General features: G+C 70.6%; 41 protein-coding genes and 1 rRNA gene (1 of these 42 cut by a window edge). 27 read left to right on the forward strand and 15 right to left on the reverse strand.

Annotated elements, in window-relative coordinates; genetic code table 11:
- Positions 1 to 346, reverse strand: partial view of an IclR family transcriptional regulator gene (locus JYK18_RS43530; protein WP_206809856.1) — the 5' end (the start) only. 485 nt of this gene lie to the left of the window's left edge; only the first 346 of its 831 coding nucleotides appear in the window; the start codon lies at positions 344 to 346; the stop codon falls past the left edge of the window.
- Positions 347 to 707: 361 nt separating this feature from the next.
- On the opposite strand from JYK18_RS43530, the gene JYK18_RS43535 reads away from it, so the two are divergent.
- A complete protein-coding gene (locus JYK18_RS43535) occupies positions 708 to 1,373 on the forward strand; it encodes an acyl-CoA reductase (RefSeq protein ID WP_206809858.1) in 666 nt (221 codons plus the stop codon).
- A gap of 52 nt (positions 1,374 to 1,425) precedes the next feature.
- Here the strand turns inward: JYK18_RS43535 and JYK18_RS43540 are convergent, their stop codons facing one another.
- Positions 1,426 to 2,412 (reverse strand): carbohydrate kinase family protein, encoded by a 987-nt coding sequence (locus tag JYK18_RS43540; protein ID WP_206809859.1) that lies wholly within the window; start codon positions 2,410 to 2,412, stop codon positions 1,426 to 1,428.
- A gap of 148 nt (positions 2,413 to 2,560) precedes the next feature.
- Between JYK18_RS43540 and JYK18_RS43545 the strand changes: the two genes are divergently transcribed.
- Positions 2,561 to 2,734, forward strand: a complete 174-nt coding sequence (locus JYK18_RS43545) for a hypothetical protein (RefSeq protein ID WP_206809860.1) — start codon at positions 2,561 to 2,563, stop codon at positions 2,732 to 2,734.
- A 70-nt stretch (positions 2,735 to 2,804) separates the two neighbouring features.
- Here JYK18_RS43545 and JYK18_RS43550 read toward each other — a convergent pair whose 3' ends face one another.
- A complete protein-coding gene (locus tag JYK18_RS43550; protein ID WP_113693381.1) occupies positions 2,805 to 3,179 on the reverse strand; it encodes an iron-sulfur cluster assembly accessory protein in 375 nt (124 codons plus the stop codon).
- A gap of 158 nt (positions 3,180 to 3,337) precedes the next feature.
- Between JYK18_RS43550 and JYK18_RS43555 the strand changes: the two genes are divergently transcribed.
- The 3 genes from JYK18_RS43555 to JYK18_RS43565 all read left to right on the forward strand — a co-directional run bounded on the left by JYK18_RS43555 (position 3,338) and on the right by JYK18_RS43565 (position 5,521).
- Positions 3,338 to 3,988, forward strand: coding sequence for a DUF3043 domain-containing protein (locus tag JYK18_RS43555; RefSeq protein ID WP_206809861.1), 651 nt, complete (start codon positions 3,338 to 3,340; stop codon positions 3,986 to 3,988).
- A gap of 288 nt (positions 3,989 to 4,276) precedes the next feature.
- Positions 4,277 to 4,498 (forward strand): hypothetical protein, encoded by a 222-nt coding sequence (locus JYK18_RS43560; RefSeq protein ID WP_206809862.1) that lies wholly within the window; start codon positions 4,277 to 4,279, stop codon positions 4,496 to 4,498.
- A gap of 33 nt (positions 4,499 to 4,531) precedes the next feature.
- Positions 4,532 to 5,521, forward strand: coding sequence for an aldo/keto reductase family protein (locus tag JYK18_RS43565; protein ID WP_206809863.1), 990 nt, complete (start codon positions 4,532 to 4,534; stop codon positions 5,519 to 5,521).
- Between the two features lie 51 nt (positions 5,522 to 5,572).
- On the opposite strand, the gene JYK18_RS43570 is transcribed toward JYK18_RS43565, so the two are convergent.
- Complete coding sequence (locus JYK18_RS43570; protein ID WP_307796351.1) at positions 5,573 to 6,250, reverse strand: IspD/TarI family cytidylyltransferase; 678 nt, start codon at positions 6,248 to 6,250, stop codon at positions 5,573 to 5,575.
- A 76-nt stretch (positions 6,251 to 6,326) separates the two neighbouring features.
- Between JYK18_RS43570 and cobT the strand changes: the two genes are divergently transcribed.
- Complete coding sequence (gene cobT / locus JYK18_RS43575; protein WP_206809865.1) at positions 6,327 to 7,379, forward strand: nicotinate-nucleotide--dimethylbenzimidazole phosphoribosyltransferase; 1,053 nt, start codon at positions 6,327 to 6,329, stop codon at positions 7,377 to 7,379.
- 65 nt (positions 7,380 to 7,444) lie between these two features.
- On the opposite strand, the gene JYK18_RS43580 is transcribed toward cobT, so the two are convergent.
- On the reverse strand, positions 7,445 to 8,548 hold the full coding sequence (locus JYK18_RS43580) for a branched-chain amino acid aminotransferase (protein ID WP_206809867.1): 1,104 nt from the start codon (positions 8,546 to 8,548) through the stop codon (positions 7,445 to 7,447).
- Positions 8,549 to 8,620: 72 nt separating this feature from the next.
- Between JYK18_RS43580 and JYK18_RS43585 the strand changes: the two genes are divergently transcribed.
- Positions 8,621 to 8,926, forward strand: a complete 306-nt coding sequence (locus JYK18_RS43585; protein WP_206809869.1) for a hypothetical protein — start codon at positions 8,621 to 8,623, stop codon at positions 8,924 to 8,926.
- 9 nt (positions 8,927 to 8,935) lie between these two features.
- Here JYK18_RS43585 and JYK18_RS43590 read toward each other — a convergent pair whose 3' ends face one another.
- The gene (locus tag JYK18_RS43590; RefSeq protein ID WP_206809870.1) at positions 8,936 to 9,541 is read right to left on the reverse strand and encodes a DUF402 domain-containing protein; all 606 of its coding nucleotides are present in this window, start codon (positions 9,539 to 9,541) and stop codon (positions 8,936 to 8,938) included.
- Positions 9,538 to 10,518, reverse strand: a complete 981-nt coding sequence (locus JYK18_RS43595) for a hypothetical protein (protein WP_206809871.1) — start codon at positions 10,516 to 10,518, stop codon at positions 9,538 to 9,540. The genes JYK18_RS43590 and JYK18_RS43595 overlap by 4 nt, the downstream gene beginning before the upstream one ends.
- A gap of 96 nt (positions 10,519 to 10,614) precedes the next feature.
- Here JYK18_RS43595 and JYK18_RS43600 point away from each other — a divergent pair, with 96 nt between their 5' ends.
- Together JYK18_RS43600 and JYK18_RS43605 are read left to right on the forward strand one after the other, a co-directional pair.
- Positions 10,615 to 12,117 (forward strand): leucyl aminopeptidase, encoded by a 1,503-nt coding sequence (locus tag JYK18_RS43600; protein WP_206809872.1) that lies wholly within the window; start codon positions 10,615 to 10,617, stop codon positions 12,115 to 12,117.
- A 31-nt stretch (positions 12,118 to 12,148) separates the two neighbouring features.
- A complete protein-coding gene (locus tag JYK18_RS43605; RefSeq protein ID WP_307796337.1) occupies positions 12,149 to 13,162 on the forward strand; it encodes an SMI1/KNR4 family protein in 1,014 nt (337 codons plus the stop codon).
- On the opposite strand, the gene JYK18_RS43610 is transcribed toward JYK18_RS43605, so the two are convergent.
- Positions 13,159 to 13,518 (reverse strand): oxidoreductase, encoded by a 360-nt coding sequence (locus JYK18_RS43610; protein ID WP_206809874.1) that lies wholly within the window; start codon positions 13,516 to 13,518, stop codon positions 13,159 to 13,161. The two genes, JYK18_RS43605 and JYK18_RS43610, sit on opposite strands and share 4 nt — an antisense overlap.
- A gap of 182 nt (positions 13,519 to 13,700) precedes the next feature.
- Between JYK18_RS43610 and lpdA the strand changes: the two genes are divergently transcribed.
- From lpdA to lipB, 7 genes are all read left to right on the forward strand, one after another.
- Positions 13,701 to 15,074 (forward strand): dihydrolipoyl dehydrogenase, encoded by a 1,374-nt coding sequence (lpdA, locus tag JYK18_RS43615; protein WP_206809875.1) that lies wholly within the window; start codon positions 13,701 to 13,703, stop codon positions 15,072 to 15,074.
- A 60-nt stretch (positions 15,075 to 15,134) separates the two neighbouring features.
- Positions 15,135 to 16,976: a 2-oxoglutarate dehydrogenase, E2 component, dihydrolipoamide succinyltransferase gene (gene sucB / locus JYK18_RS43620; RefSeq protein WP_206809877.1), complete on the forward strand. Its 1,842-nt coding sequence runs from the start codon at positions 15,135 to 15,137 to the stop codon at positions 16,974 to 16,976.
- 112 nt (positions 16,977 to 17,088) lie between these two features.
- Positions 17,089 to 18,153 carry a serine hydrolase gene (locus JYK18_RS43625; RefSeq protein ID WP_206809879.1) on the forward strand — a complete coding sequence of 355 codons (1,065 nt, stop codon included), beginning with the start codon at positions 17,089 to 17,091 and terminating at the stop codon, positions 18,151 to 18,153.
- Positions 18,154 to 18,169: 16 nt separating this feature from the next.
- Positions 18,170 to 18,637, forward strand: a complete 468-nt coding sequence (locus tag JYK18_RS43630; RefSeq protein ID WP_206809881.1) for a helix-turn-helix transcriptional regulator — start codon at positions 18,170 to 18,172, stop codon at positions 18,635 to 18,637.
- A 131-nt stretch (positions 18,638 to 18,768) separates the two neighbouring features.
- Positions 18,769 to 19,650: a TIGR01777 family oxidoreductase gene (locus JYK18_RS43635; RefSeq protein ID WP_206809883.1), complete on the forward strand. Its 882-nt coding sequence runs from the start codon at positions 18,769 to 18,771 to the stop codon at positions 19,648 to 19,650.
- The gene (locus JYK18_RS43640) at positions 19,650 to 20,303 is read left to right on the forward strand and encodes a phosphatase PAP2 family protein (RefSeq protein ID WP_206809885.1); all 654 of its coding nucleotides are present in this window, start codon (positions 19,650 to 19,652) and stop codon (positions 20,301 to 20,303) included. The genes JYK18_RS43635 and JYK18_RS43640 overlap by 1 nt, the downstream gene beginning before the upstream one ends.
- A gap of 9 nt (positions 20,304 to 20,312) precedes the next feature.
- Positions 20,313 to 21,050 (forward strand): lipoyl(octanoyl) transferase LipB, encoded by a 738-nt coding sequence (gene lipB, locus JYK18_RS43645; RefSeq protein WP_206809887.1) that lies wholly within the window; start codon positions 20,313 to 20,315, stop codon positions 21,048 to 21,050.
- On the opposite strand, the gene JYK18_RS43650 is transcribed toward lipB, so the two are convergent.
- Positions 21,051 to 21,986, reverse strand: a complete 936-nt coding sequence (locus JYK18_RS43650) for an LLM class F420-dependent oxidoreductase (RefSeq protein WP_206809888.1) — start codon at positions 21,984 to 21,986, stop codon at positions 21,051 to 21,053.
- A gap of 11 nt (positions 21,987 to 21,997) precedes the next feature.
- On the reverse strand, positions 21,998 to 22,600 hold the full coding sequence (locus JYK18_RS43655) for a TetR/AcrR family transcriptional regulator (protein ID WP_206809889.1): 603 nt from the start codon (positions 22,598 to 22,600) through the stop codon (positions 21,998 to 22,000).
- A gap of 143 nt (positions 22,601 to 22,743) precedes the next feature.
- Between JYK18_RS43655 and JYK18_RS43660 the strand changes: the two genes are divergently transcribed.
- The 5 genes from JYK18_RS43660 to JYK18_RS43680 all read left to right on the forward strand — a co-directional run bounded on the left by JYK18_RS43660 (position 22,744) and on the right by JYK18_RS43680 (position 27,762).
- Complete coding sequence (locus JYK18_RS43660) at positions 22,744 to 23,220, forward strand: hypothetical protein (RefSeq protein ID WP_206809890.1); 477 nt, start codon at positions 22,744 to 22,746, stop codon at positions 23,218 to 23,220.
- 59 nt (positions 23,221 to 23,279) lie between these two features.
- Complete coding sequence (locus JYK18_RS43665; RefSeq protein WP_206809891.1) at positions 23,280 to 24,230, forward strand: oxidoreductase; 951 nt, start codon at positions 23,280 to 23,282, stop codon at positions 24,228 to 24,230.
- A 36-nt stretch (positions 24,231 to 24,266) separates the two neighbouring features.
- On the forward strand, positions 24,267 to 25,268 hold the full coding sequence (lipA, locus tag JYK18_RS43670) for a lipoyl synthase (RefSeq protein ID WP_206809892.1): 1,002 nt from the start codon (positions 24,267 to 24,269) through the stop codon (positions 25,266 to 25,268).
- Positions 25,269 to 25,391: 123 nt separating this feature from the next.
- The gene (locus JYK18_RS43675) at positions 25,392 to 26,063 is read left to right on the forward strand and encodes a DedA family protein (RefSeq protein ID WP_206809893.1); all 672 of its coding nucleotides are present in this window, start codon (positions 25,392 to 25,394) and stop codon (positions 26,061 to 26,063) included.
- Between the two features lie 175 nt (positions 26,064 to 26,238).
- Positions 26,239 to 27,762, forward strand: coding sequence for an alpha/beta hydrolase (locus JYK18_RS43680; protein ID WP_242584048.1), 1,524 nt, complete (start codon positions 26,239 to 26,241; stop codon positions 27,760 to 27,762).
- Here JYK18_RS43680 and JYK18_RS43685 read toward each other — a convergent pair.
- Positions 27,747 to 29,693: an acyl-CoA dehydrogenase family protein gene (locus tag JYK18_RS43685; protein WP_206809895.1), complete on the reverse strand. Its 1,947-nt coding sequence runs from the start codon at positions 29,691 to 29,693 to the stop codon at positions 27,747 to 27,749. The genes JYK18_RS43680 and JYK18_RS43685 overlap by 16 nt on opposite strands.
- A gap of 143 nt (positions 29,694 to 29,836) precedes the next feature.
- Here JYK18_RS43685 and JYK18_RS43690 point away from each other — a divergent pair, with 143 nt between their 5' ends.
- Together JYK18_RS43690 and JYK18_RS43695 are read left to right on the forward strand one after the other, a co-directional pair.
- Complete coding sequence (locus tag JYK18_RS43690) at positions 29,837 to 30,706, forward strand: patatin-like phospholipase family protein (protein ID WP_206809897.1); 870 nt, start codon at positions 29,837 to 29,839, stop codon at positions 30,704 to 30,706.
- A gap of 66 nt (positions 30,707 to 30,772) precedes the next feature.
- Positions 30,773 to 31,966 carry an Ig-like domain-containing protein gene (locus JYK18_RS43695; protein WP_206809899.1) on the forward strand — a complete coding sequence of 398 codons (1,194 nt, stop codon included), beginning with the start codon at positions 30,773 to 30,775 and terminating at the stop codon, positions 31,964 to 31,966.
- On the opposite strand, the gene JYK18_RS43700 is transcribed toward JYK18_RS43695, so the two are convergent.
- From JYK18_RS43700 to dnaE, 3 genes are all read right to left on the reverse strand, one after another.
- Positions 31,963 to 33,093, reverse strand: a complete 1,131-nt coding sequence (locus JYK18_RS43700) for a low temperature requirement protein A (protein ID WP_206810082.1) — start codon at positions 33,091 to 33,093, stop codon at positions 31,963 to 31,965. The two genes, JYK18_RS43695 and JYK18_RS43700, sit on opposite strands and share 4 nt — an antisense overlap.
- A gap of 348 nt (positions 33,094 to 33,441) precedes the next feature.
- On the reverse strand, positions 33,442 to 34,917 hold the full coding sequence (locus JYK18_RS43705) for an MFS transporter (RefSeq protein WP_307796338.1): 1,476 nt from the start codon (positions 34,915 to 34,917) through the stop codon (positions 33,442 to 33,444).
- A gap of 43 nt (positions 34,918 to 34,960) precedes the next feature.
- Positions 34,961 to 38,551: a DNA polymerase III subunit alpha gene (gene dnaE, locus JYK18_RS43710; protein ID WP_206809901.1), complete on the reverse strand. Its 3,591-nt coding sequence runs from the start codon at positions 38,549 to 38,551 to the stop codon at positions 34,961 to 34,963.
- Positions 38,552 to 38,964: 413 nt separating this feature from the next.
- On the opposite strand from dnaE, the gene JYK18_RS43715 reads away from it, so the two are divergent.
- The 4 genes from JYK18_RS43715 (at position 38,965) to JYK18_RS43730 (ending at position 43,716) form a co-directional block, all read left to right on the forward strand.
- Entirely contained in the window at positions 38,965 to 39,633 is a 669-nt protein-coding gene (locus tag JYK18_RS43715; protein WP_206810084.1) for a FadR/GntR family transcriptional regulator, read from the forward strand.
- Positions 39,630 to 41,072, forward strand: coding sequence for an amino acid permease (locus tag JYK18_RS43720; protein WP_206809903.1), 1,443 nt, complete (start codon positions 39,630 to 39,632; stop codon positions 41,070 to 41,072). Before JYK18_RS43715 ends, JYK18_RS43720 begins: the two co-directional genes overlap by 4 nt.
- Positions 41,069 to 41,998 carry an asparaginase gene (locus tag JYK18_RS43725; protein WP_206809905.1) on the forward strand — a complete coding sequence of 310 codons (930 nt, stop codon included), beginning with the start codon at positions 41,069 to 41,071 and terminating at the stop codon, positions 41,996 to 41,998. The genes JYK18_RS43720 and JYK18_RS43725 overlap by 4 nt, the downstream gene beginning before the upstream one ends.
- 140 nt (positions 41,999 to 42,138) lie before the next feature.
- Positions 42,139 to 43,716 carry a serine/threonine-protein kinase gene (locus JYK18_RS43730; protein WP_206809907.1) on the forward strand — a complete coding sequence of 526 codons (1,578 nt, stop codon included), beginning with the start codon at positions 42,139 to 42,141 and terminating at the stop codon, positions 43,714 to 43,716.
- Between the two features lie 203 nt (positions 43,717 to 43,919).
- On the opposite strand, the gene rrf is transcribed toward JYK18_RS43730, so the two are convergent.
- Positions 43,920 to 44,019: ribosomal RNA gene (rrf, locus tag JYK18_RS43735) — 5S ribosomal RNA — on the reverse strand; the annotation flags it as partial.

Consider the following 44,019-nt stretch of genomic DNA (forward strand, 5'->3'; position numbering starts at 1 on the left):
TGGTGTCGCGCAACGCGTCCAGTTCGGGTTGCGCGAGCAGGGTCAGCCGCGACTCGACACGACGGCTGCGCGCCCAGCGCAGCACCCCGAGGCCGACCAGGTACCGGCCGGCGATGACGTCGAGAAAGCCTTCGGCCACCAGGTTCTGCAGCAGGCGGACGGTGGTGCTCACCGGCAGTCCGGTGGCGCGCTGCACCTGGCGCCAGGTCAGCCCGCCGGGATCGGCCGCCACCACGTCGATCACCCGCCGGGACTTGGCCAGCACCAGGATCGGCTGGCTCGGCTGGCGGACTCCGGCCCGAGCGTCCCCGACGACCATGTGGCACCGCTCCCCGAGCTGCCGCACGCCTCCACCACATCGTGGAAGGCGTTTCCGTAATGTGGTTGACCCTAGCTCATTTGTGATCTGGACAACACCATCTTTCCCAGATCACGGGAGAACTTGTCCAGTTTTCTGGTGCGTCACCCGGATTGTCTGCGCCGCGTTGCTGCATTCGGGGCGCGCTCTGCGTGATACGACTCACCGGTGATCCCCCTTTCCGCAGTTCGGCGGAAAACCGGTGGATTAACGCTTGTTCAAGACCGAGTATCGTCACCGGCGGCTGATCAACGGCCGATCCGCCCACCCCCCACCGGGAAATCCGACCGGCGCGCGTCATCGTGCGAGCCGGTCGTTCGCGCGCGTCCACAACACGCCAGGAGGCACGGTGAAGCACGTACTCGACCACCAGCGGAGTTCGGTCTCGTCCGGTTGCGCGGTCAACCGGCACTTCTGGCGCGGCGCCTGGCTCGATGAGGACGAAGTGGACAGACGCATCGGCGCGCTCGGCCCGACCGCGCGCGGGGTACTGGACGGCACGCGGCTCAACCCGCTCGTGGTGATCGCCGCCTGTGGGCGGCTGCGGGCCCTGCTGAACGCCCCGCGCACCGAACTGCGCGGGCGGCTGACCGATCGGCTGCGGGCGCGCGGGGTCAGCGGCGCCAAGATCGACCGGGTGTTCACCGGCCTGCTCACCGCGCTGCCGCGGCTCACGCACACCGGTTTCCGAAGCCGCGCAACCGAAGCGCGGCTGCACACGCACATCGTCGCGGGCAGCGAACCGGCCGTCGGCGCGCTGAGCGCGGTGGAAGGCCTGCTGTCCGGTGACTTCAACGTGGTGAAGACCAGCCGGGACGATTCGCTGTTCACCGCCGAACTGCTCGCCGGGCTGGCCGCGCAGGACGTCACCGGGCAGATCGCCGCACGCGTGGTGGTACTGCGTTTTTCCGCGGTGGAGCGCCGCGACTGGATGGCCCAGATCTGCGATCCGGCCGACACCGTCGCCGTGTGCGGGCCGAAATCCCGCCACGCCGGCGCGGCGACCTGGAACTGATCCACAAAGGACAGTGGGGCACCACCCGCCGGGTGATGCCCCACCGGGAAGCTCAGGGCAGGATGCGCGCGATGTCCTCGGCCGCTTCGGGGCCGAAGGCCTCGGAAATGCGGGCCAGCGCGCTCTTCGCCTCGAAAAGCCATTCCTGCGTGCCGACGGTCTCCAGCACCAGCACCGCGATCAGCGAACCCAGCTGCGCGGATCGCTCCAGCGTGAGACCACCGTTCAACCCGGCCAGGAAACCGGCGCGGAAGCCGTCGCCGACGCCGGTCGGGTCGGCCTTCGTCAGTTCCGGCACGGCGGGGACCTGGAGGTTCGTCCCGTCCGCGCCGACGATTTCGACGCCCTTCTCGCCCAGCGTGGTGATCCGCAGGCCGACGCGGCTGAGCACGTCCGCCTCGGTCCAGCCGGTCTTCTGCAGCAGCAACTCCCACTCGTAGTCGTTGCTGAACAGGTACTTCGCGCCGTCGATGAAGTCGCGCACCTGCGCGCCCTCCATCCGCGCCAGCTGCTGCGACGGGTCCACCGCGAACGCGTACCCGCGCTGGCGGCACTCCTGGGCGTGGCGCAGCATGCCGTCCGGGTCGTCCGGGCTGAGCAGGGTCAGCGACAGCCCGCCGACGCGGTCGGCGATCGGGGCCAGTTCGATGTTGCGGGACTCGGCCATCGCGCCGGCGTAGAACGTGGCGATCTGGCAGAGGTCGTCGTCGGTGGTGCAGACGAAGCGGGCCGTGTGGGCCACTTCGGACACGTGCACGCCGGCGGTGTCCACACCGTGCCGTTCGAGCCAGGAGCGGTAGTCGGCGAAGTCCGCGCCGACCGAGCCGACCAGCACCGGCTGGACGCCGAGCACACCGAGGCCGAAGGCGATGTTCGCGCCGATCCCGCCCCGCCGGACGATCAGGTCGTCGGCGAGGAAGCTCAGGGAAACCCGGTGCAGTTGCTCGGCCACGAGCTGCTCGGCGAACCTCCCCGGGAAGTGCATCAAATGGTCCGTCGCGATGCTGCCGGATACCGCTATCCGCGCCGTGGCTGCCACCGGTTCTCCTTGTTCGGGTCGGTCAGGCGGTCTGGGGGCCCGAAGTTACCGCCCGGTCATGCCCCATCCGGGTGCTTCGGGCACACCCGGCCGACATTACCGCCTGGTACCGGTGTTCGAATCCGCCGAGCGCGCATACGTTCGGCCTGTGCGTACCACTACCGAACCCGAGACCATCGGCGAACTCATCGCCGACTGCGCCGACCTGCCCGAACAGCTGCACGCCTGCGCGAGCGCGCCCGCCGCGCCGAAGGCGGCGGCGAGCTGGACGGTGGACGAGCGCTGCCACGCCCAGGTCGCCGAACTGGACGTTTACGTGTGAGCTGAAACACAGAAAAAAAAGCGGGGCCGGAATGATCCGGCCCCGCTTTTCCACGTTCTGGCGCGGTGGCTCAGTGGAACGAGTCACCACACGCGCAGGACCCGGTGGCCTGCGGGTTGTCGATGGTGAAACCCTGCTTCTCGATGCTGTCGACGAAGTCGATCACGGCCTCGGAGACGTACGGCGCGCTCATCCGGTCCACCGCCACGCGGAGGCCGTCGAAGTCGCGGAAGAGGTCACCGTCGAGGGTGCGCTCGTCGAAGAACAGCTGGTAGCGCAGGCCGGCGCAGCCACCGGGCTGGACGGCGATGCGCAGGTGCATGTCGTCGCGGCCCTCCTGCTCGAGCAGGGCTTTGGCCTTGGCGGCCGCGGCGTCGGTCAGGGTCACGCCGTGGGTGGCCTCGGCGGCCTCCGTCTGGCCACCGGTCTGCTCAGCGGTCGTCATGACTCTCCCTCGTGGGTCCAACGGTGGGCAGGAATACCCCGTTACCGAGGTCAACAAGCTCGCTGCCCGTTCTGTTCCACGCCCTTGGCGCATCTCCATGGTGACACATCTCCTGACCGGCTGAACGGCGGCGGCCAGGCCTGCAATACCCTGGCGAGGTGAGGTTCCTGCGCCGTAACAGCACTACAGCCACCGATACGCCCGATGAGGACGCACCGGAGGTCGCCGACGCCGTCGACTCGGCCAAGGGGTTCACCCCGAGCAAGGGCCGAGCCACGCCCAAGCGGCGGGAGGCCGAGGCCAAGCGCCGGGGGCCGGTGGCGCCGCCGCCGAAGACCATGCGCGAGGCGATGAAGCGGAACAAGGAACTCCGCAAGCAGAACCCGGTCAGCAAGGAGGACCGGCGCGCCGCCGCCAAGGAGCGCCGCGACCGGATGAACGCCGGGGACGACAAGTACCTGCTCCCGCGCGACCGCGGGCCGGTCAAGGCGTACGTGCGCGACCTGGTCGACGCCAAGCGGAACCTGCTCGGCCTGTTCATGCCGCTGGCGCTGCTGGTCTTCGTGGCGCTGCTGGTGCCGAACGTGGACATCCAGCGGTACGCCACCCTGCTGTGCACGGTGATGCTGCTGGGCATGGTGGTCGAGGGCTACTTCAACGGCCGCCGCGTGGCGAAGGCGGTGCGGGAGAAGTTCCCGAAGGAGGAGATCAAGGGCCGCTCGGTCGGCTGGTACGCGTTCATCCGCGCCAGCCAGATCCGCAAGCTGCGCGTGCCCAAGCCCCGCGTCCGCCCCGGCGACGCGGTCTGATCCTCGCCCCGGCGCTGGGAAACCGGCTAGACTGGCGATGCCTGAAAGATCTTCGCACTGCTCGTCATATGGGGGCAGTGAGAAGAGCCACCGCTTCCGCGAGGAGGCGGCACACCCGCGGGGCTTCGCGCCTCGCGGGCCAGTGGTTCGCCTGGCCGCCTGACCGCGGCCACCCGAGGCCGGGCCGCTGCGCGCCGATTTTCACCGGTCGGCCTGGCCAGGCATCCACTGCCAGCCTCACCGGCCGGTGAGCACGCCTCGGGACTCGTCCGGCGGCAAGGGTTGGTCGTGCCAGCGGCTTCGTGGCTCGTTGACGTACTGAAGCTCACCCCGATCGCGGCGTTCGCCGTGTTGTTGCTCCCGCACCTGACCGGCCTGGTGTTCTACGGGCTGTTCCTGTGGCGTGCGGTGCCCGGGTGGGAGTTCTCCTACGAAGCGTTCGGGGTGAAGCTGCGCTGCGGTCCCCTCGATACCCCGGACGAGGAGCCTGGAGCGGCTCCAGGTCGTTAGCTAGGCGAACGAGTACCGGCTAGGCTCGGCACCATGGAGTTTCGTCGCCTCGGCCGCAGTGGCCTGAACATCAGTGAGATCTCGTACGGCAACTGGCTCACCCACGGCTCGCAGGTGGAAGAGGACCAGGCGCAGGCCTGCATCAAGGCCGCGCTCGACGCCGGCATCACCACCTTCGACACCGCCGACGTCTACGCCAACACCGCCGCCGAGTCCGTGCTCGGCCGCGGCCTGGCCGGGCAGCGCCGCGAGAGCCTGGAGATCTTCACCAAGGTCTTCTGGCCGACCGGCCCCAAGGGCCCCAACGACAAGGGCCTCGGCCGCAAGCACATCATCGAGTCGGCCAACGCCTCGCTGAAGCGCCTCGGCACCGACTACGTCGACCTCTACCAGGCCCACCGGTTCGACCGCACGGTGCCGCTGGAGGAGACCTTCCTCGCCTTCGCCGACCTGGTCCGCCAGGGCAAGGTGCTCTACGTCGGCGTCTCCGAGTGGAGCGCCGAGGAGATCACCCGCGGTGCCGCGATCGCGCGTGAGCTGAAGGTGCCGTTCATCTCGAACCAGCCGCAGTACAACGCGCTGTGGCGGGTGATCGAGGCGCAGGTCGTCCCGGCCTCCGAGCGCGAAGGGCTCAGCCAGATCGTCTGGTCGCCGATCGCGCAGGGCGTGCTGACCGGCAAGTACAAGCCGGGCCAGCCGCTGCCCGAGGGCTCGCGCGCCACCGACGAGAAGGGTGGCGCGAACTTCGTCCAGCGCTACCTGAACGACGACGTGCTGACCCGCGTGCAGAAGCTGGAGCCGCTGGCCGCCGAGGCCGGGCTGTCGCTGGCGCAGCTGGCGGTGGCCTGGGTGCTGCAGAACCCGAACGTGGCCTCGGCCATCATCGGCGCCTCGCGCCCGGAGCAGGTGCACGAGAACGTCAAGGCGGCGGGCGTGAAGCTCGACGCGGACCTGCTCACCAAGATCGACGACATCCTCGACGGTGTCATCGAGCGCGACCCGTCGCTGACGAAGTCGCCGTGACCCACGCTGTGAATGTGGCTTTCACTGCACTTTTCGCTGTGAAAGCCACATTCACGGCAGGCCGGTCTCGCGGAGCAGGTGCTCCACCACGCGCAGGTCGTGCGGGTAGGTCACCTTCAGGTTCCGCTCCTCCCCCGGCACCCAGTGCACCGGCAGCGACGAGAAGCGCTCCATGCAGGAGGCGGTGTCGGTGCCGATGAAGCCTTCGCGGTCGGCCTGCTCGTAGGCGGCCAGCAGCGGTCCGGCCAGGAACCCTTGCGGCGTCTGGACTCGCACCGCGCCGTCGAGGGCGCCGCCGTAGCCGGTGCCGTCCTCGGTGGCGATCACCACGTCGTCGGCGGCCAGGCCCGGGACGGCGCCGCCGAACTCGCGTGCGGCCTTCAGCACCGCGGTGATCAGGCCATCCGAAGCCAGCGGGCGCGCGCCGTCGTGGATCAGCACGGTGTCCACCTCACCGGCGTCGATGCGGGTCGCGAGGTGCCGCAGGGCGCACAGTTCGGAGCCCTGCCTACTGGCGCCGCCGTGCACCAGATCCACGTCGAGGTCGCCGACGACCTCGCGGGCGAACTCCTCGTCCTCCGGGCGGATCACCAGCACCAGCACGCCGAACTCCGGGAGCCGCGCGAAGGCGTCGAGGGACCAGCGGACCAGCCGCCGCCCGGCCAGCGGCAGGTACACCTTGTTCAACTCGGCCCCGACACGACTGCCGGAGCCGCTCGCCAGCACCACACCCGCCGCGGTCGTCACGGCGGAAAGCATAAGAGGGCGCGCCGTCCGGGGCCTCCAAGGGCGGTAGCGTGATCTCGTGGACGCCGCCGACTTCCCCGAACTTCCCCTGCCGGACGAGATCGCCCGCGCGGAAGCCCAACGCCTCACCGGAACCCTGATCACCCCGAACGGCTCGCTGGGCAGGCTCGAAGAGCTCGGCGCCTGGGTGGCCGCCTGCCAGGGTCAGTCCCCGCCGCGGCCGTTCGCGCGGCCGCGCGTGGTGGTCTTCGCCGGTGACCACGGCATCGCCGCGAAGGGGGTTTCGGCCCATGCCGCCGAGGTGACCGGACAGCTCGTCGGGGCCACGCTCACCGGCGGCGCCCCGCTGAACGTGCTGGCGCTGGCCGCCGGCGCGACCGTGCGCGTGGTGGACCTGGCGGTCGACCGCGAGGGGTCCGCGACGCCGGAGGCCGCCGAGCTGAAGGTGCGCCGCGGCTCGGGGTCGATCGACCACGAGGACTCGCTGACCGACGAAGAGGTGCGCGCCGCGCTCCAGGCCGGGCGCACGGTCGCCGACGCCGAGGTGGACAGCGGTGCCGACCTGCTCGTCGCCGGGGAGATCGGGGTCGCCAGCAGCACGCCGGCCTCGGTGCTGGTGGCCGCGCTGACCGGCGCCGAACCGGTCGCCGTGGTGGGCCGCGGCTCCGGCATCGACGACAACGCGTGGATGCGCAAGGCGGTCGCCATCCGCGACGGGCTGCGGCGGGCGCGGGCCGTGCTGGCCGACCCCGTCGCGTTGCTGCGCACCACCGCGGGCGCGGACATCGCCGCGATCACCGGCTTCCTCGCCCAGGCCGCGGTGCGCCGGACGCCGGTCCTGCTGGACGGGCTGGTGGTCGGTGCCGCGGCACTGGTCGCGGAGGAACTGGCGCCGGGCGCGCGGAACTGGTGGGTGGCCGCGCACCGGTCGAGCGAGCCGGCGCACGCGATGGTGCTGGAACACCTGGACCTGGCGCCGATCCTGGACCTGGACCTGCGCATCGGCGGCGGCAGCGGGGCGGCCACCGCCCTGCCGCTGCTCACCATGGCGGCGCGGGTGCTGGCCGAGACGAGCACCTACGAACAATCCGGCGTCACCCCGCCTCAGTGACCCCGACGTCACGAATGTGGCTTTCGAGACGCCTGGCGTCTCGAAAGCCACATTCGTGACAGGAACTACTTGAGCTTCTGCATCCAGCCGTGCGGGTCGGGGCGGGTGCCCTCCTGGATGCCGGTCAGCTGCTCCCGGAGCTTCATCGTCAGCTCACCCGGCTCCCCGTCACCGACGACGAACTCGCCGCCGTCGTACTTGACCCGGCCGACCGGCGTGATCACCGCGGCGGTCCCGCAGGCGAACACCTCGGTCAGCTCCCCGGAACCGGCCGCCCGCTCCCACTCCTCGGTGGAGATGCGGCGCTCCTCGACCGGCAGCCCGTTGTCGGCGGCCAGCTGCAGCAGCGAAGCGCGCGTCACGCCTGGCAGCAGCGCGCCGGACAGCTCCGGCGTCACCACGCGGGCGTCCGCCCCGGAGCCGAAGACGAAGAACAGGTTCATCCCGCCCATCTCCTCGACCCACCGGTGCTCGACCGCGTCCAGCCAGACCACCTGGTCGCAACCCTGCTCCACGGCCTGCGCCTGCGCCACGAAGGAGGCCGCGTAGTTGCCGGCGCACTTGGCGAACCCGGTCCCGCCGGGCGCCGCGCGCACGTACTCGGTGGACAGCCACACGCTCACCGGCTTCACGCCACCGGCGAAGTAGGACCCGGCGGGCGAAGCGATCACGCTGTACAGGTACTCGGTCGCCGGCGCGTTCACGCCGAGGCCGACCGAGGTGGAGATCATGAACGGGCGCAGGTACAGCGACTCGCCCGCCTTCGTCGGCACCCAGCGCTCGTCCACCGCGATCAGCTCGCGCAGGGATTCGAGGAACAGCTCGTCCGGCAGTTCTGGCATCGCCATCCGCACCGCGGACCGGCGGAACCGGGCGGCATTGGCGTCCGGTCGGAACGATGCGATCGATCCGTCGGGCTGCCGGTAGGCCTTGAGCCCTTCGAAGATCGCCTGCGCGTAGTGCAGCACCGACGTCGCCGGGTCGAGGCTGAGCGGCCGGTACGGCCCAACCTCCCCGTCCTGCCAGCCGCCCGGCGCGGTGTGGCGCAGGGTGACCATGTGGTCGGTGAAATGCGTCCCGAAGCCCGGCTTGGCCAATACCTCGGCGACCCGCTGGGGACTGGCCGCATCCGGGTTCGGGGTATGGGTGAAGGGCATCGTGGTCGTCATGCGAAGACGATAACTCTTAGTTGGACGTCAGAGTATTCCGCGGCTGGTTGAGTACCCCGCTAGGCTGGAACCGTGACCTACCAACCCGCGCAGCCCGCCCAGGGCAACAGCGTGTCCGCCGGTGGCGCGTCGGACGTGAAGACCTTCTTCGCCGCCGCACTGCTCCCCTTCTCCGCCGGGCTGCTGGTGCTCGTCGGCGCGCTGCTGATCGGCGTGTTCGGCGGCATCCTCGGCGTGGTCGCCGCGATCTTCGGGGCCGTCTGGTGGCGCAGCCTCAACGGCAAGAAGTTCTTCCCGCGCGACATCGGCAAGGGCTCGATGATCGGGCTCTCCGTGACCACCGCGGTGCTGCTGCTGCTCGTCGTGCTGATGGTCTGAGCGACCGGGCTACAGCTCCGGCCGTGGCCACGCCGGGTTCGGCCGGAACGCGGTCCAGGTCCCGTCGAACGGGTAGCTGCCCGCTTCGACCAGCCGGATCACCCGTTCGCCCTCGGCGCGCAGGCGGTCGAGCTGCTCGGTGGTGAGCCGACCGGCCGCCACCGCGGCCGCCGCCTCGTCCTCGTCCTTCCACTCCCAGCTGCGGTCGGGCGCCACCGCCAGGTCGAGCACCCCGTCGATCCGGTCGACGCCGTCGTCCGTGCGCCCCAGCGGGATCTCCAGGTTCACGTACCAGCCGGTGAAGCGCAGGTCCTCGTCGAAGAACCACCACACCGCGGACCATTCGCCGTCCACCACGCGCCGCACGTTCGAGGTGCCCCGCCAGGTGCTCTCGAAGCGCTCGCGCGGGAGCCGGAACCGGTCGGCCAGCGGCACGTCCCGCATCAGCCTGCCGTCACGCAGCCGGGTGCCGAGAATGGTGGTGCCCGCGGGGAGCCAGCCGACCAGTTCGACCCCGTCATCGGCGAGCACGCGCAGCGGGTGCACCTGCCCCTCGCTGCCGTCCGGCCGGTGGAACCGGTACCGCACGGTCGATCCCGGCGCGAAACCCATCATGGCCACACCGTACCCAGCATGATCAGCAGCACCCCGGAGCTGATCACCACCACCGCCCCGCGCGGGGTGGAGACCGACCGGCCGAGCACCACCGCGGCGAACAGCTCGACCAGCGCCAGCACGGCGGCGATCCGCAGCGCCTGGAACGGGTCGAGCACGGTCGCCAGCACCGCGGCGACCAGGCCGCCGCCGAGCACCGGCCAGCGTCCCGCCTCCTCCTGCGCCGACGAGAGCGCGGTCAGCCCGGCGGACACCGTGGCCAGCGCGGCCACCGCGGCGAGCATGGTGGCCAGCGCGGGGGCGTCGGCCGCGGCGAGCAGGTCGCGCAACGAGGTCGGCGAGAGGCCCAGCCGGAACGGGCCGAGCTGGTACAACGCGGCGGCCGCGAGCGCCAGCAGCGCGGCGACCGGCGCGACGGGCCACCAGCGGGACCAGCGCTCGCCGGACCACCAGCGTGACCGGCCCTCGCCGGGCCACCAGCGTGACCGGCCCTCGCCGGTGTCCTCGCCGGGCCGGACCAGCAGCGGCACCACCACGACCGCGGCCAGCAGCACGCCCGCCGGTCCGGGGTGCGGACCGGACTGGGCCTGCTCGACCGGCGCGATGGCCAGGCACAACGCGATCAGCGCGAGCCCGGCGACCAGCAGCAGGCCGGTGATCCAGCGGGCGGTGAACGCCGACGGCCGCAACCCGAGCGCCTGGGCGAGCACCAGCACCGCGACCACCACGCCGGCGACCCACGACGGCGCACCGGGCACCACGTAGGCGGCGAAGGCCGAGCCGAACAACGGCAGCAGGCCGATCCGGCCGGCCGCGCGGGTTCCGGCGGCCAGGCGCCCACCGGCCGGGGGCAGTCCGGCCGCGAGCCAGGCGAGCGCACCGGCGAGCCCGATCCCGGCGAGCAGCCACCAGCCCGCCGCCGCGGCGCCCGCGGCGAGCACGACCAGGGAACCGGCCCCGACGAGCACCTCGGCCACCTACCTCTCGCACCGACCCGAGTTGTCATTAGCATGGCTCACGATCAGTCCGGGCCACCCGCCCGGTACCGCCGACGCGAACGCATGAGGACAAAGATGACCGTGCCGAAGCTTGCCTTGTCCGAGAACACCGAGGCCGCGCTGGGCAAGACCCGCGCCGAGGTGATCGTCGTCGGGACCGTGCAGGGCGAGGACGGGCTCACGCTCGCTCCCGGCGCCGAGGCCGCCGACGCCGCCTTCGACGGCAAGCTGGCCGAGGTGCTGACCACGCTGGGTGCCGCGGGCAAGGCCGAAGAGGTCGTCAAGGTGCCGACGCTGGGCCGCACCGGCGCCGCGGTGCTGCTGGCGGTCGGCCTCGGCAAGGCCGGTGCCGACGGCATCACCGCCGAGCAGGTCCGCCGGGCCTCCGGGGCGGCGGCGCGCGCGCTGGCCGGCACCGGGCGCGCGTTCACCACACTGTCCGCTGTGGACCTCCAGGCCGCGGTCGAGGGCACCGTGCTCGGCGCCTACACCTTCACCGAGTACAAGTCCGAGCCCGGTGACGCGCCGCTGTCCACTGTGGACGTCGCGAGCCCGGCCGATGGCAACGCCCGTGAGCACCGCGCCACGCTGAAGGCGGCCACCGCGATCGCCGAGGCGGTGATCGTCGCCCGCGACCTGATCAACACCCCGCCGAACGACCTGTTCCCGGCCTCCTTCGCCGACCGCGCCAAGAAGCTGGCCGACGCGAACAAGCTGGACATCGAGGTGCTCGACGAGAAGGCGCTCAAGCGCAAGGGCTTCGGCGGCATCCTCGGCGTCGGCGGCGGTTCCTCGCGCCAGCCGCGCCTGCTGCGCATCGCCTACACCCCGGCCAAGGCGAAGAAGAAGATCGCGCTGGTGGGCAAGGGCATCACCTTCGACTCGGGCGGCATCTCGATCAAGCCCGCGGCGAACATGGACCACATGACCTCGGACATGTCCGGCGCGGCAGGTGTGCTCGCGTCGGTGGTGCTGGCGGCGAAGCTGAAGTACCCGCTCGAGGTGGTCGCGCACATCCCGCTGGCGGAGAACCTGCCGTCCGGCACCTCCTACCGCCCCGGCGACGTGCTGACCATGTACGGCGGCAAGACCGTCGAGGTGCTCAACACCGACGCCGAAGGCCGCCTGGTGCTGGCCGACGCGATCGTGCGTGCCGGCGAGGAGAACCCGGACTACCTGATCGAGACCTCCACGCTGACCGGCGCGCAGGTGGTGGCGCTGGGCAACCGGACCGCCGGGATCATGGGCTCGGACGAGTTCCGCGACCGCGTCGCCGAGATCGCCAGGGCCACCGGTGAGGGCGGCTGGGCCATGCCGCTGCCCGAGGAGCTGCGCGGCGACCTCGACTCGCGGCTGGCCGACCTGGCCAACGTCACCGGCCACCGCTGGGGCGGCATGCTGGCGGCCGGGATCTTCCTGCGCGAGTTCGTCGCCGAGGACCTGCCCTGGGCGCACATCGACATCGCGGGCCCGTCGTTCAACACCGGTGGCCCGTGGGGTTACACCGGCAAGGGCGGCACCGGCGTGCCGGTGCGCACCATCGCCGCGGTGCTGGCGGACATCGCCGACCGGGGCTGATCCCGCGTTGCACGAGCAGCTCGAACCGGCCGTGAGCGAGGTGCTCACGGCCGGTGAGCCGCAGGTCGACCGCGCCGTCGGGGACACCGCGCTGCTGCTGGCCGGCAGCGGGTTCCCCGGTGAGGCCGACCGGCTGGTGCGCACCTGGCGGTCGGTCACCGAGCGCCCGGCGACCGCGCTGGTGCCGACCCCCGTGCACGCCCGCGCGTGGGCGATGCTGTTCGACGCCCGCGGCGAACGGCCGTCCTGGGCGGACACGCTGCTCCCCCTCGATCTCGACGCCGAAGAGGCCGCGCACCGCGCGTACCTCGGCCGCCCGGACCCGGCGCTGCCGACCGGGCTGCTCGGCGACCTCGGCGACTCCCTGCCCGGCCGCGTCGTCTCCGGCCTGGCCGAGCACCTGGGCAAGGGCGAGGAAGACCCGGCCAGGACCGCGCTCCTGCGCGCCGAAAACCACGCGCGCGACGGCGACCACGAAGCCGCGCGCACGGCACTGGCGGAGTGGGCAGCCCTGCGGCGGCCGTCGATGCCCGCCGCGCTCGCCTGCCGCCACCTCGCGCCGTTGCTGCTGGCCGGTGCCGACCCGCTCGGCCTCGGCGAGGAGCACGCCACCGCGCTGGCCGCCGAACTGATCGCCGCCCTGCGCACCCGGTACGCGGCGGCCACCGCTTCGCTGGACTGGCCCGCGCTGATCGAGCGCATCCTGGAACTGCGCGAGGCGAGCGGCCGCGCTCCGGCGTCCACAAGGGACATCGCCGCCGCGGAAACCCGGCTCGGCCGGGAACTCCCGGCCGACTACCGGGATTTCCTGCGCACCACCGACGGACTGCCCGCCGACGTCGCCTTCCCACGCCTGCTGGGCGCGGCCGAGCTGAGCGCGCACGGCGACGTGGTGCCGGTCAGCGAGCGGGGCGAGAGCATGATCCTTCTCTCACCCGTGCGGGCGGGCTGGGTGGTCGTGCAGACCGACCCGCTGCTCGGCACCAGCACCTACCGCACCTTCCGCGAGCTGCTGGAAGAGCACCTGCGGCTGCTCGAGTCCTAGGACCCGGGCCTGCGCTTCTGCCGCTCGGTGTACTCGCGCATGCGCTTGGGGTAGCCGACCTTCGACACCTCGTAGACCGGGATCGAGCGCTTCTTGCCGAACTGCTGCGCGGCGTCCAGGCTGCCGATGCGGCGCCGGGTCCACTCGCCGTCGTGCGCGATCAGCACCACGGTGGTCTCGGTGACCGTGGTCCGCGGCTCCACATAGGCCTCGACGCCGTTCCGCGCGGCCGCCCACTCGTCCAGGTGACGGGTGTCGTCCGGAGTGGATTTCCGCAGCGTGCCGGGCTTGCCACCGCCTTTCGAGCCGCCCTTGCCCCGCCTGCGCAGCGAGTCGAACAGACCCACACCGACCACCCTCTCTCGAAGCCGCTGACACGCCCATTATCGCCCTGTTCCAGCGGGTGTGTCGGCACACACCCGGCTAGGTCGCAAGCGTGCCGGACGAGGTGACAAGATGAGGTGTGTTCCGCGCGCGCGAAGTATTCGCGCGCGGGCGGACGAGCATCATCGCCGAGCTCTTGCTAGGAGTATTCAACGTGACCGACACCTCCGCTGACCTGGTGATCCTCGGTGGCGGATCGGGCGGGTACGCCGCGGCCTTCCGCGCGGCCGAGCTCGGCCTTTCCGTCATCCTGATCGAGAAGGACAAGCTGGGTGGGACCTGCCTGCACCGCGGGTGCATCCCGACCAAGGCCCTGCTGCACGCGGCGGAGGTCGCCGACTCGGCCCGCGAGAGCGAGCAGTTCGGCGTGAAGGCCACCCTGGAGGGCGTCGACATCGCCGGGGTGAACAAGTACAAGGATTCGATCATCTCCCGGCTGTACAAGGGCCTGCAGGGCCTGGCCAAGGCCCACAAGGTCACCCTGGTCGAGGGCAGCGGCACCTTCGTCGGCGGCACCAGCGTCGAGGTGGACGGCACCCGGTACACCGGCAAGAACGTCATCCTGGCCACCGGCTCGTACTCCAAGACGCTGCCCGGCCTGGAGCTGGGCGGGCGGATCATCGCCAGCGAGCAGGCGCTGTCGCTGGACTACATCCCGGAGAAGGCCGTGGTGCTCGGCGGCGGGGTGATCGGGGTGGAGTTCGCCAGCGTGTGGGCCTCCTTCGGCACCGAGGTGACCATCGTCGAGGCGCTGCCCCGGCTGGTCCCGAACGAGGACGAGTTCGCCTCCAAGCAGCTCGAGCGCGCCTTCCGCCGTCGCAAGATCGCCTTCAAGACCGGGGTCAAGTTCACCGGTGCCAAGCAGGACGACAACGGCGTGAGCGTGTCGCTGGAGTCGGGCGAGACGATCGACGCCGACCTGCTGCTGGTCGCGGTCGGCCGCGGGCCCAACTCGGCCGGGCACGGCTACGAGGAGGCCGGGGTCTCGATGGAGCGCGGCTTCGTGCTCACCGACGACCGCCTGCGCACGAACCTGCCGAACGTCTACGCGGTCGGCGACATCGTGCCGGGCCTGCAGCTCGCGCACCGCGGGTTCCAGCAGGGCATCTTCGTCGCCGAGGAGATCGCCGGGCTGGACCCCCGCCCGGTGGACGAGGCGGGCATCCCGCGGGTGACCTACTCGCACCCCGAGGTGGCCTCGGTCGGCCTCACCGAGGCGCAGGCCAAGGACCGCTACGGTGCCGACGTGGTCACCTTCACCTACGACCTCGGCGGCAACGGCAAGAGCCAGATCCTCAAGACCTCCGGCGCGGTGAAGCTGATCAAGGCGCCGGACGGCCCGGTGGTCGGCCTGCACCTGGTCGGCGACCGCGTCGGCGAGCTGATCGGCGAAGCCCAGCTGATCTACAACTGGGAGGCCTTCCCGGAGGACATCGCCCCGCTCATCCACGCCCACCCCACCCAGTCCGAAGCACTCGGCGAAGCGCACCTGGCCCTGGCAGGCAAGCCACTGCACGTGCACAGCTGACGACCGCGTACCGAACCCAAGACCGCACCAGAACCATTTCATCAAGGGAGTCAGCAGAAAATGGCCTACTCCGTCACATTGCCGGAGCTCGGGGAGAGCGTCACGGAGGGCACCGTCACCCGGTGGCTCAAGCAGGAGGGTGACCGGGTCGAGGTCGACGAGCCGTTGCTCGAGATCTCCACCGACAAGGTGGACACCGAGGTGCCCTCCCCGGTGGCGGGCACCGTGCAGCGCATCGTGGCCGCCGAGGACGAGACCGTCGAGGTCGGCGGCGAACTCGCGGTGATCGACGACGGCTCCGGCGGCGGCGAGTCCGCGCCGGCCGAGCAGTCCGCGCCCGCCCAGTCCGCGCCCGCCCAGGAGCAGGCGCCCGCCCAGGAGTCGCAGCCCGAGCCGGAGCCCGAGCCGCAGCGTGAAGCGGCCCCGGCCGCGCAGCCCGCTCCGTCCGGGTCCGCGCAGGGCACCCCGGTGACCCTGCCCGAGCTGGGCGAGAGCGTCACCGAAGGCACCGTCACCCGCTGGCTCAAGCAGGTCGGCGACACCGTCGAGGTGGACGAGCCGCTGCTCGAGATCTCCACCGACAAGGTGGACACCGAGGTGCCGTCGCCGGTGGCGGGCACCGTGCTGGAGATCAGCGTCGGTGAGGACGAGACCGTCGAGGTCGGCGGCCAGCTGGCCGTGGTCGGCGACGCGGGTGCCGCGCCGCAGCAGCAGTCGGCCCCGCAGGCCGAGGCCGCGCCCCAGCCGAAGGAAGAGCCGAAGCCGGAGCCCAAGACCGAACCGGTCCCGCAGCAGGCGGCCCCGCAGGACGCCCCCCGGCAGCAGGCCCCGCAGCAGTCGGCGCCTCAGCAGCAGGCGCCCCAGCAGTCGGCGCCCCGGCAGGAAGCCCCGAAGCAGGCGGCCCCGAGCAAGCCCGCGGCCGACACCAACGGCGCTTCCTCGCCGTACGTCACGCCGCTGGTGCGCAAGCTGGCTTCGGAGAACGGCATCGACCTCGCGTCGCTGACCGGCAGCGGTGTCGGTGGCCGCATCCGCAAGCAGGACGTGCTGGCCGCGGTCGAGGAGAAGCAGAAGCAGCAGGCCGCCCCGGCGCCCGCCGCCGCTGCCCCGTCGGCCCCGGCCCAGCAGGCTCCGGCCGCCGCCCCGGCCCCGGCCGCCGGCGGTCAGGACAAGTCGGCCCTGCGCGGCACCGTGCAGAAGGCCAACCGGATCCGGCAGATCACCGCCACCAAGACCAAGGAATCGCTGCAGGTCTCCGCGCAGCTGACCCAGGTCCACGAGGTGGACGTGACCAAGATCGCCCGGCTGCGCCAGCGGGCGAAGGCGGCGTTCAAGGACCGCGAGGGCATCAACCTCACCTTCCTGCCGTTCTTCGCCAAGGCCACGGTCGAGGCGCTCAAGCAGCACCCGAACGTGAACGCGTCGTACAACGAGGAGACCAAGGAGATCACCTACCACGGTGCGGTCCACCTCGGCATCGCCGTGGACACCGAGAAGGGCCTGCTGTCGGTGGTCATCCACGACGCCGGTGAGCTGAACCTGGCCGGGCTCGCGCACAAGATCGCCGACCTGGCGGCCCGCGCGCGGACCAACAAGATCAAGCCGGACGAGCTGACCGGTGGCACCTTCACGGTGACCAACATCGGCAGCAACGGCGCGCTGTTCGACACGCCGATCATCGTGCAGCCGCAGTCGGGCATGCTCGGCACCGGCGCGGTGGTGAAGCGGCCGGTGGTGATCACCGACGCCGACGGCAACGACACCATCGCCGTGCGGTCGATGGCGTTCCTGCCGCTGACCTACGACCACCGCCTGATCGACGGCGCGGACGCGGGCCGGTTCGTCACCACGATCAAGCAGCGCCTCGAAGAGGGCAACTTCGAGGACGAGCTGGGTCTGTAGAAGCAGTAGTTCGGAGAACGGGGTCCCACCACGCGGTGGGGCCCCGTTCTGCTGTTGACAGGTCTTGGTTCTCCAATATTCTAGAATTACGGAATTCTAGAGGGAGGATCTCATGCTGAACCGGCGGAAGTTGCTCGCGTCGGCCGCCGTCGCCGGCTCCGTGGCGTTGCTGCCGCCACCGCGGGCGCGCGCAGCCACCCCGGCAGGCGAAGCGCTGGACTGGATCGCCGCGCACCGCGGTGACGTCGGGGCCGCGGTGGACGACGGCACCGGACGCCGCATCCGGCACCGCGCCGACGTGCCGATGGTGCTGGCGTCGACGGTGAAGGTGGTGCACGCCGCGGCGTACGGGCGGGCGGTGGCCGAGGGCAGGCTCGATCCGGCCGAGCGGATCCGGGTCGGTGACTGGGACATCCGGCACCCGTGGGTGTCCGACGGCGGCGCGCACCGGCAGTCGCTGCTCGCGCTCGGCGTCCCGTGCGACGAGTTCGGCATCGCGCACGATCCCGAGCAGCGGGTGGCGTTGGACGACCTGGTCCGCTCGATGATCCTGTACAGCGACAACGCCGCTCCGGACTACCTGCGCCACCGCCTCGGCGACGGCGCACTGCACCGGGCGGGCGCGGCGGGCGGCTGGTGGCGGCCGGACGTCCGGTCGTTCCAGGGAGAAACGCTCCAGCTGATCCTGCCGGAGCTCGCGGGCCGCACTCCGGCGCAACGGCGGGCGGTCGGTGACCGGCTCGCCGCGAAGTTCATCCACAGCGAGGCGTTCCGGACCGAGGTGGCGTACCGAATCCCGTCCATGCCCGCGACGAGCGACGCGCAGTGGCCGTGGACGCAGGGCACCGGACGCGGTACCGCTGCGCAGGTGGCCGGCATGCACCGCGCCCTCGCCCACACGGGTGGCATCGCGCGTGATCACCTGGAAGTGGCGTTCGCGAGCAGGGTGCCCGAGGGCGCGGTGGCGGTCGGCTTCAAGGGCGGCAGCCTGCCGAAGACGCTGAACCTGGGCATGAGCGTCCGCTGGCGCGACGGCCGGGTCGGCTCGCTGGCGTTGCTGCTGACCGGGGTCGGTGACGAACTGCTGGCCGCGCCCGGTGGGTTCCTGGAAGCCGGGCTGGCCGCGGTGAGCACGCCGTCCGGGTTCGACGGGCTGGCGCGGGCGCTGGGGGCCTGACCGGCATGCTGGTGCGATGAGCGCCGAGCTGAGCGAGCGGGTGGCCGAGTTGGAACGCCGGGTGGCCGCACTGGAGGGTCGTGCGGAGCCGGAACCCCCGCCGGAGGACGACGGCGGGGTGATCACCTACGCCGGTGAGCTGACCCGGCCGGGGGAGTTGCGGTGGCAGGTGGCGCTGCCGTCTTCGCGGGTGCTGGCGCTGGCGGACCAGCCGCGCATCGAAGTGCTCTCGGCGCTCGCGCACCCCGCCCGCGCGGCGATCGTCCGGCACCTCGCGGAGCACGGCGCCCAACCGGGCGCGACCCTGCAGGAAGCCGCCGAACTGGGCTCGGCGGGGCAGTTCTACCACCACCTCAAGGCGTTGACCGGAGCGGGAATCGTCGAGCAGGACAAGCGCGGCAGCTACCGCCTGCGCGCCACCGCCGCGATCCCCGCCCTGGTCCTCCTCGCCGCGGCGGCGGACATCGCGGGCCAGCTGCGGTAGCCGCGTGCCCCGCACGGCGATTGCTATGAGTGGGGCATTACTAGCGTTGAATGCAAGTAATGCCCCACTCATAGCAATCAGCGCGGCGCGCTAGGCCAGCCGGTTCCATTCGGTGGTGGCAGGATCGTGTCATGCGAGTTCTCATCGCGGGTTCCAGCGGCCTGCTCGGCAACGCACTGACCGCCCGGCTGCGTGCCGACGGCCACGAGGTCGTCCGCCTCGTGCGCCGCGAGACGCGCAAGGGGGACGAGTACAGCTGGGACCCGCCCGCCGGGCGGGTCGGTGACGGCGCCTTCGAGGGCACCGACGCCGTGGTCAACCTGTGCGGCGCTCCCCTGCTGCCCGCCCGCTGGAGCGCCGCGCGCAAGCAGGTCATCCTCGACAGCCGCGTCGAGCCGACCGAGGTGCTGGCCGAGGCCGTCGCCGAGCACCGGATTCCGGTGCTGCTCAACGCTTCCGCCGTCGGCTACTACGGCGACGCCGGGGCCGCGCTGCTGGAGGAGTCCGCGCCCAACGGCGAGGGTTTCCTCGCCGACCTCTGCGCCGCCTGGGAAAACGCCACCGAAGCCGCGGGCGACGCGCGTGTGGTCCGGTTGCGCACCGGCCTCGTGCTCTCCGGCGAAGGCGGTCTGCTCGGCCCGCTCAAGCCCCTGTTCTCCATGGCACTGGGCGGAAAACTCGGCGACGGCTCGCAGTACATGCCGTGGATCTCCGAGGCGGACCACGTTTCCGCCGTGTTGTTCGCGCTGACCAACGAGAACCTGTCCGGCGCGGTGAACGTCTGCGGACCGCTGCCGGTGACCAACACCGAGTTCACCCGCGAATTCGGCCGCGTCCTCAACCGCCCCGCGCCATGGTGGGTCCCGGCCCCGGCGATGAAGCTGGCGATCGGCCAGGCCGCCGAGGAAATGGCGTTGGCGAGCCAGCGGGCCGTACCGCGGGCACTGGAGGACGCCGGGTTCGAGTTCCAGCACAAGACCGTCGGCGAAGCGCTCGCCGCCGCCGTGTCCTGATGCCCGCCGGACTCAGGCGCGCGCTCCGCGTCAGATGGGGCCTGTTCGGTGGCGTGCTGCTGCTCGCCTTCACCGTGCTGGGGCTGGCCGTCCGAGACCGGCCGTGGGGACTGGACCTCGCGCTCGTGTGGGCGCTGCACGGCGAATGGCTGGACGCGCCGGGCCTGGTCGCCGGCGTGCTGAGCAACGTGTTCGGCCCGGTCCTGCCGGTCGCGCTGGGGCTCGGCCTGGTCGTCGGCGCCGTGCTGACCCACCGCCGCGGCGACCGCGCCACCAGCGGCGTCTTCGTCCGCGTGGCCGTGGTGCTGGTGCTGTGCCGGTTGACCAGCTTCGTGTTCAAACCGCTGTTCGAGCGCGACCGCCCGCGCGAGTACCCCGATCTGAGCTATCCCAGCGGGCACGTGGTTTCGGTGGCCAGCACGGGGTTCGCCGCGGTGCTGCTGTGCGCCTGGCTGGCGCCCCGGCTGGTGCGCCGGATGGTGGTCTGGGCGCTGGCCGCGACCGTGGTGGCCGCGGTCTGCCGCGTGGTGCTCTCGGTGCACTGGTTCACCGACACCCTCGGCGCGGTGCTCGCCGTCGGCGGTGTGGGCCTGGTCTCAGCGGTGGCATTGCGCCTGCTCCCCGTCTTATCGGACCGGCCTCCGGCGGCGTAGCGTGGCGGGGTGACCTCCTCCTGCCGCGCCACCCGCGAAGCCGTCGACGTCCGCCTGCTCGGCACGATCGACTACCTCGAAGCGTGGGAACTGCAACGCACGACCGCGACGGCCCGCGCCGACGGCGAGGGGCCCGACACCCTGTTCCTGCTGGAGCACCCGTCGGTGTACACCGCGGGCAAGCGCACCGAACCGGCCGACCGGCCGGTCGACGACACCCCGGTGATCGACGTGGACCGCGGCGGGAAGATCACCTGGCACGGGCCGGGGCAGCTGGTCGGCTACCCGATCGTGAAGCTGGCCGACCCGATCGACGTGGTCCAGTACGTGCGCCGGCTGGAAGAGGGCCTGATCGCCGTGTGCGAGGGCTTCGGCGTGCACGCCGGCCGGGTCGAGGGCCGCAGCGGCGTGTGGATCCCGGCCGACGACCGCGGCCCCGAGCGCAAGATCGCCGCGATCGGCATCCGCGTGCAGCGCGGGGTGACCATGCACGGCTTCGAGCTGAACTGCAACGCCGACCTGTCCGCCTTCGACAAGATCGTGCCGTGCGGCATCCGCGACGCCGGGGTCACCTCGCTGTCCTACGAACTGGGCCACGAGGTGACCGTGACCGAGGCGCTGGCTTCGGCCCGCGACGCGGTGCTGGCGGCGCTGGAGGGCGACCTCCCGGTCCGCGAGGACCGCTGGCTGCCGCGTCCGGCCGCCCCCAGCGCCGACGGTGTCACCTTCGTGCTGCAGAACTCCTGATCAGCCGAGCTGGCGCGCCACCTCGGCGCTGATCAGCTCCAGGTGGTCCAGGTCGGACAGGTCGAGCACCTGCAGGTAGAGCCGGGTGATGCCGGTCTTCTCCACCCAGGCGCCGATCTTGTCCACGGCCTCGGCGGTGGTCCCGGCGATGCCGTTCTGCCGGACCTCGGCGGGCTCCCGGCCGATCGCCTCGGCCCGCCTGGTGAACTCGGCCTCGTCGCGGCCGATGGCCACCACCTGGGCCACCGAGCGCACGATCTCCTTCGGGTCGCGGCCGATCTCCGCGGCGGCCGCCTCCACCCGTTGGAACTGCGCGAGCGCGGTGTCGGCGTCGGTGAACGGCAGGTTGAACTCGTCGGCGTAGCGCGCGGCGAGCCGCGGGGTGCGCTTCTTGCCCCCGCCGCCGATGATCACCGGCGGGCGCGGGCGCTGGGCCGGCTTCGGCAGCCCGGGCGCCTCGCTGAGCTGGTAGTGCTCACCGGTGAAGGTGAAGGTCTCCCCCTCCGGGGTTTCCCACAATCCGGTGAGCACGGCGAGCTGCTCGCTGTAGAGGTCGAAGCGTTCCTTGATGGCGGGCATCGGGATGCCGTACGCGGTGTGCTCGGCGTCGTACCAGCCGGAGCCGAGGCCGAACTCGACCCGGCCGCCGGACATCTGGTCCACCTGCGCCACCGAGATGGCGAGCATCGACGGGTGCCGGAAGGTGGCGGCGGTGACCAGCGTGCCGAGCCGGATGCGCTGGGTCTCGCGGGCGAGCGCACCGAGGGTGACCCACGCGTCGGTGGGCCCCGGCAGGCCGGTCGCCGAACCCATCTTCAGGATGTGGTCGGAGCGGAAGAACGCGCCGTAGCCGAGTTCCTCGGCGGCTTTCGCGACGCGCAACTGGTCGTCGTAGCTGGCCCCCTGCTGGGGCTCGGTGAAGATCCTTAGTTCCACGGTCCCCGAATCTACGCGTGTTCCGGGGTCACCCTGATCCGGCTCAGCAGGGTGATCACCACGGCCTCCACCTCGGCGCTGACCTGAGCCGGGTCGGCCGAGCCGGCGATCACCGTGGCGGCCGAGGACAACGCGCCGAACAGCAGCCGCGAGGTGGTGTCCACCGGCACCTGCTCCAGTTCACCGGCGGCGACGAGCTCCTCGATGCAGTCGCGGAGCAGGCCGAAGCTGAAGTGCTCCTCGGCCTGGCGCCAGCGCTCCCAGCCCATCACCACCGGCGCCTCGTGCACCACCACGCGCTGGTACGACGGTTCGAGGCAGCACTTGAGAAAGGTGCGCAGGCACTCGATCGCCCGGTCCCACGGCGGCTCGGGGCCGCTGCGGATCTGGCGCAGGCGGTCGATGACCTCGTTTTCCACCGCGTCGAAAGCGGCTTCGAACAAGGCCTGCTTTCCGGAGAAATGGTGGTACAGCGCGCCTTTGGTGACCCGGGCGCGGCGGGCGATCTCGTCGAGCGAGGTGCCGGCGTAACCACGTGTGGTGAACAGCTCCACCGCGCTGGTGACCAGTGCCGATCGGGTCGACTCCGAGTAGTCGAGCCGGCGGGACCTCATAGCGACCACTTTGTCAGCACGGCCACAACCTTACGTCATATTCGCCGGAACATACTCGTGGTACGGTACCGGCAGTCAGGACCGTACCGGGAGTATGCCGCAAACCCGCGGTATGGCCCCGCTCACGGCAAGGGGGCTCCACCATGAGCTGGCACGACTACTACCGCCGCCGCGACGCCATCGACGCCGTGCTGCGACAGGCGAAACGCGATCCGGCCGGGCCGCTGCCGCGCACCGGCGTGTTCGCTTCCGACCGCGACCTGTTGCTCGCACTGCAGTACAAGTGGTCGCTGATCCTCGGCGGCCACCTGCGGGTCCAGCTCTGCGAGACCGACGGGGACGAGCTGGACGCGGTCACCCGCGCCTGGCGCGCTGCCGCCGACGCGCAGCCGACCCTGCGCGCGGTGCTCGACGCCCACCTCGGCCGGTTCCCGGAAGCGGCCCCGGTGCGCGAGGCGGAACTGCGGATGCTCGCCCACGCGGCTGGGCTGTCCGAGACCGGCGACTCCGCCGAACAGGTGACGAAGGTCGGGCTCGCACTGGAAAGCCTGCTGCTCGGCGCCCCGGCGAAGGCACGCGCGGGCTGTCCCGTGCGGCGTCTGCTCCTGCCGAGCGCATAGCCCACCCGTCTCCCACCACCACCCTCAACGGAGCGCTCCGCGCCGTCTAGCCTCGAACCATGACCAAATGGACCGAAGCGGACATCCCGGCTCAGGACGGCCGCACGGTGGTGATCACCGGCGCCAACTCCGGGCTCGGCCTGCGCAGCGCGGTGGTGCTCGCGGAGAAGGGCGCGCGGGTGCTGCTCGCCTGCCGGTCGCCGGAACGCGGTCAGCGCGCGCTCGGCGAAGTGGCCGAGGTCGCCACCGGCCCCGCCCCGGAGCTGGTCCGGCTGGACCTCGCGTCGCTGACCTCGGTGCGCGAAGCCGCCGAGGAGATCCGCAAGGCCACCGGTGATTCGGTCGACGTCCTGCTGAACAACGCCGGTCTGATGGCCCCGCCCAAGGGCCACACCATCGACGGCTTCGAGACGCAGTTCGGCACCAACCACCTCGGGCACGCCGCGCTGACCTGGCTGCTGATGCCCGCGTTGCGCGCCGCCGAAGGGGTTTCGCGGGTGGTGACGGTGTCGAGCGTGGTCGCCGCCATCGGCCGGATCGATCTGGCCGACCCGAACTTCGAGACCCGCGGTTACCTGTCGTACCCGGCCTACGGGCAGTCGAAGCTGGCCAACCAGGTGTTCGCGCTGGAGCTGGACCGGCGGCTGCGCGCGGCGGGCGAGCCGGTGCTCAGCGTCGCCGCGCACCCCGGCTACACGCGCTCGGGACTCACCTCCGGCATGGCGAACGCACAGCGCAACGCGGCCCTGCGCGCGGTGGTCGGCGCGGGCGGCGCGCTCTCCGACCGCCTGCTCGCGCAGAACACCCGGATGGGCACCCTGCCGCAGCTGTACGCGGCCACCGCGCCCGAGGTCGAAGGCGGCGCGTACTACGGCCCCGACGGCTTCGCCGGGGTGCGTGGTTTCCCGACCCGCGTGCGCCCGCTCGGGCCCGCGCGGGACGAGCCGCTCGGCGCCGGGCTCTGGCAGCTCAGCGCGGAAATGACCGGGATCACGCCCGACCCGGCTTGATCGGCGGCGGCCCGCCCCGGGCGTACGCTGGTCGGTGTGAGTGCTGCCCCGGAGGGTCGGAAGCTGTTGCGGCTTGAGGTTCGCAACAGTCAGACGCCGATCGAGAAGAAGCCGTCGTGGATCAAGACGCGGGCGCGGATGGGTCCGGAGTTCACCGAGTTGAAGGGCTTGGTGCGCCGGGAGGGTCTGCACACGGTCTGTGAAGAGGCCGGGTGTCCCAACATCTACGAGTGCTGGGAAGACCGCGAGGCCACGTTCCTGATCGGTGGGGATCAGTGCACGCGTCGCTGTGATTTCTGTCAGATCGACACCGGCCGTCCGGCGGAGTTGGATCGGAGCGAGCCGCGCAAGGTCGCCGAGTCGGTGCAGGCGATGGGTTTGCGCTACTCCACGGTGACCGGTGTCGCCCGTGACGACCTGCCCGATGGTGGTGCCTGGCTGTATGCCGAGACCGTGCGCCAGATCCACGCGTTGAACCCGGGGACCGGGGTGGAGTTGCTGATCCCGGACTTCAACGCCGACCCGGACCAGCTGGCCGAGGTGTTCGGGTCGCGTCCGGAGGTGCTGGCGCACAATGTGGAGACGGTGCCGCGGATTTTCAAGCGCATCCGTCCGGGTTTCCGTTACGCGCGTTCGCTGGAGGTCATCACCGCCGCCCGCGAGGCCGGTCTGGTGACCAAGTCGAACCTGATCCTGGGCATGGGCGAGACCCCGGACGAGGTCGCCCCGGCGATGCGGGATCTGGTCGAGGCCGGGTGCGAGATCCTGACGATCACCCAGTACCTGCGGCCCTCGCCCCGGCACCACCCGGTGGATCGCTGGGTCAAGCCGGAGGAGTTCGTCGAGCACTCGCAGGCCGCCGAGGCGATGGGCTTCGCCGGGGTCATGGCCGGACCGCTCGTCCGGTCCTCCTATCGAGCCGGCCGCCTCTACGCCCAGACCAAGGCCCACCGCGGCGAGGAACTGCCGGAAAACCTCGCTCACCTGGCCGCACAGGGTCCCGCCGCGCAGGAGGCGGCAAGCCTGTTGAACCGTTAGTAGTAGGGGCACGTACCACCAAAGTGGGTGAAATCCCCTGACCTAAGGTTGACGACCGATGGTTAGGGTCGGCACTAGCCTGAACGGCGATTCGCCCGATTCACCGAACTGAGGGGACTTCACGTGGCACTGGTGACCGACATTCTCGACTGGCTGCGGGCACTGCCGCCCGCGGGGGTGACCGCCGGGGCCGGCCTGCTGGTGTTCGGGGAGACGACCCTCGGGCTCGGCTTCATCGCGCCCGGTGAGTCCGGCCTGTTCATCCTCGGCACCACGGTGGACAACACCCCGAAGTTCCTGCTGATGTGGCTGGTCACCACGGTCTGCGCGATCGGCGGTGACTCGGTCGGGTACCTGATCGGCAAGAAGTTCGGGCCCCGGCTGCGGCAGACGAAACTGGTCAGGAAGTACGGCGCCGACGGCTGGGACAAGGCGTGCGACTTCTTGCGCCGCAAGGGTTCCTGGGCCGTGCTGATCGCCATCTTCCTGCCGGTGATGCGCACCCTGGTGCCGGCCGCGGCGGGCGCGTCCGGTCTGCCGTTCCGGAAGTTCCTGCCGCCGGTGGTCGTCGGCGCGACCGCGTGGTGCGCGCTGCACATCGGCATCGGCGCCGCCGCCGGTGAGGCCGCCGAGCAGCTGGAATCCGCGGTGGGCAAGGGCAGCTGGATCGTGCTGGCCCTGATCGCCGCCGCCTTCGTCGGCTTCGTGCTGTACAAGCGGAAGCGCGCCAAGGCCAAGGAAGCCGCGGCCGTGGAGACGGACCCCACCACCGAGTCCGAGCACGCCCAGCGCTGATCGCTACGCCGAAGGTGCGCGAGTCCCCGGGACTCGCGCACCTTCCGCGTTTGCCGATGAAACCCGGCTGGCTGAGTGTGGGCCTCGAACGGGTGGGCTGGGCGGGAGAGGGGTGCGGCGCCCTGACGGCGGTAGTTGGGTGGTTCCCAGCGAACCGAGGCCGTCTGGAGGCAGCATGCGCGGAACGAGGACAGGGCTGGCGATATTGGCGCTCGCCACCGTCGCCACAGCGGGAGTGCCCGCGATCGCCCAGCAGGCGCCTGCCTGGGCGCCCTGTCCCCCCGGGTTCGGCAGCAAGCTCGAATGCGCCGAGATCTCCGTGCCCCAGGACTACGACGCCCCCGACGGACCCCAGATCAAGATCGCCCTCTCCCGGCACAAGGCGACCAGTCCGAACAAGCGCGGCGTGCTGCTGCTCAACCCCGGCGGCCCCGGGTCGAGCGGGCGCGCGATGCCGCAGTCGGTCGGCGGGCTCGCCCCGCGCGGGGTGACCGACCACTACGACCTGATCGGCTTCGACCCCCGCGGCACCGGCGCCAGCACCCCGGTCTCCTGCGAGCTCACCGCCGAGCAGCAGGTCGGCACCAAGCTCATCCCCTACCCCGCGCCCGACGGCTCGATCACCGAGAACCTCGCGTACGCCGAGCAGGTGGCGAAGCAGTGCGCGAACAGCGCCGACATCCCGCACGTCACCACCGCCAACACCGCCCGCGACATGGACCGCATCCGCGCCGCGCTCGGTGAGGAGAAGATCTCCTACTTCGGCGGCAGCTACGGCTCCTACCTCGGCGCCGTCTTCACCACGCTCTTCCCGGACCGCAGCGACCGCGTGGTGCTCGACGCGGTGGTGGATCCGACGGACGTGTGGCGCCGCGTCTGGCAGTTCTGGGGCCTGGCCAACGAGGAACGCTTCGAGGACTTCGCCGGCTGGGCCGCCGCCCGGCACGGCACCTACGAACTCGGCGAAACCCCGGAAGCGGTCCGCGAAACCTACTTCGCCCTGGTCGCCAAGCTCGACGCCACCCCGCTGACCACCAGCGGATCACCGTTGTCCGGCAACGACTTGCGTGCCGACACCCGCGGTGCGCTGTACGGCGACGAGAGCTTCCCGTCACTGGCGAGGCTGTGGCAGGCGGCCAAGCTCGGCGATCCGGCGAAGGCCGCTGAGGCCCGCCAGATGCCCGACGAGTCGCAGTCCTTCCCCGCCACGCTCTGGTCGATCGCCTGCAACGAGTCGGACTGGCCGCGCGAGCCGAAGCTGTACCAGCGCGAGGTCGACCGCGACCGCAAGCTCTACCCGATCACCGGCGGCATGCCGTCGAACGTCTGGCCGTGTGCTTTCTGGCCGCACCAGCCGGAGCAGCCGGTCGAGGTCGCCGACCGCGGCCAGCCGACCGTGCTGCTCCTGCAGAACCTGCGCGACCCGGCGACCCCGCTGCCCGGCGCGCTGGCCATGCGCAAGTCCCTCGGCGACCGCGCCCGCCTCGTCCTCGCCGACCAGGGCGGCCACGGCACCTACCTGACCACGCAGAACGCGTGTGGTTCCAACGCCGCCACCTCGTTCCTGGTGCACGGCACGCTGCCCGAGAAGGACGTGTTCTGCGGCCCGGAGACCGCGGTCCCGGACGCCAGGGTGGCGTCCGGCCCGCAACGCGACGAACTGGTCCGCGACCTCCGCAGTGGTCAGTTCCCGTTCTGAGTGGTTTTCGGCAGGTAGCGGCGGTGCACGTTCTCCTTGCTGGACGCGCCCGCCTGCCAGTCGGTGATCCACGGGCCGGTGCCCTCGCTCGCGTCGAGCACGCCTTGCTCGAGCCAGGTGTACCGGCCCTTCAGCGTGCGCCCGGCGATCTTGTGGTCGACATCGTCGGTGTTGTCCCACAAAGCGCCGAACAACGCCTCGACCCGCAGCCGGGACTGGCGGCAGAAGGCGTCGGCGAGTTCGTAGGCCGCTTCGCCCTCTTCGCGGTTGATCCCGCGCTGCATCTCCGCGCGCACGCACGCCGCCGACATCGCGAACAGCTCGGCGCCGATGTCGACGATCCGCCCGAGGAAGCCCTGCCGCTTCTCCAGCCCGGCCTGCCAGCGCGCCATGCCGTAGAACGTCGACCGCGCGAGCTTGCGCGCGGTCCGCTCGACGTAGCGCAGGTGCCCGGCCAGCGCGCCGAACTCGGCGTACGAGGTCGGCACCTGGCCCTTGCCCGCGACCAGTTTCGGCAGCCACTTCGCGTAGAACCCGCTCGCCTTCGCGGCGGCCTTCGCCTTGGCCTTCAGCTCGGCGTCCGGGTCGGCGAGATCACCCGCCGCGGTGAGGTGCGAGTCGACCGCCTCCCGGGCGATCAGCAGGCGCATGATCTCCGAGGAACCCTCGAAGATCCGGTTGATCCGCAGGTCGCGGACCAACTGCTCGACCGGCACCGCCCGCTCCCCGCGCGCGGCCAGCGACTCGGCCGTCTCGTACCCGCGACCACCGCGGATCTGCATCAGCTCGTCCGCGATCAGGCACGACACCTCGCTGGCCCACAGCTTCGCCAGCGCGGCCTCGATCCGGATGTCGTTGCGGCCCTCGTCGCTCATGTGGCCGGACAGGTCGAGCACCGCCTCCAGCGCGTACGAGGTCGCCGCGATGTAGGAGATCTTGTTCTCCACCGCGCCGTGCTGACCGACCGGCTTGCCCCACTGGACCCGCTCGCCCGACCACTCGCGCGCGATCTTCAGGCACCACTTCGCCGCACCGGCGCACATCGCCGGAATGGACAACCGCCCGGTGTTCAGCGTGGTCAGCGCGATCTTGAGCCCGTCGCCCTCGCGGCCGACCACGTTCTCCTTCGGCACGCGCACCTTGTGGAACCGGGTCACGCCGTTCTCGATGCCGCGCAGGCCCATGAACGCGTTGCGGTGCTCGACGGTGATCCCCGGCGAATCCGCCTCGACGATGAACGCGGTGACCCCGCCGCGATGGCCCTCGCTCTTGGGCACGCGGGCCATCACCACGACGAGTTCGGCGACCACGCCGTTGGTGGTCCACAGCTTCACGCCGTCGAGTTCGTACGCCTCGCCGCCGTCGACCGGGACCGCCGCGGTGGCCAGGCGCGCCGGGTCCGAGCCGACGTCGGGCTCGGTGAGCAGGAAGGCGGTGACCGCGCCCTTCGCGCACCGGGGCAGGAAGCGCTGCTTCTGCTCGTCGGTCCCGGCCAGCTTGAGCGGTTCGGGCACGCCGATGGACTGGTGCGCGGACAGCAGCGCACCGATCGTCGGGTGCACCGAGGCGGCCATCATCAGCGCGCGGTTGTAGGCGAACTGGGTCAGCCCGAGCCCGCCGTAGGCCTCGGGGATCTTGATGCCGAAGCAGCCCAGCTCGGCGAAGCCCTTGACGAACTCGTCCGGGATGCGGGACTCGCGCTCGATGACCGTGCCGTCGAGGGTCTCGCAGTAGGCGCGGAGCTGGGTGAGGAACCGGTCCGCCTTGGCCTCGTCCTCGGCCGAAGGCAGCGGGTGCGGGTGCACCAGGTCGAGGCGGAACCGGCCGAGGAACAGCTCCTTGGCGAAGGAGGGTTTCTGCCAGCCGCTCTCCCTCGCCTCCTCGGCCACCGCGCGGGCTTCCTTCTCCGTCACCTTCGGTTGGTCGGCCACGACAGCCTCCCCTTCCTCGAATCGACGAGTCCCGTCAAGTCACATCCGGAAACTGTGACCAGTGTTACCCATCAGTAGTGAAAGGGAAACCGGCAGGCGGGCTACGTTACTGAAGAGTTCGACCAGATCAGGAGGTACGGCGGATGACCATGGCGGAGCTCCCCCGCCCGCTCGCGTTCGTGCTCGGGGGCGGCGGCAGCCTGGGCGCGATGCAGGTCGGCATGCTGCGGGCGGTCACCGAAGCGGGGTACCGGCCCGACCTGGTGGTGGGCACCTCGGTCGGTTCGCTCAACAGCGCGGTGCTCGCGCTCAAGGGCGACGACCAGGCCGAACGCCTGGAGCGCATCTGGACCAGGATGACCCGGCACGAGGCCTTCCCCGGCGGGGTGTTCAGCCAGGTCCGGACGCTGCGGCACAGCGGGACCAACCTCTTCCCGAACACCGGGCTGGCCGCGATCGTCGACGAGTACCTCGGCGAGGGCACCACCTTCGAGGACCTGGCGCTGCCGCTGGGCGTGGTGACCACGGACGTGGAGACGGCCGAGCCGCGGCTCATCCGCTCGGGCGAGCTGCGGCCCGCCCTGCTGGCCAGCTGCGCCATCCCGGGCATCTACCCGCCGGTCGAGCACGAGGGCAGGCTGCTCTACGACGGCGGGCTGGTGGCCAACGTGCCGATGCGCCAGGCGATCTCGATGGGCGCGAAGTCGCTGGTGGTGCTCGACTGCGCGTTCCCAGGCCAGCTGCCCGCCCGGCCGCAGACGCTGGCCGAGGTGGTGATGTTCACCGCGATGATCAGCATGCGGAACCAGGCGGTGCTGGAGGCGCCGCTGGCCGCGGCCGAGGTGCCGGTGGTCTACCTGCCCGGCCCGCCACCCGTGCGGGTGAGCCCGCTCGACTTCCGGCGGACCGGTGAATTCACCGCACTCGCGTACGAATCGGCCAAAAAGCACCTCGACGGCCTTTCCGTGAATGGTCCAGGGCTTTACGGTGTGCCCGGCCTCGCCACGCCGTGACCGCGTTCTCCGGTACTTTTGACAGCAAGGGAAATCCACTGCGTCAATTCTTAAAAAAGAGATCACATGCCACCCAAGAAGTCTTTACTCTTGCTGCCGCTGGCCGCGGTGCTGCTGCTTTCCGCGTGCTCGGCCGGTGATTCCGGCGGGACCACCGGCGGGGCCGCCGAACCGGCACCGGGGCAGCCGGTCGTGCGCATCGAACCGGCGGGCGGGCACGACCTCAGCCCGGTCACGCCGATCACCGTGCACACCGAGAACGCGGGGCTGACCGAGGTGACCGTGGCCAACACCGCGCGGGGGACGCAGGTGAAGGGCACGCTCGCGCCGGACCACCGCAGCTGGACCTCGGCCGAACCGCTGGGTTACGGCGCCGGCTACACGATCACCGCGAAAGCCGTTGACCAGCAAGGGAAACCGGTCGAGCAGCGGGCGGAGATCAGCACCCTGACGCCGAAGCAGCAGGCCGAGCCGAACCTGATCCCGGCGCCCGGCGCGGTGGCGCAGGGCGGGATCGGGGTCGGGCAGCCGATCGTGTTCCAGTTCAGCCAGCCGGTCAAGGGCGACGCCGCGAAGGCGACCGTGGAGAAGTCGCTTTCGGTGGTCTCGGAACCGGCTCAGGAGGGCGGCTGGTACTGGATCGACGACAACAACGTGCACTACCGGCCCAAGGAGTACTGGCAGCCGGGCACCACGCTGAAAGTGGCGGCGAAGGTGTACGGCGTCGATTTCGGCGGCGGGGTCTACGGCGCCCAGGACCGCGAGGAAACCTACCGGGTGCACGATTCCTGGGTGGCCAAGGCGGACGGCGGCACCGAGCAGATGCAGATATTCCACAGTGGAGCGCTGGTGAAGACCATGCCGATCTCGATGGGCAAGGACGCCACCCCGACCCACCTCGGCGCGCACGTGATCTCGGAGAAGCACGAGAGCTACACGATGGACTCGTGCACCTACGGCGTCTGCCAGGGCTCCCCCGGTTACTACCGGACGCAGGAGAAGTGGTCGCTCCGCATCTCGAACGACGGTGAGTTCGTGCACGAGAACCCGAACAGCGTCGGCCAGCAGGGCAGCTCGAACGTCTCGCACGGCTGCATCAACCTCAACGCCGAGAACGCCAAGTGGTTCTTCGACAACCTGGGCCTCGGCGACGTGGTCGAGGTGACGAACTCAGGCGGCCCGCAACTCCCCGTGTGGGACCTCTACGGCGACTGGGCCGTGCCGTGGGACCAGTGGGTGGCGGGCAGCGCGCTCCACTAGGGACGGTCGACGGCGTGTCCGCGCGTGGCCAGCACGACGGTCAGCACCAGCAAAGCGCAGACACCCGCGGTGAAGTGGATCGGTGCCGGGCTGAAGGTCGACGCCAGCACCAGCACGCCGGCCACCGGGAAGCCGATCGCGATCGGACGGCATTCGTTCGACGGCCCCACGTGCAGCAACCACACGCTGAACAGGAACAACGCCACCGGGATCGTGGTGGCCAGCGCGGTCGGCACGCCGCCGATGTGCGCGGTGTGCGTGTCGTAGTCGACGGCCACCTCGATCCCGGCCCCCAGCGCGGCCAGCGACGCGAAGATCACGTAGTGCCCGTAGCCCCAGGTGAGCGAGGCCCGCAGGGTGGTCATGCGGAGGTGCCCCGGCTGGTCGAAGTAGAGCCACCACAGCGCGAACACGATGACCAGCGCGGCCACCGCCAGTGAGATCAGCGGGCCCGCGTGCCCTTCGGCGATGGCCTCGCGGAAGGCGTTGGTGGAACTCAGGATCGTCTCGCCGAGCACGATGATGGTGAACAGCCCGTACCGCTCGGCGATGTGGTGGCGGTGGTAGTGGGTGCCGTGCGCGCGTTCCGCCCACACCGGGGTGGCCACCTCGACCAGCATCAGCACCACGAACCCGGGCAACTGCACGCCTTCGGGCAGGAACAGCCAGAGCACCCAGCCGAGCTGCGCGACCACGATGCCCGCCGCGTACCGCAGCGAGGTCGGGCGGCAGTCCACATCGGACCTCGCCGCCCGCAGCCACTGGGTCACCATGGCCAGCCGCATCACCACGTACCCGCCGACCACCACGTCGAACTCGCCCTCGAAGGCACGCGGGACCCCGGCGGCCACGACCAGGCTGCCGGCGATCTGCACCAGCGTGGTCAGCCGGTACGGCCCGTCGTCGGTGTCGAAGGACGACGCGAACCAGGTGAAGTTCATCCACGCCCACCAGATGGCGAAGAACACCATCAGGAAGCTCAGCACGCCTTCGCCGATGTGGTTCTCCGCGATCCCGTGGTGCAGCCCGACCGCGGCCTGCGCGACGGCCACCACGAAGCAGAGGTCGAAGAGCAGTTCCAGCGGGGTCGCGACGCGGTGGGGCTCCTCGGTGTCCCTGGCGCGCATCGGCCGGTGCCAGACCCTGACGCGGTTGTGCGGACGCTGCCGTTCCTCCGTGGTCACGCCCCGGGATCGTACTGGAGTGAGCCCGGGTTCTCCCCTTCCCGAGCTCACCCCAGCGAGTCCTCCGCGCGTGCTACCCGATGCGGGTGGCGACGCTCCCAGCGGCCACCGTGCGATCCCCCGCGGCCGTCGGCGACGAGCGCCTGGGAGCTGGTCCCGGATGCGCGTCCGGGTCCGATCCGGCACAGGTGCCTGACCGGAATTGCCACACTGGGTAGCTGATTTCCCCTCACGAAGGTGTCCAGAGCCTTCCATAGTTGCTCTGCGTAGCGCCATTAGCTGACCGGCATGTCACCCGGATGGGCTATCCACGAATACGCTCGGCTCCTCGTTGACTGCGACGCGCCGCCGTCGCAGCTCGAAGATGCCCAGTCCGAGGGCGACCGCGGTGAGCGCGGCCGCGCACCCCATCGACACCGCCAGCGCCACCGGGTAGTCCTCACCCGAACCGGTGACCACGGCGTGGAAGATCGAGGCGAGCAGCGCGGTGCCGATCGCCGTCCCGATGCGCTGACCGGTCTGCAACGCACCCCCGGCCACCCCGGCCATCCTGGTCGGCACGCATTCCAGGGTGAGCGTGGTGTTGGGCGAGATCACCATGCCACCGCCGAGGCCGCCGATCAGCAGCGGCAGCGCCACCGCGAGCCCGGCGTGCGCCGGGAACAGCAGTACCGCCACCCCCGAGCCGACCATGCCGACCACCACCATGGTCAGCCCGGTCACGGTCAGCCCGCGGCCCCAGCGCTCGACCAGCCTGCCCGCCACCACCGACGAAACCGCCGAGCCGACCGCGAACGGCGTCACCGCGAGCCCCGACTCCAGCGGTGTGTACCCCAGTCCCTGCTGGAAGAACATCGCGAAGACCAGCCAGATCCCGGTGAACGCGCAGAAGTAGACCGAACCGAGGGTGGCGCCGCTGGTGAACCCGCGCACCGTGGTGAACAGCCGGACGTCCAGCAGCGGCGCCCGCTCCAGCCGCACCAGGCGCCGCTCCCACCAGACAAAAAGGACACCGAGCACCACCGCGACCGGGAACATCCACCACAGCGAGCCCAGCCCGCCCTGTTCGGCCTCCATCACCGGGAACAGCACCCCGGCCACCGCCAGCCCGAGCAGCAGCGCGCCGACGAAGTCCAATTCGGACTTCAGCCCGCGCAGGCGCCGCGGTGACTTGGGCAGCAGCTTGGCCGCGAGCACCAGCGCCAGCGCGCCGATCGGGATGTTCACGAAGAACACCCACCGCCAGCCATCCGGATCCCCGAAGGCGGCCAGGATCACCCCGCCCAGCACCGGCCCGACCGCGGTGGACAGGCCGACCGTGGCGCCGAACATGCCGAACGCGCGCCCGCGTTCCGGACCGGCGAACAGCTCCTGGATCAGGCCGGTGTTCTGCGGGGTGAGCAGGCCGCCCGCCATGCCCTGCAGCAGCCGGGCCAGGATCAGCAGCACCTCGGTCGGCGCGAACCCGGCGAGCGCGCTGGTCAGCACGAACGCGGTGAGCGCGAAGAGGAACATCCGCCGCCTGCCCAGCGCGTCGCCGAGCCTGCCGCCGGCGACCAGCACCAGGCCGAAGGTCAGCGCGTAGCCGGACACCACCCACTGCATGCCACCCGCCGACGCACCGAGGTCGCGCTGCATCGACGGCAGGGCCACGTTCACGATGCTGACGTCGAGCAGCACCATGAACCCCGCGGTCAAGGTCACCGCGAGCGCCTTCCAGCGACGGGGATCGGGTTCGACGCGGTGACTGGCCTCGGCTGTACTCACCCGTCCATCGTCGCGCGGATCACCGCCCCCGGCTCGCCAAGGGTCACGTGTTGGCGGTGATCCCCTGGATGCTCTTCAGCTCACCCATCAGCATCGAGCTGACCCGCACCGGGTAGTCGTCCAGCGCGTACATCCGCGGTCCCTGCTTGCCCATCAGCTTCAGGTGCGCCGGGGTCTCGCCCTTGTGCGCCAGCAACGTGGACTTCAGCTCGCTGACCACCGACTGGTCGAGCTTCTCCGCGGCGACCAGCAGCACCAGCGGCGGCTCCTCGTCCCCGACCGCGGCGTCGGACAGGTCCAGCGGCACCAGCCCGCCGCCGAACACCGACATCTTGTCCTCGCGCCAGTTCACCCGGCCCTTGACCAGCACCGCGTTGTCCTCGATCAGGTCGGCCGCGAAGATCGCGTAGGACTTGGGGAAGAACAGCACCTCCAGCGAGGCGTCCATGTCCTCCACCGTGCAGATCGCCCAGGGCTCGCCCTTCTTGTTGACCCGCCGCTCCAGCGACGTGATCAGCCCGGACACCACGATCTCGCCTTCCTTCGGCGGGTCCGCCAGAATCGCCGCGATCGGCCGCTTCGCGTGCTTGCGCAGGATCCGCTCGGCCCCGTCGAGCGGGTGCGCCGAAACGTAGAGCCCCAGCATCTCCCGTTCGTAGGAGAGCAGCTGCTTGCGCGGGTACTCCTCGTCGCTGAACTTCAGGTGCGCCAGCGGGGAGGACGCCGCCGCGGCCGCCGCGTCGTCCGGCTCGTCGCCCATCGGCCCGAACAGGTCGAACTGGCCCATCGCCTGCTGGCGCTTGAGCGGCACCACCGCTTCCACGGCTTCTTCGTGCGCCTGCACCATGGACAGCCGGGTGTTGCCCATCGAGTCGAACGCCCCGGCCTTGATCAGCGACTCCAGCACCCGCTTGTTGCAGGCCACCAGCTCCGACTTGTCCAGGAAGTCGGTGAACGAGGTGTACTTGCCCTTCTCCTCGCGGGTCTTGATGATCGACTCGACCACGTTCGCGCCCACGTTGCGGACCGCGCCCATGCCGAAGCGGATGTCGTCCCCGACGGCCGCGAACCGCTGGGCCGACTCGTTGACGTCCGGCGGCAGCACCTTGATCCCGAGGCGGCGGCATTCGGACAGGTAGATCGCGGACTTGTCCTTGTTGTCCCCGACCGAGGTGAGCAGCGCGGCCATGTACTCCGCGGTGTAGTTCGCCTTGAGGTACGCGGTCCAGTACGAGATCAGGCCGTAGGCGGCCGCATGGCTCTTGTTGAACGCGTACCCGGCGAACGGGAGGATCGTGTCCCAGAGGGCCTTGATCGCCTCGTCGGAGAACCCGCCGGGCACCAGGTCGCTGGCCTTCATCCCGGCCTCGAAGCCCTCGAACTCCTTCTCGAGGACTTCCTGCTTCTTCTTGCCCATCGCGCGGCGGAGCACGTCCGCGCGGCCCATCGAGTACCCGGCCACCTTCTGGCCGATGTGCATGATCTGCTCCTGGTAGACGATCAGGCCGTAGGTGTCGGCCAGGATCTCCTTCAGGGGCTCGTCGAGCTGCGGGTGGATCGGTTTGACCTTCTGCCGGTTGTTCTTCCGGTCGGCGTAGTCGTTGTGCGCGTTCATGCCCATCGGGCCGGGGCGGTACAGCGCGCCGACCGCGACGATGTCGTCGAACAGTGTGGGCTGCATGCGGCGCAGCAGGTCGCGCATCGGGCCACCGTCCAGCTGGAACACACCGAGCGTGTCCCCGCGGGCGAGCAGCTTGTAGGTCTCCGGGTCCTCGACGCCCAGGGTGTCGAGGTCGATGTCGACCCCGCGGTTGGCCTTGATGTTGTCGATCGCGTCGCCGATGACGGTCAGGTTGCGCAGGCCGAGGAAGTCCATCTTCAGCAGGCCGATGGCCTCGCAGGACGGGTAGTCCCAGCCGGTGATGATGGAGCCGTCGTCGCGCTGCCACAGCGGGATCGCGTTGGTCAGCGGCTCGCTCGACATGATCACCGCGCAGGCGTGCACGCCGGCGTTGCGGATCAGGCCTTCGAGGCCGCGGGCGGTCTCGAAGATGGTGGACACCTCGGAGTCGGTCTCCACCAGCGCGCGCACCTCGGCCGCTTCGCCGTAGCGCTCGTGCTCGGGGTTGACGATGCCGGACAGCGGGATGTCCTTGGCCATGATCGGCGGCGGCAGCGCCTTGGAGATCTTGTCCGCGATCGCGTAGCCGGGCTGTCCGTAGTGGACACGGGCGGCGTCCTTGATCGCCGCCTTGGTCTTAATGGTGCCGAAGGTGATCACCTGGGCGACCTTGTCCACGCCGTACTTGTCGGTGGCGTAGCGGATCATCTCGCCGCGGCGGCGGTCGTCGAAGTCGATGTCGATATCGGGCATCGAGACGCGCTCGGGGTTGAGGAACCGCTCGAACAGCAGCTTCTGCGGGATCGGGTCCAGGTTGGTGATACCGAGCACGTAGGCGACCAGCGAACCGGCGGCCGAACCACGGCCGGGGCCGACCCGGATGCCCACGCGCCGGGCGTAGTTGATCAGGTCGGCGACGATCAGGAAGTAGGCCGGGAAGCCCTTCCCGATGATGACGTCGAGCTCGACCTCGATGCGCTCCTGGTAGCCATCGGGCGCGCCTTCGGGGAACCGCCACTTGAGGCCGCGCTGGACCTCCTCGCGCAGCCAGGTGCCCTGGTCGTAGCCGTCGGGGACCTCGAAGAACGGGAGGCGGTCCTTGTGCGCGTAGACCTCTTCGTAGGACTGGACGCGCTCGGCGATCAGCAGCGTGGAGTCCGCCGCGCCCGGGACCTCGGTGTCCCAGTACGACCGCATCTCCTCCGCGGACTTCAGGTAGTAACCATCACCATCGAACTTGAACCGGTTCGGGTCATTGAGCGTCTTGCCCGCCTGCACACACAGCAACGCACTATGCGTATCCGCCTGATCCCGCGTGACGTAGTGCGAGTCGTTCGTCGCCAGCGGCCGGATCCCCAGCTGCTTGCCGATCTCCAGCAAACCCTCACGCACCGACCGCTCGATCGGCAACCCGTGGTCCATCAACTCCAGGAAGAAGTTGTCCGGCCCGAAAATATCCTTGTAGTCCGACGCGGCCTGGATCGCCTCGGCCTTCTGCCCCAGCCGCAACCGAGTCTGCACCTCACCCGACGGACACCCCGTCGTGGCGATGATCCCCTCGTGCAGCTCGGAGATCAGCTCCCGATCCATCCGCGGCTTGCGGTAATACCCCTCAAGACTGGCCAGCGACGACAACCGGAACAGATTGCGCAACCCCTGCGCGTTCTCCGCCAGCATCGTCATATGCGTGTAGGCGCCCCCACCGGAGACATCGCCACCCTCACCGAACTCATCAGCCCCACGCTGGTTCGACTGCCCCCAGAACACCGGCTTCTTGTGGAACCGCGACTCCGGCGCCACATACGCCTCGATCCCGATGATCGGCTTGATCCCGGCCTTGCGCGCCTGCTGGTAGAACTCATCCGCCCCGTACATGTTGCCGTGGTCGGTCATCCCCACCGCCGGCATCTCCAACCGAGACGCCTCGGCGAACAACGGCGCGATCTTCGCCGCACCGTCCAGCATCGAGTACTCGGTGTGCACATGCAGATGGACAAAAGAGTCCTTGGACACCAGCGAAAACCTCCCCTGAACACCAACCGGCCACGACCGTCACCCGGGGGATCCACCCTAGTCCAGCCGACGCCCCAGCGCTCCAGCGACACCCCAGACCCAAACCCCTCAGAATAGGGCGCGCCCCTGCCACGAACCCGCCCTCGGCTGATCATTTTGAGCCCGGCTCCCGGCAGCCGCCCGGCCACGAAGATCCCTAGTGACCCAGCTCACCCGTCCGGTCGCCCAAGATCCACCCCGCCCGGCCCGCACCCCAGCTCAACGCGGAAATCCAAGGCCCCCAAGCCAAACCGGCCGGTCTGCCGCCGTTCCCCCGTCCGCTTGACAACGCCGAGCGCGCGACCGCACCATCACCCCTCGTGAACCTGTCAGACAGCCAGACAGTCGGACATACCGCCCAGCGGATGACCGCGATGGAGGCGGTGCTCGCCGGGCTCCGCGCCGCCATCGAGGGCGGAGAGTACGCCGTCGGCGGCAAGCTCCCGTCCGAGGCCGCGCTGTCGGCGGAGTTCGAGGTCAGCCGCTCGGTGGTGCGCGAGGCACTGCGCGCGCTGCAGGCACTGGGGCTGACCGTCTCCCGGCCCGGCAAGGGCACCTTCGTCGCGGCCGCGGGCCCGGTGGAGAACCCGATCTTCGGCGACTACTCGGCCCGCGACCTGTTCGAGGTCCGCAGGCACGTGGAGATCCCGGTGGCCGGGTACGCGGCCCTGCGCCGCGGCCAGGACGATCTCGACCTGCTCGAACACCTCCTCGACAAGATGGGCGCCGAAACCGACAACACCGGCTGGGTGGCGCTGGACAGCCTGTTCCACATCACCATCGCCCAGGCCTCGGGCAACCCGGCCTTCAGCAAGGTCATCGAGGAGATCCGCGACGCGCTCTCCCGCCAGTCGAGCTTCCTCAACCAGCTCGGCGACCGGCAGGCCGAGTCCAACGCCGAGCACGCCGAAATCGTGCGGGCCATCGCCGACGGGGCCGAGACGGCCGCCGTCGAGGCGATGACCCGCCACCTCGACAACGTCGAGCGAACGCTCGAAACCATCGTGCGCAAAGACGCGCACCGACCCTCGGAGCACCCGTGACGGACCAGATCCTGCAGCCCGCGACGGCGGCGGCCGAAGAACCGGCCGACGCCGGGGACGCCGGCTACAGCAAGGCGCTCAAGCCGCGGCACATCAGCATGATCGCCATCGGCGGCGCCATCGGCACCGGCCTGTTCCTCGGCGCGGGCGGCAGGCTCGCCCAGGCCGGCCCGGCGCTGGCGATCGCCTACGCCATCTGCGGCCTGTTCGCCTTCTTCGTGGTCCGCGCGCTCGGCGAGCTGATCCTGCACCGCCCGTCCTCCGGCGCGTTCGTCTCCTACGCCCGCGAGTTCATGGGCGAGAAGGGCGCCTTCGTCGCCGGCTGGATGTACTTCCTCAACTGGGCCACCACCGGCATCGCCGACATCACCGCGATCGCGTTGTACGCGCACTTCTGGAGCTTCTTCACGCCGATCCCGCAGTGGGTCCTGGCGCTGGTCGCGCTGGCCATCGTGCTGGTGCTGAACCTGGTCTCGGTGAAGCTGTTCGGCGAGATGGAGTTCTGGTTCGCCATCATCAAGGTGGCCGCGCTGGTGCTGTTCATGATCATCGGCATCGTGCTGCTGGTCACCGGCGACCCGATCAACGGCACCACGCCCAGCGTCAGCCTGCTCGGCAGCGAGGGCGGCTTCCTGCCCAACGGCCTGCTCCCGCTGGTGCTGGTGATCCAGGGCATCGTGTTCGCCTACGCCTCGGTCGAGCTGGTCGGCGTGACCGCGGGTGAGACCGCCGAACCGGCGAAGATCATGCCGAAGGCGATCAACTCGATCATGTGGCGGATCGGCGTCTTCTACGTCGGCTCGGTGGTGCTGCTGGCGATGCTGATGCCGTGGAGCTCCTACACCAAGGGCGAGAGCCCGTTCGTCACGGTACTGTCGAACATCGGCATCCCGGCCGCCGGCGACGTGATGAACCTGGTGGTGCTGACCGCGGCGATGTCCAGCCTGAACTCCGGGCTGTACTCCACCGGCCGCATCCTGCGCTCGATGGCGGTGGCCGGGTCGGCGCCGAAGTTCACCGGCGTGATGAACCGCAACCACGTGCCCTACGGCGGCATCCTGCTCACCGCGGCGGTCTGCGTGCTGGGCGTCGGCCTCAACTACGTGGTGCCCGCGGACGCGTTCGAGATCGTGCTGAACTTCGCCGCCATCGGCATCCTGTCCACCTGGGGCATCATCATGCTGTCCCACCTGCTGTTCTGGCGGAAGACCAAGGCGGGCCACCTGCAGCGGCCGTCGTTCCGGCTGCCCGGGTCACCGGTCACCGAGATCGTCACCCTGGTGTTCCTGGCCAGCGTCGTGGTGCTGATGTGGTTCGACGAGCTGGGCAGGCTGACCCTGATGTCGCTGCCCGCGATCGTGCTCGCGCTGGTGATCGGCTGGTTCGTGGTCCGCAAGCGGGTCGACACCACCAAGGCGCTGAACGAGGGTGGGCAGTGACAAACCACGTTCCCCTGCTCCACGTCCTGCGCGACGGCCTGGTCGAGAGCGTCCACTTCGGTTCCGTGGTGGTGCTCGGCCCGGACGGCGAGGTCCGCTTCGCAACTGGTGACGTGGAATCGCCAGGTTATCCCCGCTCGGCGGCAAAACCGCTGCAGGCGGTGGCGATGACCAGGCTCGGCCTCGACCTGCCGGACGATCTCCGCGCACTGGTCGCGGCCAGCCACTCCGGTGAGGACTTCCACCTCGCCGGGGTGCGCCGCATCCTCGGCGACGCCGGGTGCACCGGGGCGGACCTGCGCAACCCGGTGGACCTGCCGTACGACCCGCACATCCGGGACGCCTGGCTGGCCGCCGGGCGCCCGGCCAGCAAGCTCTCGCACAACTGCTCCGGCAAGCACGCCGCGATGCTCGCGGTCAGCCGCGACCACGGCTGGTCCACAAAGGACTACCTGAACCCCGATCACCCGTTGCAGCGCGAGATCGCGAAGGTGGTCAGCGAGCTGTCCGGGGAGCGGATCGCGAAGGTGGCGGCCGACGGCTGCGGGGCCCCGCTGTTCTCGATCTCGCTGCTCGGGCTGACCAGGGCGATCGGGCGCATCGGCGCGGCCGATCCGGAGACCGCGGAGGGCGCGGTCGCGCACGCGATCCGGCGGCACCCGGAGATGGTGGCCGGGACCCGGCGCGACGTGACCAGGCTGATGCGCGCGGTGCCCGGGTTGATCGCGAAGGACGGGTTCGAGGGCGTGCAGGTGGCCGCCCTGCCGGACGGCTCGGCGCTGGGCGTGAAGATCGCCGACGGGGGCGACCGCGCCCGGCTGCCGGTGACGCTGGCCGCGCTCGGCGTGCTCGGCGTGGAGACCGGGCTGGACCGGGACCCGGCGCTGCGCGTGACCGGGGAGCTGGCACTGGCTCCCGTCGCGTAACCGATCTCGGCAATCAGCGCAACCTCAGCACCCGTTCAGCGCAAGTGTGGAATCGTTGGTGGGTACCTGGTTTGGGTGATTCTTCCACCGGGTAACCCCGACGACTTGCGTGTTTCGTTCGACAGCTGAGGAGCCCGGCGGTGAGTTCGGCGGACCACACGTTGCCGCGGTTCGACCTGCCCGCTTTCGCCGAGGAGCCGGTGAGCCCGGCTCTGGTGGGCGGGCGGTACCGGCTGCTGTCGAAGACCGGGGCGGGCAGCAGCGCGGTGGTGTACCGGGCGCTGGACCTGGTGACCGAGCAGGACGTGGCGGTGAAGCTGTTCCACGCGGGGATCGCCGGCCGGGACTTCCTGCGCCGGGAGCGCGAGTTCCGGGTGCTGGCCGATCTGCGGCACCCCGGCCTGGTTGAGTTCCGCGATTCGGGGTTCGACCTGGACCGGGCGTACCTGGTGATGCGCCTGGTGGAAGGCCCGACGGTGGCGGGCCGCATCCTGTGCGGCCCCCTGTCGGTGCGGGAGACGACGCAGCTCGGGATCGGGGTGGCGGAGGCGCTGGCGTACGTGCACTCGCGCGGGATCACCCACCGCGACCTGAAGCCGGCGAACGTCCTGCTCGCCGAAGACCGCCCGCTGCTGACGGACTTCGGGCTCGCCCACCGCCTGGGCAGCAGTGATCTGACCGCCAGCGGAGCGGTCGTCGGCACCGCGGCGTACATGGCCCCGGAGCAGGTGCGGGGCAAGGAGGTCGGCCCGCCCGCGGACATCTACGCGCTGGGTTTGATCTTGTTGGAGTGCCTGACGGGCTACCGCGAATACCCCGGGGCGATGGTGGAGTCCGCGCTGGCCAGGCTGACCAGGACGCCGGAGATCCCGGACTTCGTGCCGCCGGCGCTCGCGGTGCTCCTGACGCACATGACCGCCGAGTCCGCGGCCAACCGGCCGACGGCCGCCCAGATCGCCGCCGAACTGACCACCATGGCGGCGGCCGATGAGACCACGGTCCTCCTCCGCCCGGTAGCCACGGGCGCCGCCGTCGCGGACCTCGCGGCCGCAGACACCCCGGCAGAAGTGCCCGAGCGGTCGGAGGGCCCCGCCTCCCACTTCCCGAACGCGTCCGAGTGGTCGGAGGGCCCCGCCTCCCATTCCCCGTCCCCGGCGGCACCCGAGCGGTCGAAGGACCCTGCCGCTCATTTCCCGGCGGCGAGTGACCCGTCGCAGGTGGATGCGCCAACCAGGATTCTGCAGCCGGTGACCACCCCCGCCGCGACGAACGCGGGAGGCGCCAAGGGCGCCGCAGTAGAGACCGCGACCAAACAGCTGCCGGTGGCCAAGGGGGCCGCGGCGGAGGCCGCGACCAAGCAGTTGCCGGTGCTGGAGCCGCGCAGGCGGCGGAGAAGGTTGCTGCTCTCGGCCGTCCTGCCCACCGCGGGCGTGGCGCTGGCCGGCCTCTTCACGCTGAACTCCGACCCCCAGGGCCTCCCGACCACCCAAGCTCCGAACACGACCCCGCCCCCACCGGCCGCCACGGCACCGGCCACCCCCATCGCCACCGCGACGCTCGTGCCCATCGGCGGCCACCCCACCGGCGGCTCCCAGCAGCACCAGGGCCAGGTCGTCAACAAGGAGTCCAAGGCCAAGCCCGCCAACCAGGGCAAGGAGAAGAACCCACCCCAAGCCCCCGACGCCCCCGGGAAGAGCAACGGCAAGCCCCGCAACTGACCCGGGCCACGCTGCTCGCCCCAGCCATGAAAGAGCGTGGTCCCGAACCAGGATCAGAGCCACGCCTCTCGCTCCAGATATGCAGAGAGCGTGGCCCCGGACCAGAGCTGGCTCCGGTGCCACGCTTCCCGCTTCCAGACATACAAAAAAGAGCGGGGCCCGAGCCATGTCCTGGCTCAAGCCCCGCTCTCTTCTCAAGTTAAGTTCGGCGGCGTCCTACTCTCCCACACCCCTTCGAGTGCAGTACCATCGGCGCTGGCAGGCTTAGCTTCCGGGTTCGGAATGGGACCGGGCGTTTCCCCA

Origin of the sequence: Amycolatopsis sp. 195334CR (assembly GCF_017309385.1) — a bacterium.
Taxonomy (GTDB): Bacteria; Actinomycetota; Actinomycetes; order Mycobacteriales; family Pseudonocardiaceae; genus Amycolatopsis.

Excerpts from the sequence above, each read along its gene's own strand:
- JYK18_RS43550 (WP_113693381.1), bottom strand. The coding sequence starts at position 3,179 with ATGACGACCGCTGAGCAGACCGGTGGCCAGACGGAGGCCGCCGAGGCC.
- JYK18_RS43565 (WP_206809863.1), top strand. The coding sequence starts at position 4,532 with ATGGAGTTTCGTCGCCTCGGCCGCAGTGGCCTGAACATCAGTGAGATC.
- JYK18_RS43580 (WP_206809867.1), bottom strand. The coding sequence starts at position 8,548 with ATGACGACCACGATGCCCTTCACCCATACCCCGAACCCGGATGCGGCC.
- JYK18_RS43590 (WP_206809870.1), bottom strand. The coding sequence starts at position 9,541 with ATGATGGGTTTCGCGCCGGGATCGACCGTGCGGTACCGGTTCCACCGG.
- JYK18_RS43600 (WP_206809872.1), top strand. The coding sequence starts at position 10,615 with ATGACCGTGCCGAAGCTTGCCTTGTCCGAGAACACCGAGGCCGCGCTG.
- sucB (WP_206809877.1), top strand. The coding sequence starts at position 15,135 with ATGGCCTACTCCGTCACATTGCCGGAGCTCGGGGAGAGCGTCACGGAG.
- JYK18_RS43625 (WP_206809879.1), top strand. The coding sequence starts at position 17,089 with ATGCTGAACCGGCGGAAGTTGCTCGCGTCGGCCGCCGTCGCCGGCTCC.
- JYK18_RS43630 (WP_206809881.1), top strand. The coding sequence starts at position 18,170 with ATGAGCGCCGAGCTGAGCGAGCGGGTGGCCGAGTTGGAACGCCGGGTG.
- JYK18_RS43635 (WP_206809883.1), top strand. The coding sequence starts at position 18,769 with ATGCGAGTTCTCATCGCGGGTTCCAGCGGCCTGCTCGGCAACGCACTG.
- JYK18_RS43640 (WP_206809885.1), top strand. The coding sequence starts at position 19,650 with ATGCCCGCCGGACTCAGGCGCGCGCTCCGCGTCAGATGGGGCCTGTTC.
- JYK18_RS43655 (WP_206809889.1), bottom strand. The coding sequence starts at position 22,600 with ATGAGGTCCCGCCGGCTCGACTACTCGGAGTCGACCCGATCGGCACTG.
- JYK18_RS43660 (WP_206809890.1), top strand. The coding sequence starts at position 22,744 with ATGAGCTGGCACGACTACTACCGCCGCCGCGACGCCATCGACGCCGTG.
- JYK18_RS43665 (WP_206809891.1), top strand. The coding sequence starts at position 23,280 with ATGACCAAATGGACCGAAGCGGACATCCCGGCTCAGGACGGCCGCACG.
- JYK18_RS43680 (WP_242584048.1), top strand. The coding sequence starts at position 26,239 with ATGCGCGGAACGAGGACAGGGCTGGCGATATTGGCGCTCGCCACCGTC.
- JYK18_RS43690 (WP_206809897.1), top strand. The coding sequence starts at position 29,837 with ATGACCATGGCGGAGCTCCCCCGCCCGCTCGCGTTCGTGCTCGGGGGC.
- JYK18_RS43695 (WP_206809899.1), top strand. The coding sequence starts at position 30,773 with ATGCCACCCAAGAAGTCTTTACTCTTGCTGCCGCTGGCCGCGGTGCTG.
- JYK18_RS43700 (WP_206810082.1), bottom strand. The coding sequence starts at position 33,093 with ATGCGCGCCAGGGACACCGAGGAGCCCCACCGCGTCGCGACCCCGCTG.
- JYK18_RS43715 (WP_206810084.1), top strand. The coding sequence starts at position 38,965 with ATGGAGGCGGTGCTCGCCGGGCTCCGCGCCGCCATCGAGGGCGGAGAG.